We start from the raw sequence: 41,410 nt of genomic DNA, 5'->3' as shown, positions 1-41,410 counted from the left end.
GGTCAGGCGACGATGTCGACCGGCGTGCCCAGGGGCAGCATGCCCGCCAACCGGGTGATGTCGCTGTTGCTCAGGCGGATGCAGCCGTGGCTGACGTCACGCCCCAGCGTATGGGGCTGGTTGGTGCCATGCAGACCGATAATCGGAGCATGGCCTTCGAAGGAGGCCAGTGAGGTGGAGAAGCCCGAGATGCCGAAGGCGAAGGGCCCGTAGGGTCCGGTCGGGTTCCGCGGTCGCAGCAGTTCGGTCAGGTAGTACCGCCCCCCGGGAGTCGGTGTTTCCGTGGTTCCGACCGCCACCACGAACAAGGATATGAGCGTGTTCCCGCGGTACAGCCGCAACTGGTGGGCTCCGCGGACGACCTGCAGGTGGTAGGCGGTGGTGCTGGCGCGGACCTGGTCGTCCCTGATCCATCCTCGGCTTCCGTTGGGCCATACCGGCAGCAGGACCTGCCACCATCCGGGCAGCCTCGCCGTGACGAGAAAGACCCGTGGCGCGCCCGCCTCGTTCGGGTTACTCAGCCGCGACGCGGGCCGGGTGGACACGGGCGTTGGGTAGACGTCCACGCCGGCGACGGTCGCGGTCAGAATCGTGTTCACCGCCTCCGGTTCGGCCGCCGCGCCGCGAGAAGACATAGCGGTGACCGAAGACCTGGGGGTGGCCGAAGACATACCGGTGGCCGAAGACCTGGCGCCGATGCCCTCACCGCCAACCGCGCAGGCGGCCGGGAACAGCAGCCCGCACACGGCGACCACCAGCGCGGCCGACGCGCGCGGCGCCGACAAGCCGGCGGGTGGTCGAGGCCGCCGGGTGCCCGCGTCCGTCACCTCTGTCATCCCATAGAGCCGGTCATCCCGTGAAGGGGATGGTGTTCGTCGTGATCGGCGTCGCCGGTGCCGTCGTGCCGGTGCCGGTGCCGCCCTGTTGCCCGGGCGAGCCCTGTGGCGTCATGCCGCTGGTTACGGGTGATGTCGAGCCCGTCCCCTGGGCTGGGGCTCCCGTTCCGAGGGCCTTCGCGGTACTCAGGTTCTGTCCGCCACCGGTCGACTCCCCAGTGCCGGGAGTCTGTCCGCTACCAGAAGCCTGTCCACCGCCAGAAGCCTGCGGGGACGAGGGCGCCTCGCCCCGCGCGCCCGGCGCGATACCGGCTCCCGGGGCGACGGGGCCGGTGCCGGTAGTGCCGGTAGCACCGGTAGTGCCGGTAGCACCGGTAGTGCCGGTAGTGCCGGTAGTGCCGGTAGCACCGGTAGTGCCGGTAGTGGTGGCGGTCGACGGGCCAGGTCCGGTGGCCGGCACCGGCCGGCCCTGGGTCGACACACCAATCGTCGGCAGCTGGGGTGAGGGATTCCACGACTGGTCGAACGCGCGGGCCACGACAAGGGAGGAATGCGTGTCCAGGGTGCGCGAGGCACCCGCCGCCAGCACCCCGTTGCCACCCCGCCCCTCCTTCGAGAACCAGCCGAAGGCGACAGGATGATCGGTGACGTTCCTCAGCGTCCACGAGACCATGTCGTGCCCGCCTGCCGATCGCAGCTCGAGCGACCGCAGGTGGCTCTGGACCCGGTTGATGTCGGCCGCCCCGATCGAGTAGGCGCGGAACAACGGGTTGATCTGTGCGACGACATGAGGCGGGGTCGGGTTGACGACGACGTTGTCGATACTCACGTCGAGATCTGGCCGCAGGGCGGAGCCGCCCGGGAGCGTGACCTGACTGGAACCGGGCACCCCGTCGGGGAACGCGGCGCCGGCTGGACCGGCCACGGCGGCGGCCAGGGCGCCGGCAGCACCGACAGCGGCAAAATACATTTTTCGCGAGCGCATAGCGGGACGCCCCTTCCCTGCGTAATTTATCGGCGTACGTGTACGTTGAATCGCTCTGGCGACAGTACTCTGCGACGTCCTCGTGCTACCCCGCACGATCTCACCATGTACCCCGTCCGGGCTAACACGGCGGCGGGAACCGGGCGCGGACGGTCCGCCCCCTGCCGTGTGTGCCGGGGATTTTTTCCGCACCCACCAGGAGACGTCGGCGAAAGCTGTTCGGCCGGCGTGTTCCGACTCACCTGTCCTCACCAAGAAGACGGAGGACGGCGATACGATTATGTCGGGCTCTCCGAACGGGCCGGGTCCGCGGATGTGGTGTGTGCAGGATGATGGCCGCCAGCGCGCCGGAATGGTCGGTGCGGGAAACGGGATCGGCCGGGACCGGGCCCACCCGGCACCGCCGGAACCAAGGAGGGTGATAAGGAGGGCTACGCAGAACTCATGGAATAGAAAGAGAGCGCCCGGATCACGGAGAATACCGACCGACAGGTCGGGAGCGGACGCCGGTGGTCGGTGTGCAGTACTTGCCAGGCCCTGCAGTACTCGCCAGACCCTGGAGTTGGCGATGGCCCGGGTTGCGCCCGGTCAGGTGGTGTCCTCCCGAGTAGAGTTCCGGGCCGGAACTCTACGACCGACACGACAGCAGGGCTCCATAGGTGTCGCGCCGGTTGCCGTCGGACAGCCGGTTGTAGGTGAGGTAGAGCGTGCGGCGGGGGTGGCCAGAGTGGTTGGGGGCGCTGCCGGCCGGGGGCCGGCGGCCAGTCTTCGACCTCCTGGGCCCATCGGCGCAGCAGGGCCAGATCGTCTCCCGGCAGGAAGCCGTGGACGAGCCAGACGCCCGTCCCGCGCCACCGGTCGAGATCGGCGGTCACGTGCGACCCCAGCCGGGCCATGGATCCGCTTGGCAGACTCACGCTTCACCCTTTTGTAAAAAATCACCTAACCGATACAATCTCAAGTAACGAATTTCTATCGCGTGATCCAACCTTGCCAGCTACGACACTCGGATCTCCCTGGCGCTATCCGAAGATGATCGGCTTACCGAGCGGCAAGCCGGTGGACGGCGCCCCAACGATCCGCCCGACCTCCCCATCGACTGCCCCCGCCCTGATCCACGGCCATGACCGTAGACGACCGTAGGCAGCAGAAGAAAACATCCTCTTAACAGGATATATTAGATAGATAGAATTTTCATACAGTAAGACTTCTACCGAAGAAACAGATCTTCATCCGACCCGTGCGGCAGATGATAGTACACCACCGGCAAGCCGGAAGCCGGAAAGCGCGAGGATGGCGACAACGTTGGGAGAGACCATGACCGGACCGACGGCCGTCGAGGCGATCGACGAGCCCGCCCAACCCATCCCCGGGCCGGGCGGCACCATCGCGCACCTACGCGCCTGCCTGCCGACTCTCACTCCCAGCGGTCGCAAGATCGGCCAGCTGATCCTCAGTGACCCGAGGGAGATCGTTCACCTCACCGTCACCGATCTCGCCGATCGGACCGGCACCTCCGTCGCGACCGTGGTCCGGTTCTGTCAGGACCTCGGCCTCAAGGGCTTCGCCGACCTCAAGATCCGTCTCGCCGGCGAAGCGATTCCCCCCGAACGCGGCCTTCACGAAGACGTCACTCACGCCGACTCCCCTGCCACCATCCTGGAGAAGATCCTCCGCAGCACCGAGGCGGCCCTGTCCGAGACCACCCGCACCGTCGACCGCACGGCATTCGCCCGCGCGGTCGACGCCCTGCATCGCGCTGACCGGGTCCTGCTCATCGGCGCGGGGACGTCCGCCCCGCTCGCCCAGGACGCCGCCTACCGCTTTCGCACCCTCGGCCTGCTCGTCGAAGCCCCCGCCGACGCCCACGTCCAACATGTGGCCGCGCGCCTGCTGCCCCCCGCCTCCGCCTGCCTGGCCATCAGCCACACCGGGCAGACCCGCGAAACCCTGGCCGGCGCCGCCGCGGCGCGCGCGGCGGGGGCCACGACCATAGCCCTCACCAGCTTCTTCCGATCCCCCCTGACGAGGCTGGCCGACGTAGCCCTCGTCGCCGGCAGCAGCGAAACAAACTACCGAGTCGAGGCCATGAGCAGCCGCATCATCCACGCGACGGTCCTCGACGCCCTGTTCGTGGCCGTCCATCTCGCGCAACCCGACCGCGCCCAGAAAGCCCAGGAACTCACCGCCGAGGTACTTACCGAACACCGGATCTGACGCCCAAGTTCACGGAGGTGAACCCGCGGAGCGCGACGGCGAGGGTGGCCGTGGCCAGGGTGGCCATCTCCCGGTCCGGTACGGGGCCGGCGGCGGTATCGGCGGTCCTCTCACCCCGCCCGGACCGCACGAACTAAGCAAACCGCGCAAACCGTGCAACCGTGCGCCGGCCTCCCACCGCACCCGCTCGCACCCGCTCACTCAGGCGGCGCCCACGATCCTTCGGCCGACCTTCGGCCGGCGAATCTGGGGGACCTGAGCACGGTCCGCGGTCCCTGGACCGTGCCTTGCTCCCCACAACTCGGCCGGTCCGGCCGGACGCCGGCCACGCCGGGCGACCGAGATACCAGATGATAATGCATTCGCTATCTGCATTCACTATCTGCGTCCGGCGCCGGAACATTCACGTTCAGTGGCGCGGTCACTGCCGGGAAGGGCGTCACCTGCACCACCGAGGTGGCATCCGACGGGAAGTACGGCGGGACGCGGAGGGCGTCCCGATCGGCGTGAAATCCTTCACGCGGCACGGAAGGGCGCGACACGTGATTCCCGTCGTGATCGCCTTGCCGGGCCTGCCGTAGACCATGACGGCGAGCTTCCGAAAAAGCGCCGTGACCACGCTCGGCGTGAACGCCCCGCCCACCAACCGACACAATTGGGTAGTCAGATCACGGCCCGCTGCTGCGCCCCGGAGAGCACGAATGAGGGCACGAATTAGGGCACGAATGAGCCGACCCTCCCAATCCTTCCGGTAAAGTCGGACGGGACCCGGACCCGGACCCGGACCCGGACCCGGACCCGGACCCGGACCCGGACCCGGACCCGGAGCGTGAAAAGCGGAGCGTGAAAAGCGGCCAGAACCGTTGAGGCATGCCGCCGAACCTGGCGGACCGTCACGGCCGGGACCGTTACGGATTCCCCGCGCCGAGGGCACCATTGCCGGCGCACAGGCCATTGCAAGAGGTTTCGGGCGTCCGGCCGACGGCTTCCTCCGATGCCACCCGACTCCGCCTCGAGCCGTTACCCGAACAAGCCAGCCGCAGGGGCGGCGGAGGCTTTCCCTCGCATCCACCAACGATTCGATAGACATCAGCACCACTCCATTGCCTCACCGGTCAGTCATGACGGCCCTGAAGCCGCGCCCCCGGCCGGTTTCCGGAGTGCCCTGGGAAGGAGAATCCATGGCGGATCCCGTGGTGACCGACGTCGGGACGTCGGCACGCAAGATCAACCGCGAAGACCCGAACGGCGGATGCCCGGTCGTGCAGGACGCCGACGGCGCATGGCGGATCAGCGGGTACGCCGCCGGACAGGCGGTGCTGCGCAGCCTGGAAACCAAGCAAGCCGGCCTCGGTATCGACGCCTCTAAGGCGATCCCCAAGCGGATCCGCCGGCCGGTGCTGCACAGCGACGGCCCCGAGCACCGGGAACGCCGCCGGCTGACCGCACGATTCTTCACTCTACGCAGGGTCGACGAGCACTACCGCGAGCTGATGCACCGCGTCGCCGACGAGCAGATCGACCGGTTGCGCCGCGAGCGGAGCGTCGACCTGTCCGAGCTCAGCTTCGCCCTCGCCGTCGAGGTCGCCGCCGCGGTGATCGGCCTCACCAACAGCCGCCCCGGCATGGCCGCCCGCCTGGAACGGTTCGCCCAGGGAGACCTCGGACCGCCGAATGTCACCAGCATCCGCGGCATCAGGCAGTTCATCCGGCAGAACCGCCACGCCCTCGCCTTCTACCTCGCCGACGTGCGCCCCGCGGTACGCGCCCGCCGTCGGCGACGCACCGACGACCTCATCTCACACATGATCGATCAAGGCTGCACCAACGCCGAGATCTTCGCCGAGTGCGTCACCTTCGCACCCGCAGGAATGATCACCACCCGGGAGTTCATCAACGTCGCCGCCTGGCACCTGTTCACCGACGACACACTGCGCGCCCGCTACCGCGACGCCGACCAGACCGAACGGATCGCGATCCTGCACGAGCTCCTGCGATTGGAACCGGTCATCTCCACTCTCAAACGGCGCACGACAGCCGACATCCACCTACCGGGCCCACGCGGCCCGCTGACGATCCCAGCCGGCGCCCAGATCGACATCGCGGTGAGCAGCACCAACGTCGACACGCAGGCCATCGGCGCCGACCCGTACACGGTCCGCCCCGCCCGCCCGATCGGCGACGGCGTGAGTCCGGCGGGGCTGAGCTTCGGCGAGGGGCCCCACAAATGCCCCGGCGCACACGTCGCCATCCACGAAACCGACATCTTCCTGCACAAGCTGTTCATGCTCGACGGCCTACGCATGGCCAGCCCACCTCAGGTCACCCTCCGGGACGAGATCGCGGCCTACGAGCTGCGCGGTCTCGTCGTCGCGCTCGACTGAATCATCGCGTTCGGTTGAATCGTCGCTCTCGATTGACCTGGCCCCACGCGCCCGGCACCAGGTACCGGGCACCAGGTACCGGATCCGCGTCGTCGCCGACGATGAACCTGAGGCGTCACGGCACTCCCGGATCCATCACTCCCGGATCCATCAGCTCGGCCTGGCCGTTACGGATCTCCGCTCGGGCGTGCGCGACGAGCTCCTGAACGTCCCGTTCCACCTCGTCGGGGCCAAGCCCGAGCGCCGGCCCGATGTGGAGCGACCACACCTCGGACCGCAGGTTGGTCTCGGAGTCGGGTTCGGCACGGAGGTGGCACGGAGGTTCTGCCGGGCGGCCTCGCGGTTCTGGCGGAGGCGGGCGGCCACCCGCCTCGGCGTGATGGGGTCGGCCATGGGTGTCGGCGGAGGAACTCACGCCTTCATGCTGATATGCACCCGGAGGCATTCCCGCGCCGGCCCGCTCCTGGTGACGCCCCATCGTCTCCAGCCGCCTGGCGATCGGAATCCAGGAATTCCTCGCCCGCATCCGCGCGGTCAGCCGGCGGGCCGCGGGACACTGGGCCGATGCCGCGTCCCTTCCAACAGATCGATGTCTTCTCAAGATCCCCATATCAGGGCAATCCGGTAGCCGTCGTACTCGACGGATCGGGACTCGACCCGGAGGAGATGCAACGGTTCGCCCGGTGGACGAACCTCTCGGAGACCACCTTCATCCTGCCGCCCACCTCACCGGACGCCGACTACCGGGTCCGGATCTTCACGCCCGGTGCCGAGCTGGCCTTCGCGGGGCATCCCACGCTGGGTACCTGCCACGCCTGGCTGACCACCCGGCCTCCGGCCGAACGGGGCGATGTGGTCGTTCAGGAGTGCGGTGCCGGGCTTATTCCCGTTCGGCGGACCGCGGACGGACTCGCGTTCGCCGCACCCCCGCTGCGACGCTCGGGGCCGGTCGAGGAGGCACTCATCCAGCGCATCAGCACGGTGCTGGGCATCGCCCGCGACGACATCGTGGCCGCCGAGTGGGCGGACAACGGGCCGGGATGGATTGCTGTTCTGCTCGACAGCGCCGAGGCGGTCCTCGCGTTGCAACCGGGCATCGTCGACCTGCATCTCGGCGTGCTCGGCCCGTATCCGCCAGAGTCGACCGAGACGTTCGAAGTTCGGGCCTTCTTCCCCGTGAACGGCACGATGAGGGAGGATCCGGTAACCGGAAGCCTCAACGCGTCCGTCGCCCAATGGCTGCTCCGGACCGGACGAGCGAGCGCGCCTTACACCGTGAGCCAGGGAACACTGCTCCACCGGACCGGACGGGTGCACATCTCCGCTGATGCGGACGGCACGGTCTGGATCGGCGGCGACACGATCACCTGCGTGTCCGGCTTCGTCGAGCTGTAGGTTCCCCCGGCGGGAAGAACCGCCGCCGCGCGAGACGCCGAACGACGGCGCCTGCCCGGCTCCGCCGGACCGCCCGCGCGATCCAGATCCTCCCGCCCCCGAGGCCCCGAGGCCTCCCACGTCCGGGCAAGAGACGGCCGGACGCGGGAAAGGCGCCCGGATACGCGTCAGTTTTCGATCCAACCGTACTTCTCGGCCACGCCCATCAGCTCGCTTCTGACCCGAACTATCTGCGTCCCCGTCAGGGTCGGGTCGATCCGGAGCAACAGTTCGGTGATTTCCTGGGTGAACTCCCCGACCGGCAGGACGTCACAGAGAGCGTCGGAATCGTCCGCGTGGACGGTTCCCCTCGTCGGCGCCGGAGCGGCCAGGCCCGAAGCCGCAGGCGTGGACCTGAGGATGCGGGCCGAACTGGCCTTCAGCCCACGCTCGCCCTCCTCGATCTCGAACTCCATGACGGCCCCGGGGACGACGAGATTCTTCTCAACAAGAAGATCGTTGGCATGTAGGAAAATATCGTCTCCTCCGTCGCTGGGAGCTATGAAACCGTAACCCCGAACATGGTCGAAGCGAAGAACCTTACCTGTACTCACGACTCACCTCAACAACACCCGAAAGACCATACGATTATCCACCGCTACTTCGCCCACCCAACCGCCACGTGGCGGGCCGGACGGCTCGAGAGTGAAGCATACCCCCACAGCCCCAACCGACCGCAAGCCCGACGCATCCACCCTCACCCTCGACGGAAACAACCGCGCCAATGCCCACCCACGCTACCTCGGTTGAGACCAACGTTCAACGCGGAACGATGGGTCATCCTTTCGCGATTACGACCACACCCCCAAGACGGATCCGCGATCACAGAAACGAACGTGTGTTCGACACTGCCGGGCGAGGGGGCTACGCTTACAACCATGTTCACGTCCACACCGTCCCCGGCCACCTGACCATGATTGTCGCCATCCCGAGCCGCCGACGCCTGTCTCCGAACGTCCGGAGGACGTCCTCGCCGCATTCCGCCGGACGCCCGCGCCGCGCCGGTCAGTCACTCCCTGAGCCCCGGCCCGCCACCGAGAGACTGACAGGCATGCACGTCACCATTCCACCTGCCCGAGGATCTCGCCGAATTCAGCGACAGAGGCGCGGACCAGAATGCACGGGTCCGCCCTCAACTCGAAAACAGCTCAGGGATTCAGCAGATTCGGGGAAGTTGCTCGCCGACCGGGAGGTCCACCACGCGGCTCGCGCCGAGACCGGTCCTCGCGACCACCATTCCCGGGTGTTCCGCGGTCACCGTACCTATCACGGCCGCGTTTCGGCCGAGTGGGCACGCGCGCATCGCCTCAAGCACCCGATCGGCGTCCCGCGGCGCGACCATCGCCACGAGCTTGCCCTCGTTGGCAATGTAGAAGGGGTCCAGCCCGAGAATGCTGCAGGCATCGAGGACCGGCTCGGGAACGGGAACATGCCGTTCGGTGATGACGATTCCCACCCGCGCGGTCCGCGCGATCTCGTTGAGTGTCGCGGCCAGTCCTCCGCGCGTCGGGTCCCGCAGGGCGTGCACGTCCGCACCGGTGCGCAGCATAGCGCCGACCAGTCCGTGCAACGGAGCGGTGTCACTGCGGACCTCCGTGGCAAATTCCAGGCCCTCCCGGCAGCTGAGCACGGCGATCCCGTGCAGCCCGATCTCGCCGCTGACCAGGACGACGTCGCCCGCCCGGGCCCGAGCGGGCCGGATGTCGACGCCGTCGGGAACCAGGCCGATCCCCGCCGTGTTGACGTAGACCCCGTCACCGTGACCGGCATCGACGACCTTGGTGTCACCGGTTACCAGCCGGACGCCCGCGGCACGGGCCGCCGCTCCGAGCGCATCCGCCACCCGGCCGAGATCGGTCAGCTCGGTGCCCTCTTCCAGGATGAACGCGGTCGAGAGGTACCGGGGTTCGGCGCCGGACATCGCCAGGTCGTTGACAGTTCCGTTGACCGCGAGATCGCCGATCGAGCCGCCGGGGAAGAACAACGGTCGAACGACGTAGGAGTCGGTGGTGAACGACACCCGTGCGCCGTCGACGGTGACCACGGCCGCGTCCCCCAGGTCCTCCGGACCGCCCGCGCCGGCGACTCCGAAGGCCGGCAGGAAGAGATGCTCGACGAGTTCGGCCGACATCGCGCCCCCGCCGCCATGCCCCATCACGATCGTGGGGCACTCCACCAACGGCACAGGACAGGTCCACCCGGCCGGATCCACCGCCGTCACGGCCTCATCCACCATGTCCCACCTCCAGCGCACGTCCCACCTCCAGCGCACGTCCCGCTTCCGGCGAGGCCTGCGCAACCGCCGGAGAGGTGCTCATCCGGCGGTAGAGGTAGTAGGCGGCACAGGCCCCTTCGGAGGACACCATGGTCGCGCCGAGCGGGGTCCGCGGCGTGCACTGCCGTCCGAAGGCCACGCACTCATGCGGCTTGATCAAGCCTTGGAGCACCTCGCCCGATCGGCACGCCGACGACTCGGCCGTGTGGACGTCCGCCACGGCGAACCGCAGCTCCGCGTCGAAGTCGCGGTAGGCCGGCGACAGGCGCCAGCCGCTGCCCGGGATGACACCGATGCCCCGCCAGGCCCGGTCGGCCACCTCGAAAACGTCCCGCAGCATCGCGATGGCGGCTGGGTTGCCGGCGGCCGGAACCGCCCGGGGATAGGCGTTCTCCACCTCGTGTCGGCCGGCCTCCAGCTGCACCACGGTGCGCCGGATGCCCTCGAGGAGGTCGAGTGGTTCGAAGCCGGTGACCACGATCGGCACGCCGTAACGCCGCGCCAGAGCCGGGTACTCGCCGGTGCCCATCACGCTGCAGACGTGACCAGCGGCCAGGAACCCCTGGACACGGCAGCTCGGCGACTCCATGATCGCAGCGATCGCCGGCGGTACCAGCACATGCGACACCAGCAGGGAGAAGTTGCCCAAGCCGAGCCGTTTCGCCTGGAAAACCGTCATCGCGTTGGCCGGCGCAGTGGTCTCGAATCCGATCCCGAAGAACACGACCTCCCGATCGGGGTTGCGCTGGGCGATCGTCAGGGCGTCCAGCGGGGAGTAGACCACCCGGATGTCGGCACCCGCGCTCTTCACCCGGAAGAGGTCCCGATCGCTCCCCGGCACCCGCAGCATGTCGCCGAAGGAGCAGAAGATGACGCCCGGCCGCGCGGCGATCTCCAGAGCCCTGTCGATGATCTCGAGCGGGGTCACGCACACCGGGCAGCCGGGACCGTGGATCATCTCGATGCCCTCGGGCAGAAGCTGATCGATACCGTGCCGGATGAGCGAGTGGGTCTGCCCACCGCAGACCTCCATGATCGACCATGGGCGGGTCGTCGTCGCGTGGATCTGTTCCAGCAGCCGACCGGCCAGCTCCGGATCCCGGAACTCCTCCAGATACCTCACCGCGTCATCCCCTCCTCCTCGCCGGCCCCGCGGGCCGTGGCACTCACACCGTCCGCACCGTCACCCAACTCCTCGGTCAGGAGTCCCATCCGCGCGAAGGTGGCCAGCGACGCCAACGCCGACCGTTCGTCCAGCCGTTGGATCGCGAACCCCACATGCACGATCACGTACTCGCCGACCGTGATCTCGGGCAGGTACTGCAGGCAGACGTCCTTGCGCACACCTCCGAAATCGACCTCGGCCATCCGGGCCCCGTGGCGTTCCTCGATCCCCACCACCCGTCCTGGAACCGCGAGACACACCTGTTCCTCACCCCTTTTCCCGCGCCTTTTCCCGCGCTGCGGCGACGAGCAGCTGACCGAGAGCGATCCCCCCGTCATTCGGAGGTACCCGCGCATGCCGCAGCACCGTGAAGCCCCCCGCACGCAGTGCCCTGGATGCAGCCGTCGCCAGAACGGCGTTCTGGAAGACCCCGCCGGTGAGTCCGACCAGGTCAAGGCCCACCTCTACGCGTGCTCGCCGGGCGAGGTCCACGATCATCGCCACGACGGCTGTATGGAAACGGGCCGCGGCGGTGTCCACGGCGAGCCCGGCCGACAGATCCCTCACCATCGCCCGGATGACCGGCGCCGGGTCGATAATCAGCGGCCTGCCCGGCCCCTGCCCGCGCAAGGCGAACGCGTGGCGTTCGCGGTCGTCCGCGCCGCCGCCGGTCGCGGCCCGCGCCCGGGCCTCCAGCTCGATCGCCGCCTGCGCCTCGAAGTCGACCTCGTGACGGATGCCGAGCAGCGAGCTGACCGCGTCGAAGAGCCGCCCCATGCTGGAGGTCGGCACGCAGCCCAGCCCGCTGGCCAGCTGGTGGGTCAGCGCCCGCCGCTCCGGCTGCGGGCAGGCGACGACCGGCGGCAGGGTGGGATCCCAGCGGACTCCGGCGGCGTGCAGATGGGCAAGCGCCATCCGGCAGGGCCGCCGAACCGCGGCGTCCCCACCGGCAAGCGGCACATAGCCCAGGTGGGCGAAGCGCCGGAACCCGTGGTAGTCGGCGATCAGCACCTCGCCGCCCCACACGGCCCGGTCGGGGCCGTAGCCGGTCCCGTCAAAGGCGAATCCCACCACCGGCCGGGTGCCGTCGAGGCCGTGCTCGGCCATCAGCGCGGCCACATGGGCATGGTGGTGCTGCACGGTCCGTACCGGTCGGCCGGCAGCGTGCCGCACCGCCCACTGGCGCGACCGGTAGCCCGGGTGCGCGTCGGTGACGAGCTGGCGGGGGGTGACGCCGGTCAGGTGCTCGAGGTGCCGCTCGGCGGCATCGAGGGCGCGCATGGTGGCCAGGTCGTCCATGTCCCCGATGTGCCCGCTGAGCCAGGCCGACCGGCCCGAGCCCAGGCCGCAGGTGTTCTTGAGGTCGGCCCCGACGGCCAGCGTCGGGGGCACCTCGAACGGCAGCGGCACCGGCAGCGGCGCGTAGCCACGCGAGCGGCGTACCGGCGACGGGGCACCGTCGACCACCCGGACAACGGAGTCGTCGCAGGGCACTCGGATCGGACGGTCGTGGCGCAGCCAGCCATCGACGAGCGGAGCGAGCCGGCGCAGGGCGTCGGCGTCGCCGGCCGCGATCGGCTCGCCGCCGAGGTTCCCGGAGGTCATCACCAACGGCGGCCATCCGGCGGTGCCGACGGTTCGATGGACGGGCCCGGGCTCGCCTGGCAGGCCGAGCAGCAGATGGTGCACCGGCGTGTAGGGCAGCAGCAGACCGAGATCGGGGTTGTCCGGGGCGACGGAGTCGGCGAGCGCGGGACGGCCGTCGCGGCGACGGCGCACCAGCACGATGGGCCGAGCGGGGTCGGTGAGCAGGGCCGCCTCCCACTCGTCGACATGCGCCAGGGCCCGGGCCGCAGCCAGGTCGTGGACCATGACGGCGAACGGCTTGCCGCCGCGCCGTTTGCGGCGTCGCAGGGTCGTCACCGCCGTCGGGTCGGTCGCGACGCAGGCGATGTGGTAGCCGCCCACCCCCTTCACCGCCAGGACGCCACCGTCGGCGAGCAGCCGCCGCGCCGCAGCGAGCGCGTCCTCGCCGGTCCGCGGCGCGCCCGACGGCGACACGAACTCCAGGCGCGGTCCGCACGCCGGGCAGGCGATCGGCTGGGCATGGAAACGCCGGTCGGCCGGATCGGAGTACTCCCGCTCACACACGGGGCACATGGCGAACCGGGCCATCGTCGTTGCCGGCCGGTCGTAGGGAAGGTCGGTGATGATCGTGAACCTGGGTCCGCAGTTGGTGCACGTGATGAACGGATGCCGGTAACGCCGGTCCGCGGGGTCGGCCAGTTCCCGCAGGCAGTCCGGGCATGTCGCCACGTCGGGGGCCGCCGCCGTACGCCCGCCCGCGGCCGGCCGGGACCGGGCGATCGCGAAGCCGGATCCGCCACAGGGCGGAAGTTCCGTGGTCACGACCCGCTCGACCATGGCCAGCGGCGGCACGTCGCAGCGAAGCCGGCGGGCGAAGTCCTCGACCGCGCCGGGGGTTCCCTCGACCTCCGTGACCACGCCGCCGGTGTCGTTGCGCACCCAGCCGGTCAGAGCCAGCTCCGTCGCGGCGGCGTGGACGAATGGCCGGAAGCCGACCCCCTGGACCAGCCCCTGGACGACGAACCGTCGCCGGGCCCGGCCGCCCGGGCCGGCCTCCCGACTCGGTTCACCGGCCCCGCCCACCGAGAGCGCCGGCCGGGTCATGCGGCCCGCCGTGCCGTCCGCCATCACATCTTCTCGATCATGATGTATCGGACGAGGGCCGGATACTCCCTCCAGAACAGGCCGACGGCACCGGCCACGCCGACGGTCGCCAGCACCAGCTTGCGACTACTCATGCTCCACCTCCTCGGTACCGCTTTCTCATGGGTATCCGCGGGCTTCGGGTGGTGCGCCGCCCGCTGGGCGCTACCCCGGCGGCAGGTTGGGCATGCTCCTCGGTGCGACGGGATTGCGCCTCTTCGGCCGGACGCCGGTGGAGCGCCGTGCGTCGGCGCTGCCATCGGCGTGGTGCCCCGCCTGCCATCGGTACGAACCGGTCGCGTTGCCCTGCGCTACCCCCTTGACGTGCGCGGTGGCGTCCGGCGCGACGTCGGGCTTACCGACCCGGATCTCAGCCATCTCGTCCTCCCCTCCCTCTCTTTCCTCTCAGCCCCGCCCCGCGGGGCCCGCGCGGCCCTGGCCCGTGAGATGGACCGGCCGTGCGGGCGCAACGGGCTCCCGGACCCCGGCCCGCACCGGGCTTGCGGGCCGGCGGCCGAGATCGGCGAAGAACCCGTCGATCGCCGGCCGCACGCGCCTGCCTCCGGACAGGCCCCTCCACTCCCGCCGGATGACCGCCACGAGCCGGTGACAGTCGTCGACGGGAACGATCCAGTGCTCGTGGCGGCCGTGGGCGGTGTTCGTCAGCAGCGCCTCGACCAGCGGTGTCAGGTCACCCAGCGCCGGGCAGCGCCGCACGATGCCGCGCCACGTGCCGGGCTCGACGTCCCAGCGGGTGGCGCCCATCGGGCTGGGATAGCGGGCGCTGACCGAGCCGTCGGTCCCGACGACGAAGAACGCCAGCCCCACCGGGGTACCCAGCTCGTCCGCGTCGAGTGCGGGAAGCCGCAGCCGTCGCCGGGGAACAAGCCGGAAGTGCCCACGCCCGGCCGCCTCCCGGTCGAACAGCAGCGCGCACGCCTGGCAGGCGCAGAGCAGCTCGTCGCGTTGTTCGTCGAGGATGTGCCGATGCTCCGCCGGCACGGCGGTCCGGCACATGTCGCAGCGGGCCTCGGCCGCGCCGGCGCGGCCGGTCGCGGCGCGCACAAGCCGCCGCAACGCGCCGTCGGACGTCGGGGACGTCGGGGACGTCATGGGCCCACCCCGTCAGCGACGGGCCGGGCGAGCACCGTGTCGAGGGGAACGAAGGCGGTCCGCTCGGGTGCGCCCGGCGCGGGCAGGCGCCGGACGTCAGACAGCTCCGGCGCGACGGCGAGCACGGCCTGGCGAACCGCCTCGGTGATCCCCGCCGAGGTCGAGCCACACCCGCCGAGGGTCAGCCGGACCTCGGCCACCCCCCGTTCGATCCCACTCAGCTCGATCTCCCCACCCCGGTCCCGGATCCCGGGCCGAAGCTGTTCGATCGCCCGCGCGACCCGGGCCCCGACCGGCTCGGGATGGACGTCGTGCAGGACGAGCAGATGGTCGAGCAGCTCGTCGCCGGTGAACGCGGCGAGCACCTCCGGGGCCCCCGACGCGTATCCGACGGCTCGGGCCAGCGCCTCGCCGTACACCGCCGCGAGTGTCGCCACCGCATCGATCGCCAGCTCGCCACTCGGCCCCGGAATGCGCTCCACCTGCGCCAGCACCTCGTCGAGGTGGGCGAGCCGGCCCCGCACGGCGAGATCGTCGAGCCGGTGCCCACCCGCGCCGTCCGGATCAACCATGGCTGGCCCCGAACATCGGCGAGTGCACCGTGCGCAGAGTGCGGCCCCGACCGAGATACATGTGCACCCCGCAGGGCAGGCAGGGGTCGAAGCTGCGCACCGTCCGCATAACGTCGACGCCCTTGAACCCCTCCGGACCGTTCTCCTCGAAGATCGGCATGTTCTGGACCGCGTCCTCGTAGGGGCCCGGGGTCCCGAAGAAGTCGCGGGGGCTGCCGTTCCACGGCGTCGGCGGGTAGGGGTGATAATTGGCGATCTTGCCGTCGCGCACCACCATGTGGTGCGACAGCACACCGCGCACCGCCTCGTGGAAACCGCAGCCGATCGTCTCGTCCGGCACGTCGAAGTCGCAGAACACCCGCGTGTCACCCGAGCGCACCCGATCCATGCCCTGCTCGAGGAAGTACAGCGCCATCGCCGCCGCGTAGGCGACGAAGTAGACGCGGGCCCGGTCCCGCTCGATCGCGTTCGACCAGGCCGGCGGCTTCCACTGCAGGTCGACGGCGGGCAGCGTGCGGCTGCGCGGCAGCGAGATGTTCACCGCGCCCCCGGTTGCGGTGACGTAGGGGGTGTTCACCAGTCCGGCGAGCGCCGTGGTGTAAAGCCGGGCGAAGGGCCCTCCCCCGGTATCCAGGGCGAGATGCTCGCCGCTGCGGGCGTCGAGCCACCGCGGGCTCATCACCCAGCTGTACTTCTCCCCGAAGTCCCGCTTCTGCGGCACCGGCAGCGTCGTCTGGTTCCACGGATGGCGCATGTCGACCGGATTTCCGAGCGGATCCCGGGTGACGAACGGCTCCTCGTTCACCCAGTCCTGGTAGAAGGAACTGCCCAGCAGGATCCGGATACCCAGATTGATCTCCACCAGGTCGGTGGTCAGCAGATCGCCATCGACGACGATCCCGGGTGTCACGTGCATCGCCCGGCCCCAGGTGGTCATGTTCTCGTACCGGTAGTCCACGACGTTCGGATCCTGGAACGCGCCCCAGCAGCCCAGCAACACCCGGCGGCGGCCGACCTCCTCGTAACCGGGCAGCGCCTCGTACCAGAAGTCGAACAGGTCGTCGTTCAGCGCGACGGCCTTCTTGACGAAATCGAGGATCTCCATCAGCCGGCTGAGGTAGTCGGTGAACACCGTCGGTTCCGGCATCGTGCCGACCCCACCCGGATACAGCGTGGAGGGGTGCACGTGCCTGCCCTCCATCAGGCAGAACATCTCGCGGGTGATCCGGCTGACCTTGAGGGCCTCCCGGTAGATCTCTCCCTCGAACGGGTTGAACGAGCGCATGATGTCAGCGATAGTCCGCATGCCGTGCACGGCCGCGTTCGGTGCGGCAGTGGCCTCTGCCCGGGCCAGCACGCCGGGGTTGGTCTGCTTGACCATCGCCTCGCAGAAGTCCACGAATACCAGGTTGTCCTGGAAGATCGTGTGGTCGAACAGGTACTCGGCGGCCTCTCCGAGATTAATGATCCATTCCGCCATCGGCGGGTTCGCGATGCCGTACGCCATGTTCTGGGCGTAGACCGAGCAGGTGGTGTGGTTGTCCCCGCAGATGCCGCAGATGCGGCTGGTGATGAAACCCGCGTCCCGCGGGTCCTTGCCCTTCATGAACACCGAATAACCGCGGAACAGCGACGAGGTGCTGTGACACTCGGTGACCCGCCGATTGGCAAAATCGATCTTCGTGTAGATCCCGAGATTGCCGATGATGCGCGTGATTGGGTCCCACGCCATCTCCACGATCTGGGCGGGCTTCTCCCTGGTTCTCGACTGCCTGGCCGTCGTCATCGCACAATCCCTTCGGCATCGCTGGGCCCGGCCCTAGGCCCGGTCCTAGGGGCGGTAACGCGGGTCGTAGCCGGTGGTCAGCAGCTCCCGGTTGTGCCGCCACTTCGGCTCGGTGTTCGCCGTCGCATTGGTGATGCCACGCAGCCTGCGGATAAACGACCCGTAAGGTTTGATCGCGAGCGAGGACAGGCTCGCTCCCGGCGGCATGTCCATGAACGGCATGAACTTGTCCGGGAATCCCGGCATCGTGCAGGCGATGCAGATGCCGCCCACGTTCGGGCAGCCGCCCAGCCCGCCCATCCATCCGCGCTTGGGCACGTTGCAGTTCACCACCGGACCCCAACATCCGATCTTCACCTGGCACTTCGGCGAGTTATAGTCCTTCGCGAAATCGGCCTGCTCGTAGTAGCCCGCCCGGTCACAGCCCTCGTGCACGGTCCGGCCGAAAATCCACTGGGGTCGGAGCTGGTCGTCCAGCGGTGGCGGTGGTGCCGCGCCCGCCGCGTGGTAAAGCACCCAGGTCAGCGTCTCCATGAAGTCGTCCGGTTGGACCGGGCAGCCGGGGACGTTGACGATCGGCAGGTTGCCGGCGGAGGTGAAGTCATGGCCCAGGTAGTCGGCAAGGCCCATCGACCCGGTCGGGTTGCCGGCCATCGCGTGGATCCCGCCGTACGCGGCGCAGGTGCCGATCGCGACGACCGCCCACGCCCTGGGGGCCAGCCGGTCGATCCACCAGTTCAGGGTCAGCGGCTGGCCGGTGTCCGGATCGTTCCCGAACGACGTCCAGTACCCGTCGCCGTGGATGTTCTCGTTCGGAATCGAGCCCTCGATGACGAGGATGAACGGCTCGATGTCACCGCGGGCCGCGGCTCGGTACGGGGCCAGGAACTCCTCCCCGCCGACGGTCGGCGACAGCACCTTGTTGTGCAGATGGACCGTCGGCAATCCCGGCACGAGCCCGGTGACGACATCCTCGATCGCCGGCTGGGAGGCCGCGGTCACCGACACCGTGTCGCCGTCGCAGCTCATCCCCTCGGAGATCCAGAGGATGTGCACCTCGTCGAAACCGCCGCGTCGCGGGCTCCCGGGCTGCGGAGTCACGGACTGCGGGTTCGTGGCCGTCATCTTGGCCTCTCCCTCCTACTGGCGGATGCTGGGGATGGATCCCACGAGCCGGGGTCTCGGATGATCTGCGCGATGAGCCGCACCGCGTCGTCGACGGCCATCCCCGCTGCGCGGGACAGTCCCATCCGCTCCTCGACGACGGCGGGTCGGCAGCCGACGACCAGCACTCGGCCGACATCGCCACCGAGGCCCCGCAGCAACCGCAGGACCACGTCGGGAGACATGCCATGGGCGTCCATGACGGGGATCTCGTCGACGGGGATGTCGTCCACGCCGGCCCCGTCAAGTTCGGGCCGGAGCACCGCGAGAGTCCCCGGTGGATCGGTCGACGGGACCGCGTCGACGAGGATCACCACGTCGTACCGGCCGTCGAGGAGCTCATAGGCGAGATGCACGCCGCGGATCCCGTAGTCGACGACGTCCACCCCGGCCGGCAGGTCCGCCGGGTCGATGCGGCGCACGACCTCCACCCCGAATCCGTCGTCGCCGAGGAACACGTTGCCGATCCCGGCCACGAGGACGCGCGGTGGGCCCGCGGACGGACCCGCGGACGGACCCGCGCGGGTGGGCGCCGGCCCGCTCATGACGCACCCGGTCCGTCGGTGAGCGGTGCCAGCTCCTCGGGTGCGAAGTAGTAATGACGGCCGTACCACCGGTGCAGATCGACGGCCGGGTCGTCGTCCAGGGACACCGCGACGTGCCAGGCGCCGTCGACGTCCAGAAAGACGGCCTGAACCCGGGCCTCTCGCCCCATGAGAAACATGTCGTGCGCGTCGCTTCCACGGCCGCTTCCACGGCCACGGGGATGCAGCCGGACCCGACTGCCCTTGGCGATCATCACGCCGTCCAGGGAAACACTGTCGCTGTCCGGACGGACCGACCGGTCCGCCTCCGGCTCCCACCATCGCGTGGTCGCGGCGGCGACCGGTGCGGCAACCGGTACGCCGGCCGGTGCGGCCCCGGACGACGGAACCGGTCGCAGCGACCGGACGGCACCATGCAGGCGGGCGAGGGTGTCCCGCGGAATGCCGTCGACCCGGTCGATGATCTCCGCGGCGCGGCGATCGGTCGCCCGGGCCTCGTGTTTCTCGTCGTCGGTCAGAGCCAGCGTGCGCAGCGAGAGGATTTCATCGATCTCGGTGGCGTCGAAGAGGTCACCCGGGCTCTCGGGGGCGATCCGGGGATGATCGTACAGGATAATCGGCGAGGACAGCATCACATCCGGCGCTCCGTCGGCACCGGCGAGAACGGGAAAGGTGTGGATGTTCTCGCACCCCCGTGTCGCCCCGGCGGCCCAGGTCGGCGGATCGAGCAGCGAGAGGAACCGTCCCCCGCGCACACCCAGGAGGCTGTGTGTCGCGATCATCGATCGGCGCAGCGCCATCGGTCGCGCGGCGCCGACGGGGACGTCCGCCACCGTGTTCTCGACGGCCAGGCGCAGCCGGTACAGCCGGAAGGGAGCCGCAGCCCGCGTCACGGACACCCGGACCGTCGCCGAGACCGGCCACCGCCGACGAACCACCCGAGCCGCACCGCCGCGCCCAACGTCGCGGCCCGCCAGGTTGCCGCGATCGTCCAACGGCTCAATCTCCATGCCACCGGGCAGGCTCAGGCTGAACGACTCTCCACGATCAGCCTGTTCCGCCGACCGGCCCCGCACAGCCGGGTCGGCCGGGTCGGCCAGGTCGAGAGTGAGACCGACCTCGCGCGGCACCGCCTCGTCGAAACTCAGCCGAGCAGTACCGTCCGCCTTCAGCGCGTCGACCTCACCGAACGCGCCGTCGGCCCCTCTGGCCTCGACCGAACGGCGCTGGAGCTGCAGAAAGCGCAGCCGGACGACGACCGAGGCGGTCGGGGACGGCTCAAGAAGACAGTCGGTCTGCTGGCACCACGCATCCGTCGATCCGGCGACGGTCCGTGGGACCGGCCCACCCGCCTCGACCCAACGCCGCGGCGCGAGCACCCCGAACTGCCACCGCATCCGGTTCTTGCCCGAGGAGCGGCGATACGGATAGAGCAGGTAGCCCTCGTGCAGCACCGCGTCAGCCACTGCACGGGCCGACGCGAAACCGGCTGGACAGCTCCCACCGGCCTCGTCAGCACCGATGCCGGCCCCCACGTCCACGTGAAGGGTGGTCGGCGCACCGGGCGTCGTCATCATGGCGAGCGGCGCCCAGGACAGGACGAACCCGCGAGCAGCATGACGGTCCCCCTTCGGCGGAGCCGTGGCACCACCCCTGGGGACGATGCCCACCGTACTGTAACTACGCATAATTACGCATTATGACTATATGTAGTCACGAGAACGCTCGTAGCTATTCTTCGACGGGCTGCCCGGGTGTCGCGGCCTCAAACACCGTGAGACGGCCCGCTCGACCGCGGGCGGTGGCCGACACCTCGCTCGGCGCGCAGCCAGGCGTACCACTGGCCCAGGCCGGGCCCCAGCCTCAGGCCCGACCCCGACCCCGGGGCCGCGCAGACGCGCAGCACGTCGACCCGGGGATTGATCCGGTGAACCTGCGCCTCGTACCGCGCGACGTCGACGTCGAGGTAGGGCAGCAGGTCGCACTTGGTGAGCAGGACGAGATCGGCAGCCGCGAACATGTGCGGATACTTGGTCGGCTTGTCCTCGCCCTCGGTGACGGACATCAGCACCACCCGCGCTCGCTCGCCCAGGTCGAACAGCGCCGGGCAGACCAGATTGCCGACATTCTCGATGAACACCATCGAACCCTCGGATGGTTCGAGCTCACGCAGCGCACAGTCGATCATGGCCGCATCGAGGTGGCAGCCACGACCAGTGTTGATCTGGACGACGGGAGCCCCCGTGGACCGGATGCGCTCGGCGTCCCGGATGCTCTCCTGATCACCTTCAACCACCGCGATCGGCACGCTCACGCCGAACTCGCGGACGGTCCGCTCCAGCAGCGTCGTCTTGCCCGATCCCGGCGAGCTCATCAGGTTGATCGCCAGCACGTCACGGGCGAGCAGGCGGCGGCGGTTCGCCTCGGCGAGCATGTCGTTCCTGGCCAGCACCCGCTCCTCGACGACCACGGTGCGCGACGAGGTCCCCCCGTCATGCGCGTGGCCGTCATGCGCCGGGCCGGGACTGACGAGGACCGGGCCGACCGGGCCGACCGGGCCGACAGGGTCGACGGAGGTGAGGGAGGTTAGTCGGGGCGGCGGCGCGGCGTCGTCACACCCGCAGGTTCCACACATCCCACATCACCTCCGCCGCTCGGCACGGGTGTCACCTCGACCGCCGCGATCATCAGCTCGTCGCCACCGACCACCTCGACGTCGGCGCTGCCGCACGGGCAGAGCACCAGGAGCAGGAGGTCGTCGGCCTCGAACGTGGCGCCGCACCGCCGGCAACGGGCACGGCCCGGCGGTTCGTCGATCTCCAGGCGAGCGCCTTCGACCGGCGTGCCCGCTGCCACCAGGTCGAAACAGAACCGGACGGAGCCGGGCACGACGCCGGACACCTGCCCGATGACCAGGTGAACCGCCGTGGCCCGCGCCGCCCCGATCCGTTCCACGATCGTGTCCACGACGTTCTGGGTGATCGCCAGCTCGTGCATCCGCGGCTCCTCGGCGCCCGGCACGGCCGTGACGTCGGGCGTTCACACCACCGGGGTTCCTGTCCTCGTCTCCTCGTCGACCGGCGCCCGCACCTGCTCCGGCGCGGCCCGCACTCCGCGGCATCACTGGAGCGCCGCCGCTCGCGGCCGGCCCGTCGCTCTCCCTACCCGTTCGGTGTCGAGGACTACCGCCCGGCGTTGAGGACAATCCTCGCGGGCGACCTGACAGATCATGGCCGTCGTCACTCTGCTGACAGCGTCCCTTTCTCGATGCCCTCTTCTCGATAAAAACGACAGGACTACACAAAAGGACATATTCCGCACCAATCTTGCTGATGGCAGGGTGGCGGCAAAGAACACCATCAGCCGGATGGTTCGCCGTGGCCGCCTCGGTCCGATCCGACCGAAAAAGGGGGACCCATGGCTCTCTCGCACCCGGCACCGCCGACCGACAATGAGCCAGCAGGACGAGGTTACCGATTTACCAGGGAGCAGCCATGACCGACCAGGAGACATTCAGCGTAGAGCCGCGACACCCCGGCTATCCGGTGTCCTTCGAGGTCGACTACCCGGCAGGGGAGCGCGATCGACTCACCGTGTTCTTTCGAATTCTCATGGTCATCCCGATCGCGATCGTCCTCGCGGCAGTCGGCGGTACAGGATACGACAGAAACAGCGCGGTGTTCGGCGGCGGGCTGCTGTTCTTCGCTCCCCTGCTGCTGATTCTTTTCCGGCAGAGGTACCCGCGGTGGTGGTTCGACTGGAATGTCGCCCTACTGAGTTTCACGAACCGGGTCGTGGCCTATCTCACTCTGCTGCGGGACGAATATCCCTCGACGGAGGACGAACAGGCCGTCCACCTGACGATTCCCTATCCGGACGCCGCGCGGCTGAACCGCTGGCTACCCCTGGTCAAGTGGCTGCTGGCGGTCCCGCACTACATCGCGCTGTTCTTCCTGTATATCGCGACGGTGGCGGCGATGATCGTCGGCTGGTTCGCCGTGCTCCTCACCGGACGCCTCCCGCGGGGACTGTTCGACTTCGTCGTCGGCGTGCTGCGCTGGACGAACCGGGTGGTCTGCTACGCGATCATTCTGACCACGGACGACTACCCACCGTTCCGACTGCGGCCCTGAAAGGCCACGGGCGACAGCACGGTTCCGAGGGTGGACGACCGGCAGTGGGGTTCGGGTCGGCGGACGCCGTTGTCCGACCGGCCCTCGACGGATCAAGCTACGGCGGATGCCGCAGGCGCGGCCATCCAGGTCAGATCGGCCACGGTGACGACAAGTCGGCGAGCGACGTCGTCGGCCGACCGCCCCGCCTCCAACGCCTCTCGAATGGCTACCCCACGTGCTGTGCGCAGATCCAGCCTGCGCGGATGATCAGCCCACATCAGATCATCTGCCAACGCGGCTCGCTCGAGCGGATCGGACACCTGCAGTACCTGTTCGTAGGACATCACGGGCCAATGGTTACGGCTAGTCGGATCTTTGGCAACATGTGCATGGCGACTTTCTGAGCATCGTGCGCACCCGATGGTCCCGCCATGGCCGCCCGGTGTCCGCTCGGGCCAGACGTACCGACCACGGCGAGGCGACCGACGGTCAGGGCCAGGGGATGTCAGGGCCAGGGGATGTCAGGGCCAGGGGGTGAAGGCGAGGCAGACATCGTGGCCGCCGAAGCCGAACGACGTCGACAGCGCCGCGCCGGTCCGGATCGGCCGGTTGTCCATCGTCACCACGTCCAGCGTGATCTCGTCGTCGATCGCCTCGAGGTTGCGGGTCGCCGGGACCGTCCGCTCCCGCAACGTCAGCACGCAGAGCACCGCCTCCACCGCGCCGGCCGCGCCCAGCAGATGTCCGGTCATCGACTTCGTCGACGTCACCGCGACACCGTCGAGCGCCGCGCCCAGCGCGCCACGCAGCGCGCGGCTCTCGGCGAGATCCCCAGCCGGTGTCCCTGAGGCATGCGCGTTCACGTGCACCACGTCCGCCGGGTCAAGACCGGCGGCCTGCAACGCCCGGCGCACGGCCCGCGCCGCCCCGGCTCCCGTCGGGTCGGGGGCGGCGACGTGATAGGCGTCGGCGCTGACCCCCGCGCCGGCCACGGTCGTGTAGACCCGGGCGCCGCGAGCGCGGGCGTGCTCGGCGGCCTCCAGGACGAACATCCCGGCACCCTCGCCGAGCACGAATCCGTCCCGGACCTTGTCGAACGGCCGGGACGCCGACTCCGGCGGGTCCTCCCGGCGGGACAGCGCCTGCATCTGCGCGAATCCCGCGAGCGGGAGCGGATGGACGGCAGCCTCCGTTCCACCGGCGACGACGACATCCGCCCGACCGGCCTGGATCAGGTCGACCGCGGTGGCGATGGCCTCCGCACCGGACGCGCAGGCGCTCACCGGAGCGTGCACCCCGGCGCGGGCACCGAGCGCGAGACCCACCGCCGCGGCCGGTCCGTTCGGCATGAGCATCGGCACCAGGTGCGGGGACACCCGGCGCGCCCCGCGCTCCCGGAACACGTCGTACTGGTCAAGCAGGGTGGTGAGGCCGCCGACCCCGGAGCCGACGACGACGGCGAAACGTTCCGACTCCGGCGTGGGGGTGCCCGCGTCGGCCCAGGCTTCCCGGGCGGCGACGAGGGCGAGCCGCTGCCCCCGGTCGAGCGTGCGTGCCTCCACCCGGCCGAGCGGCGGCTCGACGGCCACCGGCGCCGCGATGCGGACCGGCAGCGACTGCGCCCACGGCTCATCGAGCCGGCGGATCCCGGACCGGCCGGCCAGCACGCCACTCCACGTCGACGCGACATCGCCGCCGAGCGGTGTCGTGGCCCCGAGACCGGTGACCACCACCTGCCGCGCCGCCTGCCGGTCCACCCCCTGCCGGTCCACCCCCTGCCTGGCTGTCGTCCGCCTGTCCGCCGTCGGGTCGGTCGTCTCGATGCTCACGCGACGCCTCCGGGAGTAAGGCTCAGCGGCAGCGACCTCAGGCCCCGGTGGATGAGGCGGCTCAGCAGGTCGTCGACGACCTGCTCGGCCCGCGGCCGCATCCCCTCGATCGTGCGCGGAGTGAACGCCTTGCTCACCAGGCCGCGCAGCCAGGTGTGGTCGGGCGGTTCCATGCCCGGGTCGGACTGTACGGGCCGATCCGGTGCTCCCAGGGGCGGTGCGGCGGAATCCACGTGCGGCTCCGTTTCGATGCGCCGAGATCCAGGCGGGCGGACGTCAGTGCCGGGCCACTGCCGGGCCAGTGCCGGGCCAGTGCCGGGCGGTCAGGACGCGTACAGCTCCTCGATCTCCTTGGCGTTCTCCTCCTCGATCACGGCACGGCGAAGCTTCAACGACGGGGTGAGCTGGCCGCCCTGGATGGTGAAGTCGTGGCTCAGGATGCGGAACTTCCGCACCGACTCGGCCCGCGAGACCTGCGCGTTCGCCGCGTCGACCGCGGCGCTGACCTCGGCGGCCAGCCGAGGGTCGGTGTGGGCGGCGGCCTCGTCCAGCTCGTGACCGCCCCGCCGGACCCAGGCCTGTACGGCGGCCCGGTCGAGGGTCACGAGGGCCGTCACGAACGGCCGGTTCTCCCCGATCACTATGGCGTTGCTGACCAGCGGATGCAGCCGGATGCGGTCCTCCAGCGGTGCCGGCGAGACGTTCTTCCCCCCGGTGGTGATAATGATCTCTTTGATCCGACCGGTGATGTGGAGATACCCTTCGTCGTCGAGCCGACCGAGGTCACCGGTGCGCAACCACGGCTCGTGCACGCCCGTCCGATCCGGCCAGTAGCCCGACGAGACCTGCGGCCCGGCCACCAGGACCTCGCCCTCGTCGCTGATCGCGACGGTGGTCGCCGGCAGCGGACGGCCCGTGCTGCCCGGCCGGTCGAGCCCGGGAGCGCTGATGCTGACGGCCGTCGACGCCTCGGTCAGCCCGTACGCGCCGAGGACGTACACCCCGACCCCGGTGAGGAACTCGGCCGTGGAGGGGTCGAGCGTCGCTCCCCCGCACACGACGTGCCGCAGTCGCCCGCCGAACGCCGCGCGCAACCGGCGGTACACCAGCCGGTCGAACAGCGGGGCCTGAAGCCGCGTGACGAGCCCCAGGCCGCCCTGCCCACGCCGGGCCCGACCCAGCGCGCAGGCGGTCCGTTCGGCCGCGGCGAACAGGCGCCCCGAGAGTCCGCCCGCCGCCGCCGCCCGCGCGCCCTTGCGCATCTTCTCCAGCGCCGACGGAACAGTGATCAGGAAAGTGGGGCGGAAGGTGTGCAGCGCCGCGACGAGGCCCCCGGGGTCCGGCAGCAGGGCCGTCCGCACTCCGGCCCACAGACACCCGATCATGGTCACGCGCCCGAACACGTGCGAGAGTGGGAGGAAGAGAATGGTACTGGCCGAGCCGGTGGCCGGACGCATCACCGAGTCCAGCCGTTCCACCGAGTTGACGGCGGCAGAGAAGACGTTCGCGTGGGTCAGCAGGCAGCCCTTCGGCACGCCGGTCGTCCCGCTGGTGTAGACGATCGTCGCGAGGTCGTCGGCCCGGACCGCGTCCCGGCGCCGGAGCACCTCGGACTCCGCGACGGACTGACCGGCGGTGCCGAGTGCCGACACAGCCTCGTCCAGGGACCAGACGTGCGTCGCGGGAAGACCCGCGGACAGGACCAGACGCTCGTGGTCGGGTGTCTCGACGAAGCACCACGAGGCCTTGGAGTCACTGATGATGTGGTCGACCTGGTGGGCCGAGGAGGTCGGGTAGACGGGGACGGTGACCGCGCCGATGCTCCAGATCGCGAAGTCAGCAACGGCCCAGCCGTAACCGGTCCGACCCATGATCGCAACCCGGTCGCCAACCCCGACGTCGTGCGCCACCAAGCCCCTGGCGACGGCCACGACGTCTGAGCAGAACCGGCCCGCGGTCACATCGCGCCAGCCTCCGTCCACCTGGTGGGCCAGGACCGGCCGGTCGGCGGCCGTGGCGACCTCAGTAAGGACGGCGGCGGCCAACCCTCGGTCGGCGGGCAGCTCAGTACCTCCGGGCACCCGCAGAATGTTCACAGTTGATCCCCGTTCCCGGACACGCATAGATCAGCCCGGATGGTCGACGAAAAATCCCCTATTAAATGCGGCAGAAAAGAAGATGACAAAGACGTTCCGACATCGCCCCATCGCTCCGAATGGCACCGCGAGTGGAACGGGACAAGCCCGGCCGCTTCTTCATGCTAACCGTCTTTCCAGCCCATGTGAATGGGTACGGACGTCGCTGTGGAGCTGGCCACGATGGTTTTCTTGGATCGATCCATTGTTCAGGAGTACCGATCTTCAAACATGCCGGTCTTCAGGCCTGCCGGATCAGCGAGCACGCACCGGCGGTCACCGAGGTCAGGGCCGCGGGCGTGCTCCGCGGCCTTGGTGCCGGGCCGGTCGCCGGCTCGTCTGACCTGGACGGATCCAGGGACGGCGGGCCCAGGAACGGCCCGGCGGCGTCGAGGCTGTTGAGGAAGGCCGTGACGACGGGCTGCGGATCCGGACGCCAGACCGCGTACGCGCCGACAGTCGGTACCGGATCGACGAGCCGCACCGCGACGGGGCCCTTCGTGGGCACGTGCGCGCCGCGATCCGCCGACGCGAAGGCCACCACCGGCCTGGTCGTGACGACGATGCCGGTGGCGCCGGAGTCGTCGACCTCCTCGGCCACACTCAGGCGGATGCCACAGCGGTCGGCGGCGGCGAGGATGGCGTCGTGCATCGCCGGGCTCTGTTCCCGGCGGAACAGCACGCATCCCTGGCCCGCCAGCTCCCGGAACGAGACCTGGCGGCGGTCCGCCCACGGGTGGTTCCGCCCGACGAGCGCCACCAGCGGCACGGTGAAGACCCGATGGGACCGCAACTGGGCCGCGAGAGGCCCAGCGAACACGAGCGCGACGTCGAGTTTTCCCGCGGTGAGGGCGGACAGCTGGGGGCCGCTGCGAGCCTCCCAGAGAGTGGTCGAGACGTTCGGGTAGTCAGCGTTGAGCCGCAGCAGGGTGGGTTGGAGGACCCGTTCCCCGGCGGGGAAGTTGAACCCTATGGAGATCCGACCGGTCCGGCCGGAAGCGGCCTCCCTGGCCGCCCGGACCGCCTGTCGTGCCTGTTCCAGCAGACGTCGTGCCTCCTTCTCGAAGGCCCGGCCCGCCGGAGTCAACCGGACCTCCCGGGAGGTCCGGTTGACCAGTTCGACACCGATGTCACGTTCGAGACGCTGGAGTTGCTGACTGAGAGAGGGCTGGGCCAGATGGAGCCTGGCCGCGGCCCGGCCGAAGTGGAGTTCTTCTGCGATCGCCAGGAAAGAGACGAGGTATCGGAAATCGATCTTGCTCTCCATGGTACCTCCCGCGGACACGCTAGCGATCCCGAAAAACTACGGGTGAATACAGCGTGTGGAGATACGGAAGGTACGGTGTAGGATTCGCCCGACGTGGCATCCACCACGCCTCCGACCTGGCACTTGACTTCGAGCAGAATATCAGAAGCGGCTCGATCCGCGACTTTGCGGCACTATCCCCGGAAGCGGACGGGGAGCTCCGCCAGTCCTCGGATGAGCAGGTTGGATTTGTAGGGCGGCGAATCGACGAGAAGCTCGGCGGACCGGACCCGGTGGAGGAACCCCGCCAGGAAGATCTCCATCTCGAGCAACGCCAACGGCGCGCCGAGGCAGTAGTGGTGGCCAAGGCTGAACGACAGGTGCCGGGACGCGCCGGAGCCCGCCACGTAGCGGCGCACATCGAGACGGTCCGGGTCGTCGAACGCCTCCGGATCGCGGTTGGCGCAAGCGATCAACGCCACCACACCCTCGCCCGGAGAAAAGGTCCGGCCACCCACCGTCATTTCCCGGGTCGCTGCCCGGGTGTTGAGGTGGATCGGGGAGTCATAGCGTAGCAGCTCGTCGACGGCGGGCCGGATGAGATCCGGTTCGTCGCGCAGCAACGCCGTCTGATCGGGGTTACGCAGCAACGCCAGCGCCCCGTTACCGACCAGGTTGACCGTCGTCTCGTGGCCGGCGATCAGCAGGGTCACGCAGGTGCCGAGCAGTTCGTCCTCGGTCAGCCGATCACCCTGCTCCTCGACGGCGGCCAGCGCGCTGAGCAGATCGTCGCCACCGCTGCGGCGGCTGCGCGCGACCAGCGCACGGAAGTAGGCGAGGAACTCAGGGATGGCGTCGTTACGTTCCGCCAACGCCTCCGGAGACATCAGGACGTCCGGGTCGAACGCCCTGGCCAGCGCCTGCGACCAGATCTGGATGATGCCGTGGTCGGCCGCCGGCACCCCGAGGATCTCACAGATGATCGTGAGTGGCAGCGGGTACGCGATCGTCTCGATGAGGTCGAACTCTCCGGCCCGCAGCGCGGTGTCGAGCAGGTCGTCGACGAGGGCGGTGATACGCGGCCGCAGATCGGCGACCCGACGCGGGGTGAACGCCTTGCTCACCAGGCCGCGCAGCCGGGTGTGGTCCGGCGGCTCCATCCACAGGAACGTCGCCGGGAACTCCTCGGCGGGCAAGGTGGGATGCAGTTGGTGGGCCTCCTGATCGTGCCCCCAACTCTGGTTGGACAGTACCGCTACGCAGTCGTCGTGCCGGGTGGCGACCTGCAGTCCGAACGGCGTCTCGTGCAGCCGGCCGGCTGCCCGCAGGCGCGCATAGAGCGGATAGGGATTCGGCCTGTTCGCGGGATCGAACAACGCGGCCAGCAGATCAGGCGCCTGGTCCGGGAGCGGGTTCCCGTGGTCGGCCGCGACGCCGGTACCGGCGTCCGCCCCGGCGGATACGGAATCGGTTGTGACTGCCATGGCGTGCTCCTCATCGTCGGTCCGACGAATGCCAGCGCGAGTGGTGCCACGGAGCTTGGTTCACGGTGGGTCTCCACCTGGAAGCGCCCCGGGACCTGTGCGTTCAGGCCACCTGCCCGGAGCCCGATCGCGGCGGGAGAAATGAGGGAATGGAGGCGACGGATGGGATGAGTAGGACGGCGGGACGGTGGCGGGTTGGGACCCTCGGTTCCGTTCCCGAGTCTCGTTTCCGGACCCTCGCCTCCAGATTCCGGCCGGACACCAGGAAACTTGATTCGGTCGCGGTCGCGCGCCGGGCCGTCGACCCGGCGAGGTGATCGGTACATTTGATACCACCAGGACGACACCCAGGTAAACTCCCAGGAAACCATCGGATGAATTTTTCGACCGCCGGGACGATTCGGTGATGTATTGTCGGCCCTGATGGATCAATAGATTACCTGAATTTTTGTTGACGAACGACCACCATACCCACGAGCCTTTTCCTGCTGCCCGCGGCATTCATCAGCACATCCGATCATCAGTACACCCGACGGACAGACATCAGTACACCTGACGGGCAGCCCCATCGGCTGCTGTTCGGCCGCCGTCGCCTCGGTGCCGGCCGGGCCCCATCCGTCGCACGGGCGCGGAAGACACCTGGACGCGGAAGACAGGAGCGCGGATCATGCCTGCCATCCGGAGCGAGGCCACCTCGCCCACCTCCGCCATCTCGCCCACGTCTCCGACGGTCCATCCGCGGCCGGTCTTTCCACGGTCGGCGACGACCGGCGGGCCGGCCCACACGACCCACGGCAGCCACGCGACGGACCCGACCGGCACGAGTGAACCGACCGGCACGACCGACGCTCGCGGGCACCATGAGCCGCTCGACGCCGAGACGTTGCACGACGTCGAGACGTTGCACGACGCACTGGACGTTGCGGCCGCCCGGCATCCCGACACACCCGTCACGTTCCCGTCGACCCGCGAGGTGATCTCGCTGCGGGACCTCGCGGCCACCTCCCGGACGATCGCGGCCGCGCTGACGACGGACGGGGTCCAGGCCGGCGAGCGGGTCGGGGTGCTGGCCGCGAACTCGGCCGAGTTTCTGCTCGCGCTCTTCGCGATCAGTCGGGCGGGCGCGGCGGCCTGTCCGCTGCCACTGCCGACCACCGCGCACGACCTCAACGGCTATGCCGACCGGGTCTCGCGCACCACGGCGGCCGCGGGCATCCACCGGGTGGTCACCGGAGGCCGGGTGTCCGCCATCCTGCGCCGGACGGCCGACCGGCTCGGCGGACTCCGGTTCCTCCCCGCGGCGGACCTGGCCCGCGACGCCGGTCCCGCCACGCCCACGCGCCAGCCACCTCCGGGTCCCGGGCATCCGGTGGGTGCGGTGGGTGCGGTGGGTGCGGTGGGTGCGGACGACATCGCAATCGTGCAGTTCACCTCCGGCAGCACCGCGGCCCCGAAGGGCGTGGTACTCAGCCACCGCGCCGTGCTGTGCGGCATCCGCGCGATCATCGACGGCATCCGGCTCGGTGAGGGCGATCACGGCGGAATCTGGTTGCCGCTGTTCCACGACATGGGGCTGTTCGCGACCCTCAGCGCGATCATGACCGGCATCCCGATGACCGTCTGGTCCCCGGCGGACTTCGTCCGTGACCCCGCCGGCTGGCTGCGCTCGTTTCTCGCCAGCGGCGCCACGATCTCGCCGGCGCCAAACTTCGCCTACGACGACCTCGTCCGGGCGATCGACCCGGACGAGGTACCCGGGCTGGACATGCGCCGGTGGCGCATCGCGCTGAACGGAGCCGAGCCGGTCTCCGCGGTCGGCGTTGAGCGCTTCCTCGACCACTTCGCGCCGGCCGGGTTCGCCCCCACGGCGATGTTCCCCGTGTACGGGATGGCCGAGGCCACCCTGGCCGTGGCCTTCCCGCCGCTGGGCCGCGCCCCCGTGGTCACCTGGGTCGACCGGGACCGACTCGCCGCCGAGGGAATCGTGACGGAGGTCCCGCGCGAGCATCCGCGCGCCAAGGGGCTGGTCGCCGTCGGCCGGCCGGTCCGCGACATCCGGATTCGCATCGCCGACCTGCACGGTGACGTCCTGGCCGATCCGCTCGGCGACGGTCTGGCGCCGAGCCTGCGGGTGGGCGAGATCCAGATCCGGGGTGGTTCGGTCACCTCGGGCTACCTCACCGCGGGGGGCCTGACGACCGGGGGCTTCACCGCGGACGGCTGGCTGCGCACCGGCGACCTCGGCTTCCAGCGCGGCGACGATCTGTTCGTGACCGGCCGAGACAAGGAAATGATCATTATACGCGGCGTGAACTACTACCCCGAGGACGCCGAAGCGGCGGTGCGTGACCTTCCGGGCGTGCACCGACGTCGCGTCGTCGCCTTCGGCTCCCCCGACCAGCCAGACGCCGCCGACAGCCCCCCGGACGCCACCGGAGCGAAGGCTGCCGGCGGTGTCACGGTGGTCGGCGAGACCGCGCTGACCGAGCCCGCGGACCGAGCCCGACTCGCGACCGACCTGCGGATGGCGGCAACTGCGGCGCTGGGGCTGTCCACGGTGACGGTGCGTCTGGTCGAGCCCGGCGCGCTGCCCCGTACCTCCAGCGGCAAATTCCAACGGCTGGCGGTACGCGACCTGGTCGGGCGCGGCGTGCTCTGACCCGCAAGCCCCGCCTCCGATTCCGCACGCCCAGCGCGTTCCGCGCCCATCGACCAGGGAGCCCGATGCACAGCCACCTGATGACGCCGAGCCCTGACGGCCCGCGGGAAGCCGACGATCCGGAGGACTACCTGAGCGTGCCGTGGTCCGTGCTCGCGGACTATCGGTGTTTCGGCTGCTCACCGCACAATCCGCACGGGCTGCAACTACGCTTCTCCGCCCACGCCGACGGCATCTCGACCCGTTTCCGACTCGAACGCCGGCACGAGTCCTATCCCGGCGTCGTGCACGGTGGCCTCATCGGAGTGATCGTCGATGAGACGATGGGCAATCTGATCGTGCTGCAGGTCGGGCTCACCGCGTTCACCACCGCGCTGCGGGTGCGCTACCTCGCCCCGCTGAGCGTCGGCGCCGAGTACCGCTGCGTCGCCCGGCTGCACGGCGTCCCGGATGGTACCCCGGGCCGCGGGGACGCGGCACCGGTCGGCGGCACAGTCGGCGGAGCGAACAGCGGCGTAAACGGCGGCGTAAACGGCGGCAGAGCAAACGGGCTGGTGCACGCCGAGGCCGAGATCCTCGACGATGCCGGGACGCTGCTCGCGACCGCAAGCGCAACCTACCGCCCGACCCCGATGGACACCGCCCGGGACCGGATGATGCTGAATCCGACCGAGGCCGACCGTGTCGCGCAGGCACTGGCGGCGACGCTCACCAGACCACCGGCCACCGGGTCCAACGCCGCCGGCCTCCCCACCTCAGAGGAGCACTGAATGTCAGTGTCGTATGCGGAAATCGTCACCACCGTCACCGCCATCGTCGCTCGTGAGCTCGGCATCCCGGTTGAGGACCTGGCTGCGGACGCCGATCTGCGCTCCGTGGAGGGCGCGGACTCGGTGAAGGTGCTCCGGATGATCGCCCGGGTAGAACGCGAGTACGACGTCGAGCTCGAGGACGAGGACGTCTTCTCGGCGGTCACCGTCGCCGAAGTCGCCGACGTCGTCCAGGCGGCGCTGCAGGTGCAGGCCGCATGAACTCGCCCGTCACCACCGCACCGGAGGCGGCGGTGGGCCTCGCCGCCGGGCCCACGACGGCCACCGAACCCACGACGGGCACCGAACCCACGACGGGCACCGAACCCACGACGAGCGACACCAATCAGCACTACGACCTGCCGCCCGAGGTCTTCGGCCTGTTCCTCGATCCCCTGCGCAAATACAGCTCGGGTCTCTACCGCACGGAGCACGACACCCTCGAGCAGGCGCAGATCGCCAAGCTCCACTTCGTCGCCGATCGGCTCGGCCTGCGCCGCGGTGGTCGCGTCCTCGACGTCGGATGCGGCTGGGGTTCGCTGACGCTGTTCATGGCGGTCGAGTACGAAGCCGAGGTCGTCGGGGTCTCCCCCGCGGGGCGACAGCACGCCTACATCGCGCAGCGAGCCGCCGAACTCGGCGTGAGCGACCGCGTCACCACGGTCCAGGGCCACTTCGAGACGGTCGAGTTGCCCTCGGGGAGTTTCGACGCAGTGACAATGCTCGGCTCGATCGTGCACATGCCCGACCTCGATGTCGTGTTCCGGCGGGCCCGGGCGCTACTGCGCCGCGACGGACGGCTGTACGTGTCGGAAAGCTGCTTTCGCAACGCGGCCACCCGGGGGGCGTTCGACCATCGGGAAGGGACCGAGTTCGTCCGCGCATCGATCTTCGGCTGGGGGGACATGCGGCCGCTGTCCGACCTCGTCACCGGTGCCGAGGACGCCGGTTTCTCCCTGGCAAGCCTAGACGATCTCACCGACGACTACCGGCGCACCATCGACGACTGGCTGGTGAACGTCGACGCGGCCGCGGAGCGGATCGACGCGATCCGCCCGGGAACGGCCGCGACGCTGCGCCGCTATCTGGAGGTCGCGAACGCCGGCTGGGGCTACACCACCAAGCACTACGCGCTGGTGTGCCGCAAGGCACGCTGACCGCCGCCGAGCGAGGAACGGGATCCACATCATGACGGCATCCGACATTCTCCGGCCGGCGTTCGGCCAAGCCCGCGGCGTCGAACCGCCGCGAGCCCCCGCACGCCCGGCTCTGGCGCCGCTGCTTCCTCCCGCCGAGGTCGAGGCGGCCGTCATCGCCTTCCACCAGGCGGGCTCCACCACCCGCCACTTCAACGTCGAATCGACGTTCGCCTGGGAGAACGCCGACGCCGATCGGCTCACCGAGGGACAGCGCTCCGCGGTCCGGTTCATCACGTTGATCGAGGACCACCTGCCCGGCTACTTCGGCGTGTACGAGCGGGCCTTCCCGCTGAACCCCGACGTCGACGTCGAGACCTTCGTGCACAACCGGGAGCTCTACCACTTCACCGTGCGTTGGGCGCGGGAGGAGGACAGCCACGCCCGGGCGCTGTTCCGCTACCAGGTCGCCGCCGGCATCGCCGATCCCGACGAGCTGCGGCGGGAACTGGCGACCGAGGGGCGCAAGCACTTCGAACTGCCGCACGACCACGCGGTCTCGCTGTTCGCCTACGCCCTGGTCCAAGAGAAGGCGACCCAGCTGTACTACCAGCAGCTGCGGGCGGTCGTCGGCGATCCGGTGTTGGCCGATCTGCTGAACCGGCTCGCCAAGGACGAGGCCCGGCACTTCACCTTCATGGCCGACATCGTGGAACGGTACCTGCGCCGCCATGGCGACGCCGTCGTCGAGCCGATCCGGGAGGTTATCGCGCGCTTCCGGATGCCACTAGCCGACACGATTCGGGGTTACTGGCGCTGGGCCCTGCGGATCGCCGAGACTGCCCGCTACGATCACACCGACGCTTACCCGCACCTCATCCGGGTGGTCAACCGGGCGGTCGACGTCCGCACCGACAAGGTCGACGAACTGGTCCGCTTCGTCGACGCCTGCCGGTCGACGACCCTGGACACCCCGTAGGACCCTGCCAGGACCAGCACGGCAGCAGTGGCCCGTCCTACGAAGCGGCGGCCGGTGAATTTGGGGGACCTGAGCACGGTCTGCGATCCCTGGACCGTGCTCAGGTCCCCACAACTCGGCCGCCGAAGCGGTCAGGGCATCGCCTCCACCAGCGCCTGCCGGATGTCGGAGTTCCGGTTGAACTCCCGGCCGAGAACACTGCCGAGCGCCTTGCGGATCTTCATCTGGAGCTGTTCCAGCGTATCCGGATCGGAAACCTGCAAGAACACCTCGAACGCGGTGTCAATGGTCTCGTGGCCCTGAAGGTCTTCGAGCAGGCGGTGCTTGAATTCCCCCACCGGATGCTTGATCCGGTTGTTCGACATGTAGAAGTGGAACGTCTCCAACACGGATACAAGCTCGTGCGGATTCCGCTCCAGCCGGCGCTTCGCGAAGTACATGAACTCCCGGGCATGACCGGCTTCGTCCCGGCTGGCGCGCAGCATGAGGTCCGCCAGCACCGGCTCGCGCACCCATTCCGACATCGTCCGGTAGACCGTGTTCACCGTCATCTCCGAGATGACGTTGGTGATCAGAGTGGCGCTGGGCGTGGTACCCGGCACGTAGGGCTCGCGCAACGCCTCGATCCGGCGCTGGTCGATCTGGGCGTCCACCGCCTGCAGCCACGCCCGGAAGGCGTAGTGGTGCTGGAGCTCCTGGTAGCCCCAGATGTTCACGAAGGCAGAGCAGTCGTAATCGTCGATGAACTCGTTGAGAAAGCCGTGCACCGCTGCGATGGAGGTGGCCTCGCCCATGACCGCGCCCTTGACCAGCGCGATGTACTCGGGCTGGACGAGATCCCTGCGGATCTCGTCCAACGGCAGGTCGACCAGCTTCCACTGCAGCCGCTCATAGTGCTGGAATACGTCGAAGCTGTGCGCGTTCTCGATGGTGTCGGAGGTCGCCATACTGGAATCTCCCCTGGCCCGGTCCCGTCGACCTGTGCAGACTCGTTTCTATTTCACCACAATTAGTTTGACAATATCGGCGGCCGGTCATTGCATCATCCCATCGATCGATGGGAACAGACTATCGTACCCACGACAAAGTCCCTGGATTTTTATGATGTTCTCGCCCAGGATTCCGGGAAGATTAACCCACGAGTCGATCCGGCGGGCCGACAATACCCATGGCTGCTCTGGCTCCATGAACCTGCTCCATGCACCTGCTCCATGAACCGCGCGAAAACCGCGCGAGAGACCGGGTAAGAGGGAGTTCATGTGACACCTGCTGCGCACGCTGCTGACGCGGGTCAAGAAGCTGGAGCTGCCTGGAACCGCTCAGTGACAGCCACCAGGGCAAGCCGGACGTCAGCTTCCGCGGCCTTGAAGGACTCCCTGTCGCCCCGCGGTAGCCGCGGGCACGCCGTCGTCCTCGGCGCCGGGATGGCCGGACTCCTCGCGGCCCGGGTGACGGCCGAGTTCTTCGACCGGGTGACGATCATCGAACGAGATGACCTCACCACCGAGGGTACTCGCCGCGGCGTGGCGCAGGGATCCCACCTGCACGCCCTCACCGAACGAGGCCGGTTGTGCCTGGAGGAGCTGTTCCCCGGGTTCACCGACACCGTGACCGGCCACGGTGCGCCCCGCGCCCACATGCTCGTCGAGACCCGGTGGTACGTCCGCGGGCGGCGGTTGTACCCCACCGACACCGGGCTCACCTCCCTGCTGGCGAGCCGGCCGCTGCTGGAGGGCGTGCTGCGGGAGGCCGTACTCGCTCGTTCCCAGGTCCGCCTGCTGCAGCGGGTGCGCGCCGTTGGGCTGGTGGCGCGGCCCGGCCCGGGCGGCCCGGGCGAACCCGGCCGGATCATCGGGGTCCGGGTCGAACGCCTCGATGGCGGCCCGCGGCCAGACGACGCCCGAGTCAACGGCTCCAGCACCCGGCCCGACAGCAGCACCCGGCCCGACGGGGTACGCCCTGCGGATGCGCACCTCGACGGCGGCGAGGTCATCGAGGCGGATCTGGTCGTCGATGCGACCGGCCGCGGCTCCCGGGCAGCGGACTGGCTCGCCGCGCACGGGCTGCCCGTGCCCGTGCGGGAGCAGGTCGACGTCGACCTCGGCTACGCCTCCCGCGTCTACCGGCGACGCGCGAGCGACCTCGACGGCCAACGCGCGGTTATCATCTCGACGATTCCCGGGCTACGCGGCGGTGGCGCCGTCGCGCAGGAGGACGATCGGTGGATCGTCACCCTGGCCGGCATGCTCGGCGAGCATCCGCCCACCGACCCGGACGGGTTCGCCCGCTTCGCGGCGACCCTGCCCGCTCCCGACATCGCCCGGCTCATCGCCGACGCCGAGCCGCTCGGGGACCCGACCCCCTACCGCTTCCGCGGATCGGTGCGACGCCCGTACGCACGCCTGCGCGAGCCCAGCGCCGGCTTCGTCGCCCTCGGGGACGCGGTGTGCACCCTCAACCCGCTGTACGCCCAAGGGATGACGGTCGCGGCCCAGCAGGCGCTGGCGCTGCGGGACGCCCTGCGGGATACGCCGGACGCGCTCGGCCCACCCGCCGCCCGCACCGACACCTCCGCCCGCACCGACACCTCCGCCCGCACCGACACCGATCTGCCCCGGCGGTTCTTCACCGCTGCGGCCGTTCCCGCCGACCTGGCCTGGTCCCTGGCCACCGGAAATGATCTAGGATACCCACAGGTGCAGGGACGGCGCACCCCGCGGATCAGGCTGGTCAACGCCTACCTGCCCCACGTGCACGCCGCCGCGCACACCGACCCGGTGGTGGCCCGGGTGTTCATGCGGATCATCAATCTGGTCGAACCGCCATCGGCACTGCTGCGACCGGACGTCCTCACCCGGGTGCTACGCGCCCGCCGCTCCCCCGCGGCGGACCGGAGCCCGACCCCGAACGGATCTGGTCACCGAAGATGACCAGATCCGTTCGGGGCTCTCGCGGGCACCGATCCGCGTCGACGGCGTGGGATGCGTTGCCCGGCCGGAACCCGGATCAGCTCCGAAGGGAGGGTGCTACGGGTCCCGGGCCGGGAATCCCCGCCTCAGCTACTGGGCTGGGCGGGGTTCACGGGTGGACAGCGCTCGCGCTCATGGCCGCGGCGACACGTTCATGGTGTTTCGCCGCGTAGGCTTCTCGATTGTTCAGCCGGGGGAACTGTTCCCCCGGAACCGGCACACCGAGGAAGTCGCACAGGGGACCCCACCCCTGGGCGATGTCGAATACCAACAGACGGTCGGCTGAGATCTCGCGTTGCACCGCGGCATTGTGCTCCGCGAAGACCTGTAGGGCGTAGTCCTTGTCCGCGAAACGCCCCTTGAAGACACCGTCCCACACCACCAGATTCATCATGGTGATCACGCGCATGGCTTCCGCGCTCATTCTCGCCGGTCGGTTCGATATCGCTTGGAATAATGTGTTCCGCGCACTGTCATACCATTTTTCCGGGTCGCGAACCGTAAGAATCATTCGAGCCGACGGGTAGTGGGCGGCGAGCTCCCGCCAGAACCGGGCACCCGGCCAATCGACTGTCGATCTGTACTGGCCATACAGCGAGTCCCAGTCCGCAGGAGCACCTTCGGCGGCACTCGTCCATGCAGCGATAGTCTCCCGGTGCGCGAGGACCTCGTCCATGTGATGACAAGGGCCGTAACCGAGCTGTTCGAGGGCCAACTTGAGCGAAAGCGTTCCGGTACGCCCGAAGCCCGCACCAATGATGTTGATCATACCCCTCCTCGGAAGACAACGGATGCAATATTAACGACCACTTCGTTGCGAGTCCAGAGGGAATTTTGATAATCTATCATCTTGGTAGGGATTGTGAAGTTATAAGTGCCGTAACTACCCGCACCCGGTTGCCCAGTGTAGTTTTATGGAGGATTCAGGATTCACCACGGCGCCGCGGCCGGGCGGGCACGGCCCCGCTGGCGATAGCGGACACGCGGACAGCGGCCCCGCCGCCGGGTCAGCTGCCGCCGTCACTGCCGCCGGTGACCTCGATGTGCCTGGGCTGACTCTTCCTGGACTTGGCGAGCCGGATCGTCAGCACCCCGTCGTCCAGCGTCGCGCTGACCGACTCCGGGTCCACCTCACCCGGCAGCACGATGCGATGTTCGAACCTGCCCACCCGCCGGGTCTGACGGCGTAGCACACCCTTCCGTTCCCGCTCCTTGATCTCACCGGTGACCCGAAGCTCGTTATCCTGCAGGTCGATCGAGACATCGCGGCGGCGTACCCCGGGGAGCTCGAGTTCGACGATGTAGGCGTCGTCGGTCTCCTCGATGTCGACCGGGACGACGACGGCGGCCAACAGTCCCACCGGTCGGCCTTCCGCACCACCGACGACGTCGCCGAGCAGGCTTCCCATCCGGGTCCAGGCGTCCTCGATCTCCCGGAACGGATCCCACCTGATCACCGGGGCCGGACGTTGGCTGCTTCGCACCGGAAATGCCATGAGATTTCTCCACTCGTCAGCATCATTTCGACATCATTCGATTCGACGACGCAATCAGCCGTTGTCGGCAAAATACTTCCACCGCCGTCTACCCGGTCGTCGGCGGGTAAATCAGCCGCAGCGGGAAATACTGGCCACCACTCCGGGGCTGTTCCGCAACCGCCGGGACGGTGAACGACCGGCGCGGCCTCTCCGGGACGGCCACCGCCCGGGCACGCAGCACCCGGGCAGATACGGAGGCCGCGAAGCAAGGCGGTCCCGCCATCCCCTCGAATCAGTTTTCCTCATCAAGACGAGCCGGCGGGACCTTGGCCCTGCCCGCTGACGGACAATGGGCCCAAAGTCCTTCTACCCAGCTCCGCCCGCAGGAAACCACAGCCAGGCGACGGTGCGGGCATCACGGCATACCGGGAATGGCCGTTGCATTCTACCCATCTTCCTCGTGCCGGCGCAGACCTCGGCTTGCTGGCGAGTGCGGCAGCAGCATTTTTGCGATCAGTTGAGATTTGTGTCAATCGGGTGGATGACAAGGGCGGCAGTGGGCATGAGGCAGCCGGCGCGGGTGTCCCAGCCGAAATGGTCACCGCCGTGGACACGGCCCGGGCGAGACGGCCGGTACAGCCGCTCGATGCCGGATTCCCGACTCGTCCCGTTGATCTACGGGCGCCGTGGTGGAGGCCGGGCCGGGAGGAGGGGATATCCGATGACCGCCTTCGAACTGGACAGCTCGCTGGTCGACAAGTTCGCAACCGGCGATCTCGATCCACGGAAGGAAGCGACCCTTGCCGAGCGGCTGGCGCGTCTCCTGTCGTTCCACTGGAACCTGCCCTACCCGCTCGAGGCCACGTTGCCGCGGATCATCGCTCACCTGGGGGGGTCAACGCGCCCTGTTGGCATGGCTGGACCGGCATCCTGGCCTGCCCCGGCTGGTCGCGCGGCTGAACGCACTCCAGGGGCTCCTCGAGCACCTCAGCGACCAGCCCGCGATCGTGACCGCGCTGCGCGAGTTCCGGACCCAGACTCCCTATCCGCCCGGGCTCGCCGGCCACCTCACACCGGCCACCGACGACGGGACACTCGCCAGCCTCGCCGGTGAGATCGAACTGCTGCTGGCAGACGACCGGCCGGAGGACGCGGCCCGACTGACTCTCGCCGTCATCGCAATGCTTCAGCAGATTGCGCCGCGCGTCGGACAACTCGACCCCAGCAAGCGTGACTTGGCCGGCATCCTGGAGCAGGAACAGCACGACATCCTCGCGGCCGTCAGCCAGCAATCCGCCGAAACGATCCCAAACGGCTGAACACGCCCGCGAAGACGCCGGGCCGTTGGTCGTCTCCAGGATGTGC

At 69.3% G+C, this 41,410-nt stretch carries 36 protein-coding genes; 11 read left to right on the top strand and 25 right to left on the bottom strand.

From position 1 onward, the window contains the following. Nucleotides 1–2 precede the first annotated feature (2 nt). Together AC08OV_RS08120 and AC08OV_RS08115 are read right to left on the bottom strand one after the other, a co-directional pair. Complete coding sequence (locus AC08OV_RS08120) at nt 3–836, bottom strand: L,D-transpeptidase (RefSeq protein ID WP_476619500.1); 834 nt, start codon at nt 834–836, stop codon at nt 3–5. 13 nt (nt 837–849) lie between these two features. After that, nucleotides 850–1,821 carry a hypothetical protein gene (locus AC08OV_RS08115; protein WP_476619499.1) on the bottom strand — a complete coding sequence of 324 codons (972 nt, stop codon included), beginning with the start codon at nt 1,819–1,821 and terminating at the stop codon, nt 850–852. Nucleotides 1,822–3,138: 1,317 nt separating this feature from the next. Here AC08OV_RS08115 and AC08OV_RS08110 point away from each other — a divergent pair. Together AC08OV_RS08110 and AC08OV_RS08105 are read left to right on the top strand one after the other, a co-directional pair. Further along, on the top strand, nt 3,139–4,038 hold the full coding sequence (locus AC08OV_RS08110) for a MurR/RpiR family transcriptional regulator (RefSeq protein ID WP_476619498.1): 900 nt from the start codon (nt 3,139–3,141) through the stop codon (nt 4,036–4,038). Between the two features lie 1,181 nt (nt 4,039–5,219). Continuing rightward, nucleotides 5,220–6,422: a cytochrome P450 gene (locus AC08OV_RS08105; RefSeq protein ID WP_476614320.1), complete on the top strand. Its 1,203-nt coding sequence runs from the start codon at nt 5,220–5,222 to the stop codon at nt 6,420–6,422. Nucleotides 6,423–6,537: 115 nt separating this feature from the next. Here AC08OV_RS08105 and AC08OV_RS08100 read toward each other — a convergent pair whose 3' ends face one another. Continuing rightward, nucleotides 6,538–6,837 (bottom strand): hypothetical protein, encoded by a 300-nt coding sequence (locus AC08OV_RS08100; RefSeq protein WP_476619497.1) that lies wholly within the window; start codon nt 6,835–6,837, stop codon nt 6,538–6,540. Between the two features lie 149 nt (nt 6,838–6,986). On the opposite strand from AC08OV_RS08100, the gene AC08OV_RS08095 reads away from it, so the two are divergent. Beyond that, the gene (locus tag AC08OV_RS08095; RefSeq protein WP_476619496.1) at nt 6,987–7,817 is read left to right on the top strand and encodes a PhzF family phenazine biosynthesis protein; all 831 of its coding nucleotides are present in this window, start codon (nt 6,987–6,989) and stop codon (nt 7,815–7,817) included. A gap of 167 nt (nt 7,818–7,984) precedes the next feature. On the opposite strand, the gene AC08OV_RS08090 is transcribed toward AC08OV_RS08095, so the two are convergent. The 14 genes from AC08OV_RS08090 to AC08OV_RS08025 form a co-directional block, all read right to left on the bottom strand. Then, complete coding sequence (locus AC08OV_RS08090) at nt 7,985–8,410, bottom strand: cold-shock protein (protein ID WP_462186345.1); 426 nt, start codon at nt 8,408–8,410, stop codon at nt 7,985–7,987. A 602-nt stretch (nt 8,411–9,012) separates the two neighbouring features. Then, entirely contained in the window at nt 9,013–10,092 is a 1,080-nt protein-coding gene (hypE, locus tag AC08OV_RS08085) for a hydrogenase expression/formation protein HypE (RefSeq protein ID WP_476614318.1), read from the bottom strand. After that, nucleotides 10,082–11,254 (bottom strand): hydrogenase formation protein HypD, encoded by a 1,173-nt coding sequence (gene hypD, locus AC08OV_RS08080; RefSeq protein WP_476614317.1) that lies wholly within the window; start codon nt 11,252–11,254, stop codon nt 10,082–10,084. Before hypD ends, hypE begins: the two co-directional genes overlap by 11 nt. After that, a complete protein-coding gene (locus tag AC08OV_RS08075) occupies nt 11,251–11,556 on the bottom strand; it encodes a HypC/HybG/HupF family hydrogenase formation chaperone (protein WP_476614316.1) in 306 nt (101 codons plus the stop codon). The genes hypD and AC08OV_RS08075 overlap by 4 nt, the downstream gene beginning before the upstream one ends. A gap of 7 nt (nt 11,557–11,563) precedes the next feature. Beyond that, complete coding sequence (gene hypF / locus AC08OV_RS08070; RefSeq protein WP_476614315.1) at nt 11,564–14,011, bottom strand: carbamoyltransferase HypF; 2,448 nt, start codon at nt 14,009–14,011, stop codon at nt 11,564–11,566. A gap of 180 nt (nt 14,012–14,191) precedes the next feature. Continuing rightward, nucleotides 14,192–14,404, bottom strand: a complete 213-nt coding sequence (locus AC08OV_RS08065) for a hypothetical protein (protein WP_462186348.1) — start codon at nt 14,402–14,404, stop codon at nt 14,192–14,194. A gap of 27 nt (nt 14,405–14,431) precedes the next feature. After that, nucleotides 14,432–15,139, bottom strand: a complete 708-nt coding sequence (locus tag AC08OV_RS08060; RefSeq protein ID WP_476614314.1) for a DUF5947 family protein — start codon at nt 15,137–15,139, stop codon at nt 14,432–14,434. After that, the gene (locus AC08OV_RS08055; RefSeq protein WP_462186350.1) at nt 15,136–15,711 is read right to left on the bottom strand and encodes a NifU family protein; all 576 of its coding nucleotides are present in this window, start codon (nt 15,709–15,711) and stop codon (nt 15,136–15,138) included. The genes AC08OV_RS08060 and AC08OV_RS08055 overlap by 4 nt, the downstream gene beginning before the upstream one ends. Next, complete coding sequence (locus AC08OV_RS08050; RefSeq protein WP_476613667.1) at nt 15,704–17,497, bottom strand: nickel-dependent hydrogenase large subunit; 1,794 nt, start codon at nt 17,495–17,497, stop codon at nt 15,704–15,706. Before AC08OV_RS08050 ends, AC08OV_RS08055 begins: the two co-directional genes overlap by 8 nt. Nucleotides 17,498–17,542: 45 nt before the next feature. Further along, the gene (locus AC08OV_RS08045) at nt 17,543–18,622 is read right to left on the bottom strand and encodes an NADH-quinone oxidoreductase subunit B family protein (protein WP_476613668.1); all 1,080 of its coding nucleotides are present in this window, start codon (nt 18,620–18,622) and stop codon (nt 17,543–17,545) included. After that, the gene (locus tag AC08OV_RS08040; RefSeq protein ID WP_476613669.1) at nt 18,619–19,206 is read right to left on the bottom strand and encodes a hydrogenase maturation protease; all 588 of its coding nucleotides are present in this window, start codon (nt 19,204–19,206) and stop codon (nt 18,619–18,621) included. Before AC08OV_RS08040 ends, AC08OV_RS08045 begins: the two co-directional genes overlap by 4 nt. Beyond that, a complete protein-coding gene (locus AC08OV_RS08035) occupies nt 19,203–20,894 on the bottom strand; it encodes a hypothetical protein (RefSeq protein ID WP_476613670.1) in 1,692 nt (563 codons plus the stop codon). Before AC08OV_RS08035 ends, AC08OV_RS08040 begins: the two co-directional genes overlap by 4 nt. A 77-nt stretch (nt 20,895–20,971) precedes the next feature. Then, the gene (gene hypB, locus AC08OV_RS08030; protein ID WP_476613671.1) at nt 20,972–21,841 is read right to left on the bottom strand and encodes a hydrogenase nickel incorporation protein HypB; all 870 of its coding nucleotides are present in this window, start codon (nt 21,839–21,841) and stop codon (nt 20,972–20,974) included. After that, nucleotides 21,793–22,203, bottom strand: coding sequence for a hydrogenase maturation nickel metallochaperone HypA/HybF (locus AC08OV_RS08025; RefSeq protein WP_476613672.1), 411 nt, complete (start codon nt 22,201–22,203; stop codon nt 21,793–21,795). Before AC08OV_RS08025 ends, hypB begins: the two co-directional genes overlap by 49 nt. Before the next feature lie 497 nt (nt 22,204–22,700). On the opposite strand from AC08OV_RS08025, the gene AC08OV_RS08020 reads away from it, so the two are divergent. Further along, complete coding sequence (locus AC08OV_RS08020) at nt 22,701–23,339, top strand: DUF4389 domain-containing protein (RefSeq protein ID WP_476613673.1); 639 nt, start codon at nt 22,701–22,703, stop codon at nt 23,337–23,339. A gap of 503 nt (nt 23,340–23,842) precedes the next feature. On the opposite strand, the gene fabF is transcribed toward AC08OV_RS08020, so the two are convergent. The 5 genes from fabF to AC08OV_RS07995 all read right to left on the bottom strand — a co-directional run bounded on the left by fabF (nt 23,843) and on the right by AC08OV_RS07995 (nt 30,015). Further along, the gene (gene fabF / locus AC08OV_RS08015) at nt 23,843–25,093 is read right to left on the bottom strand and encodes a beta-ketoacyl-ACP synthase II (RefSeq protein ID WP_476619501.1); all 1,251 of its coding nucleotides are present in this window, start codon (nt 25,091–25,093) and stop codon (nt 23,843–23,845) included. A gap of 53 nt (nt 25,094–25,146) precedes the next feature. After that, nucleotides 25,147–25,323: a hypothetical protein gene (locus AC08OV_RS08010; RefSeq protein ID WP_476613675.1), complete on the bottom strand. Its 177-nt coding sequence runs from the start codon at nt 25,321–25,323 to the stop codon at nt 25,147–25,149. A gap of 150 nt (nt 25,324–25,473) precedes the next feature. Continuing rightward, nucleotides 25,474–27,246: an AMP-dependent synthetase/ligase gene (locus tag AC08OV_RS08005; RefSeq protein WP_476613676.1), complete on the bottom strand. Its 1,773-nt coding sequence runs from the start codon at nt 27,244–27,246 to the stop codon at nt 25,474–25,476. 280 nt (nt 27,247–27,526) lie between these two features. Further along, nucleotides 27,527–28,552 (bottom strand): LysR family transcriptional regulator, encoded by a 1,026-nt coding sequence (locus AC08OV_RS08000; RefSeq protein WP_476613677.1) that lies wholly within the window; start codon nt 28,550–28,552, stop codon nt 27,527–27,529. A gap of 173 nt (nt 28,553–28,725) precedes the next feature. Further along, nucleotides 28,726–30,015, bottom strand: coding sequence for a cytochrome P450 (locus AC08OV_RS07995; protein ID WP_476613678.1), 1,290 nt, complete (start codon nt 30,013–30,015; stop codon nt 28,726–28,728). A 667-nt stretch (nt 30,016–30,682) separates the two neighbouring features. Here AC08OV_RS07995 and AC08OV_RS07990 point away from each other — a divergent pair. From AC08OV_RS07990 to AC08OV_RS07970, 5 genes are all read left to right on the top strand, one after another. Continuing rightward, nucleotides 30,683–32,674, top strand: coding sequence for an AMP-binding protein (locus tag AC08OV_RS07990; RefSeq protein ID WP_476619495.1), 1,992 nt, complete (start codon nt 30,683–30,685; stop codon nt 32,672–32,674). A 65-nt stretch (nt 32,675–32,739) separates the two neighbouring features. After that, entirely contained in the window at nt 32,740–33,444 is a 705-nt protein-coding gene (locus AC08OV_RS07985; RefSeq protein ID WP_476615287.1) for a PaaI family thioesterase, read from the top strand. After that, nucleotides 33,445–33,705: an acyl carrier protein gene (locus tag AC08OV_RS07980; protein WP_462189085.1), complete on the top strand. Its 261-nt coding sequence runs from the start codon at nt 33,445–33,447 to the stop codon at nt 33,703–33,705. Next, complete coding sequence (locus AC08OV_RS07975) at nt 33,702–34,640, top strand: SAM-dependent methyltransferase (protein ID WP_476615288.1); 939 nt, start codon at nt 33,702–33,704, stop codon at nt 34,638–34,640. Before AC08OV_RS07980 ends, AC08OV_RS07975 begins: the two co-directional genes overlap by 4 nt. Before the next feature lie 31 nt (nt 34,641–34,671). Further along, on the top strand, nt 34,672–35,598 hold the full coding sequence (locus AC08OV_RS07970) for an acyl-ACP desaturase (RefSeq protein WP_476615289.1): 927 nt from the start codon (nt 34,672–34,674) through the stop codon (nt 35,596–35,598). Between the two features lie 131 nt (nt 35,599–35,729). On the opposite strand, the gene AC08OV_RS07965 is transcribed toward AC08OV_RS07970, so the two are convergent. Continuing rightward, nucleotides 35,730–36,545: a ferritin-like domain-containing protein gene (locus AC08OV_RS07965; RefSeq protein WP_476615290.1), complete on the bottom strand. Its 816-nt coding sequence runs from the start codon at nt 36,543–36,545 to the stop codon at nt 35,730–35,732. Between the two features lie 417 nt (nt 36,546–36,962). On the opposite strand from AC08OV_RS07965, the gene AC08OV_RS07960 reads away from it, so the two are divergent. Beyond that, a complete protein-coding gene (locus AC08OV_RS07960) occupies nt 36,963–38,528 on the top strand; it encodes an FAD-dependent oxidoreductase (protein ID WP_476619494.1) in 1,566 nt (521 codons plus the stop codon). 148 nt (nt 38,529–38,676) lie between these two features. On the opposite strand, the gene AC08OV_RS07955 is transcribed toward AC08OV_RS07960, so the two are convergent. Both AC08OV_RS07955 and AC08OV_RS07950 read right to left on the bottom strand, forming a co-directional pair. After that, a complete protein-coding gene (locus tag AC08OV_RS07955) occupies nt 38,677–39,336 on the bottom strand; it encodes a sulfotransferase family protein (RefSeq protein WP_476614434.1) in 660 nt (219 codons plus the stop codon). 238 nt (nt 39,337–39,574) lie between these two features. Beyond that, entirely contained in the window at nt 39,575–40,024 is a 450-nt protein-coding gene (locus AC08OV_RS07950; protein WP_476619493.1) for an Hsp20/alpha crystallin family protein, read from the bottom strand. Between the two features lie 929 nt (nt 40,025–40,953). Here AC08OV_RS07950 and AC08OV_RS07945 point away from each other — a divergent pair. Beyond that, a complete protein-coding gene (locus AC08OV_RS07945) occupies nt 40,954–41,364 on the top strand; it encodes a hypothetical protein (RefSeq protein WP_476614436.1) in 411 nt (136 codons plus the stop codon). Nucleotides 41,365–41,410 lie beyond the last annotated feature (46 nt).

The sequence above is a fragment of the Frankia sp. CeTa3Moorea genome, assembly GCF_978021225.1.
The sequence above is the reverse complement of the archived record's forward strand: the minus strand, read 5'-3'. Positions and strand labels throughout refer to the sequence as shown.

Coding starts and splice junctions, on each gene's coding strand:
- AC08OV_RS08035 (WP_476613670.1), bottom strand. CDS start 20,894: ATGCGTAGTTACAGTACGGTGGGCATCGTCCCCAGGGGTGGTGCCACG.
- AC08OV_RS07965 (WP_476615290.1), bottom strand. CDS start 36,545: ATGGCGACCTCCGACACCATCGAGAACGCGCACAGCTTCGACGTATTC.
- AC08OV_RS08050 (WP_476613667.1), bottom strand. CDS start 17,497: ATGACGACGGCCAGGCAGTCGAGAACCAGGGAGAAGCCCGCCCAGATC.
- AC08OV_RS08045 (WP_476613668.1), bottom strand. CDS start 18,622: ATGACGGCCACGAACCCGCAGTCCGTGACTCCGCAGCCCGGGAGCCCG.
- hypE (WP_476614318.1), bottom strand. CDS start 10,092: ATGGTGGATGAGGCCGTGACGGCGGTGGATCCGGCCGGGTGGACCTGT.
- AC08OV_RS07980 (WP_462189085.1), top strand. CDS start 33,445: ATGTCAGTGTCGTATGCGGAAATCGTCACCACCGTCACCGCCATCGTC.
- hypF (WP_476614315.1), bottom strand. CDS start 14,011: ATGGCGGACGGCACGGCGGGCCGCATGACCCGGCCGGCGCTCTCGGTG.
- AC08OV_RS08000 (WP_476613677.1), bottom strand. CDS start 28,552: ATGGAGAGCAAGATCGATTTCCGATACCTCGTCTCTTTCCTGGCGATC.
- AC08OV_RS08060 (WP_476614314.1), bottom strand. CDS start 15,139: ATGACGTCCCCGACGTCCCCGACGTCCGACGGCGCGTTGCGGCGGCTT.
- AC08OV_RS08110 (WP_476619498.1), top strand. CDS start 3,139: ATGACCGGACCGACGGCCGTCGAGGCGATCGACGAGCCCGCCCAACCC.
- AC08OV_RS08055 (WP_462186350.1), bottom strand. CDS start 15,711: ATGGTTGATCCGGACGGCGCGGGTGGGCACCGGCTCGACGATCTCGCC.
- AC08OV_RS08025 (WP_476613672.1), bottom strand. CDS start 22,203: ATGCACGAGCTGGCGATCACCCAGAACGTCGTGGACACGATCGTGGAA.
- AC08OV_RS07985 (WP_476615287.1), top strand. CDS start 32,740: ATGCACAGCCACCTGATGACGCCGAGCCCTGACGGCCCGCGGGAAGCC.
- AC08OV_RS08120 (WP_476619500.1), bottom strand. CDS start 836: ATGACAGAGGTGACGGACGCGGGCACCCGGCGGCCTCGACCACCCGCC.
- AC08OV_RS07975 (WP_476615288.1), top strand. CDS start 33,702: ATGAACTCGCCCGTCACCACCGCACCGGAGGCGGCGGTGGGCCTCGCC.
- AC08OV_RS07970 (WP_476615289.1), top strand. CDS start 34,672: ATGACGGCATCCGACATTCTCCGGCCGGCGTTCGGCCAAGCCCGCGGC.
- AC08OV_RS08105 (WP_476614320.1), top strand. CDS start 5,220: ATGGCGGATCCCGTGGTGACCGACGTCGGGACGTCGGCACGCAAGATC.
- AC08OV_RS07990 (WP_476619495.1), top strand. CDS start 30,683: ATGCCTGCCATCCGGAGCGAGGCCACCTCGCCCACCTCCGCCATCTCG.
- AC08OV_RS08010 (WP_476613675.1), bottom strand. CDS start 25,323: ATGGAACCGCCCGACCACACCTGGCTGCGCGGCCTGGTGAGCAAGGCG.
- AC08OV_RS08040 (WP_476613669.1), bottom strand. CDS start 19,206: ATGAGCGGGCCGGCGCCCACCCGCGCGGGTCCGTCCGCGGGTCCGTCC.
- AC08OV_RS07955 (WP_476614434.1), bottom strand. CDS start 39,336: ATGATCAACATCATTGGTGCGGGCTTCGGGCGTACCGGAACGCTTTCG.
- AC08OV_RS08020 (WP_476613673.1), top strand. CDS start 22,701: ATGACCGACCAGGAGACATTCAGCGTAGAGCCGCGACACCCCGGCTAT.
- AC08OV_RS07995 (WP_476613678.1), bottom strand. CDS start 30,015: ATGGCAGTCACAACCGATTCCGTATCCGCCGGGGCGGACGCCGGTACC.
- hypB (WP_476613671.1), bottom strand. CDS start 21,841: ATGTGTGGAACCTGCGGGTGTGACGACGCCGCGCCGCCGCCCCGACTA.
- AC08OV_RS08115 (WP_476619499.1), bottom strand. CDS start 1,821: ATGCGCTCGCGAAAAATGTATTTTGCCGCTGTCGGTGCTGCCGGCGCC.
- AC08OV_RS08095 (WP_476619496.1), top strand. CDS start 6,987: ATGCCGCGTCCCTTCCAACAGATCGATGTCTTCTCAAGATCCCCATAT.
- AC08OV_RS08065 (WP_462186348.1), bottom strand. CDS start 14,404: ATGGCTGAGATCCGGGTCGGTAAGCCCGACGTCGCGCCGGACGCCACC.